Genomic DNA, 57,671 nt, shown 5'->3' on the forward strand with positions numbered 1-57,671 from the left:
TACTGCAGGGGGGACCCTGTGGGAGAGTAGGACGCCGCCGAACTTTTGTTGTGGGAATGCCCTGTGCCTTTAGGTACAGGGCATTCCTGCGTTCAGGGCATTTCCGCGTCCAAGGTATGGATCGGTCCCTGCGCGAATCGGTTCAACCGCGACATCGCCGTCGACGGGTTCTGAGCACGCCGAACATCGGGTATGCTCTATCTCGTTGCCGCGCCCCAATAGCTCAGTCGGTAGAGCGTCTCCATGGTAAGGAGAAGGTCTACGGTTCGATTCCGTATTGGGGCTCTGCTGAAGAGAAGGAAGGCCCCCGCCACTGGCGGGGGCCTTCCTGTTGTGCGTTCCAAGTTCCAGGGACTGTCCCGTCATCCCCGCCGCGCGCTGATCCACCGGGGAGGACGGGACAGCCCTCAGGCCAGATGGGGCTCCGGAACACGCATGGCGAGAATGGCCATGTCGTCCGAGGCGGGTTCGGCGGCGAAGCGCTCCACCGCTCGCAGGACACGCGAGGCGACCGCGCCGGCCGTGAGGCCCGTACACGTCGTCAGGACATCGGCCAGGCCGTCGTCGCCCAGCATGCGGGTGCCCTCACGGCGTTCCGTGACGCCGTCGGTGACGCACAGCAGGACATCTCCCGGGTCCAGGGTGACCACCTGCTCGTACAGCTCCAGGTCCTCCATGACGCCGAGCAGCGGCTGCGGGTCCGCCGCCGGCTCAACCGTGCCGTCCTGGCGCAGACGCAGAGGGAGCGGATGACCGGCGCAGACCACCTTGAGGATCGCGCTGCCGTCCTCCTGGGGCCACAACTCGCCGTAGAGCAGGGTGAGGAAGCGGCTGCGGGCTCCCTCGTCGAGGATCGCCGCGTTGAGCCGTTCAAGGACGGCCGGTCCGCCGAAGCCCTCGCGGGCCAGCAGGCGCAGGGCGTGCCGGGCCAGGCCGGTGACGGCCGCGGCCTCCGGACCCGTGCCGCAGACATCGCCGATGGCGAAGCCGTAGGCACCGTCGCGGATCGGGAAGAGATCGTAGAAGTCGCCGCCGACTTCGTTGCCCTCACCCGCGGCGCGGTAGATGACCTCGACCTCGACACCGGGCACCTGCGGCAGCCCCGGGGGCAGCAGACTGCGTTGCAGGGCCTGGCTGATGGCCGTGCGCTCGGAATAAAGGCGGGCGTTGTCGAGGGCCAGGGCCGCGCGCCGGGAGAGATCCTCGGCCAACTCCAGGATTTCCTGGCGGAAGTGATCGTCCGACGGTTTGCCGAGGGTCAGCATGCCGATGACGCGGTTACGGGCCACCAGTGGAAGGACCACGGTCTCGCCGCCCACCGCGGAGGCCGTGGCCAGCGTGGTGCCGACGCTCGAACCGCCGGAGGAGCCGGCTCCCAACTCCCGCATGGAGGTGCGGAGCGCCGCCTGATGGGCCGCCTCCGAAGGGGCGCTCCAGATGCGGGCGCCGGGTGTGGGGACCGGTTCCGGGGGATCGATCTTGGAGAGCAGGGCCTTGAGGCCGTCGATGCGTTCCTCGTCCTCGTGAAGCACATAGGAGAGATAGGGATCTGACGACTGGTCGGCGATCGTGTAGACCGCGCACCAGGTGGCGAGGGTGGGCACGGTCATCTGCGCCATCAGGGCCAGTGTCTGGTCGCGGTCCAGGGTGCCGGCGAGCAGGTCGGACGCCTCGACGAGGAAGGAGAGCGAGCCTCGGCGGAGGCGTTCCAGCTCGCCGAGGCGGGCGGATTCGACGGCCAGGGCGATACGGTCCGCGGCGAACTGGAGGCGCAGCGCCTCCTCGTTGGAGTAGCGGCCCGCTCCTTCGGCGGCCACGCCGAGGGATCCCGTGAGCCGGCCCTCGACCTTCAGCGGGACGGTCACGACGGAGCGCATCCCGGTGTCGTTGAGCAGGGGGACCGCGCCGGGGACGGCCATGAGGTCGTCGTGCACGGTGGGCATCCGCGCGGAGCTGTAGCGTCCCGTGCCGGCCTCCACCGGGACACGGGCGAAGCGCTGGCGGGCGGAGGGCAGTCCGGTGGTGGCCCGTACCTCCAGTTCCGTCTCGTCGTCGGTGGCGAGGAGGAGGAAGGCGGAGTCTCCGTCGAGCATGTCGCGGGCGCGCTCCACCGTCCGCTGGAGGAGACCGTCGAGGTCGTCCGGCGCGGGGGAGCCGATGAAGACCTCGAACGGGTCGGCGCTGCGGTTCTCGGCGCCGGTCTCGGTGACGGGGGCGCGCAGCGGGGTCTGGATCACCGCGCGTTCGTCATCGTGTACGAGGAGGCAGACCGTGGACGGCTCGCCGTGGGTGTCGCGCACCCGCAGGTGTGAGGCGTAGACGGGGATGACCCTGCCGTCGGCTCCGCGGATGCCGTAGCTGCCTTCCCAGCGGGAGAGTTGCAGTGCCTCGGCGATGCCCGTGCCGATGCCGGGGGTGTGCGGCCAGGCCGCGACGTCGGCGAGGGGTTTGCCGACGACCTGCTCCGCGGCGTATCCGAAGATGCGCTCCGCGTCCTCGTTCCAGTTGGCGATGGTGTTGGTCCGGTCGATCTGGACGACGGCGACCCGTACGCGTTCGTCCGCGACGGGGAGCAGACCGGTGGGGAGCACCGGTCCCGCGGAGCGGGTGCCGACCGGCCGCTGGGGCAGGTCGAGCTGGAACCACACCTGCTTCTGCGTCGGCGTGTACTCGACGCCCCAGCGGGAGGCCAGCGCGGCGCAGAGCAGCAGGCCCCGGCCGTTCTCGCGGTCCGGGCTGCCGAACGACTGGCCGGTGCCCTGGATGGGGATCTCGCGCTCCGGGTAGTGGTCGGCGACCTCGACCCGGACGCCGTCCTCCGTACGCAGACACAGAACATCGGCGGAGGTGCCGGCGTGGACGACGGCATTGGTGACGAGTTCGCTGGTGAGGACGACGGCGTCGTCGACGACGTCGGAGTAGCCCCACCCCTGGAGTGTGTCTCGCACAAAAGCGCGAGCGGTCGCTACGGACCGCCCCACAGGATCGAAACTGGCAGCCGCCCGCGCGGTGATCACAGAACTCCTTGTACGCGTTTTGACGACCGGCTCCGCCATGTTCGGCCCCGCCCCTTCAGGTGCCCGGTGGGAGTACCTTCGCCACATCGCCCCTTCCGGGCGGACCGGGGCGGTTGGACAGCCGGATGCCAGGTTACTTACCTTCGCTGTGCGGGCGGATGGCAGTCACCACAGTTTCCGCCCTCCGGGTACGGGGACGCTTAGCGAAGCTGCCGAACTGTTATGGCCTGGTTCGGACGTGGTGAAACACTGGGCAGGCTGTCGGAGACGGCCCGGGCAGTTCGGTCAACCCCTGCGGGAGGGACACGGTGGAGTCTGGCATGGCGGCGCGTGGCACCGGTACACGCGCGAAAGGCGGACGGTCCCGGAGCAATGGGACGATCGAGGTGGACGCGGCGGAGCTCAACAGACTGCTGACCGCCTTGGTGTCGATGCGGGACGGCAATTTCCGTAAACGCCTGACCGTCTCCGGCGACGACGTGATGGCGGAGATCGCGGCCGTCTTCAACGAGGTGGCCGACCGTAATCTCCATCTCACGGGTGAGCTGGCCCGGGTGCGGCGCATGGTCGGACGTGAGGGAAAGCTCACCGAACGGCTGGAGACGGGGGCCTGCGAGGGTTCCTGGGCGGCGGCCATCGATGCGTCGAACGCGCTGGTGGACGATCTGGCCCGGCCGGTCTCCGAGGTCGGGCGGGTACTCTCCGCGGTCGCCGAGGGCGACCTGGAGCAGCGGATGGAGCTGCGCTCGCAGTCCCCCGACGGCGCGGAGCGGCCGCTGCGGGGCGAGTTCCTGAAGGTCGCCCGTACGGTCAACAATCTGGTCGACCAGTTGTCGGCGTTCACCGACGAGGTGACCCGGGTCGCGCTGGAGGTCGGTACCGAGGGCAAGCTCGGCGGCCAGGCCAAGGTGCGCGGTATGTCCGGTTCGTGGAAGGACCTCACGGATTCGGTCAACACGATGGCGTACCGGTTGACCGCTCAGGTGCGTGACATTGCTCTCGTGACGACGGCGGTCGCCAAGGGTGATCTGTCGCGCAAGGTCACCGTCCATGTGGCCGGCGAGATGCTGCAGCTCAAGAACACCGTGAACACGATGGTGGATCAGCTCTCGTCGTTCTCGTCCGAGGTCACGCGTGTGGCCCGGGAGGTCGGCACCGAGGGCGAACTGGGCGGTCAGGCGACCGTGCCCGGGGTGGCCGGCGTGTGGAAGGACCTCACCGACTCGGTCAACACGATGGCGGGCAACCTGACCAACCAGGTGCGTGGCATCGCCGAGGTGACCACGGCCGTCGCGAATGGCGATCTGTCGCAGAAGGTCACCGTCAGCGCACGCGGTGAGGTGGCGCAGCTCGCCGAGACGATCAACCAGATGACCGAGACGCTCCGCACCTTCGCCGACGAAGTGACCCGGGTGGCGAGTGAGGTCGGCGCGGAGGGGCTGCTGGGTGGTCAGGCGCAGGTCCCGGGCGCGGCGGGGACCTGGAAGGACCTGACGGACTCGGTCAACACGGTCTTCCGCAATCTGACCACGCAGGTGCGCGACATCGCGCAGGTGACGACGGCGGTCGCGAACGGCGATCTGTCGCAGAAGGTCACCGTCGATGTCGCGGGCGAGATGCTGGAACTGAAGAACACCGTCAACACGATGGTGGGCCAGCTCAAGTCGTTCGGTTCCGAGGTGACGCGGGTCGCGCGGGAGGTCGGTGTCGAGGGCCGGCTCGGTGGTCAGGCGGAGGTGCCCGGTGCGGCGGGGACCTGGAAGGACCTCACCGATTCGGTGAACACGGCGTTCCGTAACCTCACCGGCCAGGTGCGGGACATCGCGCAGGTGACGACGGCGGTCGCGAACGGCGATCTGTCGCAGAAGGTCACGGTTGATGTCGCCGGCGAGATGATGGAGTTGAAGAACACCGTCAACACGATGGTGGCGCAGCTCTCTTCCTTCGCGGACCAGGTGACGCGCATGGCGCGGGACGTGGGTACGGAGGGGCGGCTGGGCGGCCAGGCGAGGGTGGACGGGGTCAGTGGCACGTGGAAGGAACTCACGGACTCCGTCAACTTCATGGCCGGGAATCTGACCGATCAGGTGCGGCAGATCGCGCAGGTCACCACGGCGGTGGCGCGCGGTGACCTGTCGCAGAAGATCGATGTGGACGCCCGGGGCGAGATCCTGGAGCTGAAGAACACCATCAACACGATGGTCGACCAGCTCTCGGCGTTCGCGGAGCAGGTGACGCGGGTGGCCCGTGAGGTGGGTACGGACGGGCGCCTCGGCGGTCAGGCGCAGGTGCCAGGCGTGGCCGGTGTCTGGCGTGATCTGACCGACTCGGTGAACGGCATGGCGGGAAACCTCACCGATCAGGTGCGGAACATCGCGGGTGTCGCCACGGCCGTCGCCCGTGGCGACTTGTCGCAGAAGATCGATGTGGACGCGCGCGGCGAGATCCTGGAGCTGAAGAACACCCTCAACACGATGGTGGACCAGCTCTCCAACTTCGCCGAGCAGGTGACCCGGGTGGCCCGCGAGGTGGGCACCGAGGGCATGCTCGGCGGCCAGGCCGAGGTCCAGGGGGTCTCGGGGACCTGGAAGGACCTCACCCAGTCCGTCAACTTCATGGCGAACAACCTGACCTCGCAGGTCCGCAATATCGCCGAGGTGACGACGGCGGTCGCCATGGGCGATCTGTCGAAGAAGATCACGGTCGATGCCAAGGGAGAGATCCTCGACCTGGTCACGACCGTCAATACGATGGTCGATCAGCTCTCGAACTTCGCGGACGAGGTGACGCGAGTCGCCCGTGAGGTGGGTACGGAAGGGATTCTGGGCGGCCAGGCGCGGGTGCGGGGTGTCACCGGCATCTGGAAGGACCTCAGCGACAACGTCAACACCATGGCCAACAACCTGACCAGTCAGGTGCGCAATATCTCGCGGGTCTCGTCGGCGGTCGCCAACGGCGATCTGACGAAGAAGGTGACGGTCGAGGCGCGCGGCGAGGTCGCGGAACTCGCCGAGACCGTCAACACCATGGTGACGACGCTGTCCTCCTTCGCCGACGAGGTGACGCGAGTCGCCCGTGAGGTGGGCACGGAGGGCGAACTGGGCGGCCAGGCCAGGGTGCCCGGCGTGTCCGGTACGTGGAAGGACCTCACCGAGTCGGTGAACTCGATGGCGTCCAACCTGACCGGTCAGGTGCGCCAGATCGCCACCGTCACCACCGCCATCGCGAAGGGCGATCTCACCAAGAAGATCGACATCGATGCCCGCGGTGAGATCCAGGAGCTGAAGAACACCATCAACACCATGGTCGACCAGCTCTCCTCCTTCGCGGAGGAGGTGACCCGGGTGGCCCGTGAGGTGGGCACGGACGGGCAGCTCGGCGGCCAGGCGCGGGTGAGGGACGTCGACGGCACCTGGCGCGACCTCACCGAGTCGGTGAATGAGATGGCCGGCAACCTGACCCGTCAGGTGCGGGCGATCGCGGCCGTCGCCACCGCGGTGACCCGCGGCGATCTCAATCTCAAGATCGACGTGGACGCGGCGGGCGAGATCCAGGTCCTCCAGGACAACATCAACACGATGATCGCCAACCTGCGTGACACCACCCTCGCCAACGAGGAGCAGGACTGGCTGAAGGGCAACCTCGCCCGTATCTCGGGTCTGATGCAGGGCCGCCGCGATCTCGACGACGTGGCCTCGCTGATCATGAGCGAGCTGACTCCGGTGGTCTCGGCGCAGCACGGCGCGTTCTTCCTGGCGATGCAGACCGGCGCGGTGCCGCAGGTCGGTACGGATGTCGGCAAGGACGCCTCGTACGAGCTGTGCATGCGCGGCAGTTACGGCTACACGGCCGGTGCGATGCCGACGGCCTTCCGGCCCGGTGAGACCCTCATCGGTACGGCCGCCGAGGAGAAGCGGACCATCCAGGTCAATGTGCCGCCGGGCTATCTCAAGATCTCGTCCGGGCTCGGGGAGGCGTCGCCGGCCCATGTGATCGTGCTTCCCGTGCTCTTCGAGGGGAAGGTCCTCGGTGTGATCGAGCTGGCGTCGTTCCAGCCGTTCACCCACATCCAGCGGGACTTCCTGAACCAGATCGCCGAGATGATCGCGACGAGCGTCAACACGATCAGCGTCAATTCCAAGACCGAGGTCCTGCTGAAGCAGTCGCAGGAGCTGACCGAGCAGTTGCGTGAGCGTTCGGCGGAGCTGGAGAACCGGCAGAAGGCCCTTCAGGAGTCCAACGAGGAGCTGGAGGAGAAGGCCGAGCTGCTGGCCCAGCAGAACCGCGACATCGAAGTGAAGAACACCGAGATCGAAGAGGCCAGGCAGGTGCTGGAGGAGCGGGCCGAGCAGCTCGCCGTCTCCATGCGCTACAAGTCGGAGTTCCTGGCGAACATGTCGCACGAGCTGCGCACCCCGCTCAACTCGCTGCTCATTCTCGCCAAGCTGCTCGCGGACAACGCCGAGTCGAATCTGTCTCCGAAGCAGGTGGAGTTCGCGGAGACGATCCATGGCGCGGGTTCCGACCTGCTCCAACTGATCAACGACATCCTCGATCTGTCGAAGGTCGAGGCGGGCAAGATGGACGTCAGCCCGACCCGTATCGCCCTGGTCCAGCTCGTCGACTACGTGGAGGCGACCTTCCGGCCGCTCACCGCGGAGAAGGGGCTCGACTTCTCGGTACGGGTGTCCCCGGAGCTGCCGGCGACCCTGCACACCGATGAGCAGCGGCTGCTCCAGGTGCTGCGCAACCTTCTGTCGAACGCGGTGAAGTTCACCGACACCGGCGCGGTGGAGCTGGTGATCCGGCCGGCCGGTACGGATGTGCCGCACGCCATCAGGGAGCAACTCCTGGAGGCGGGGTCGCTGCGCGACGCGGACGGCGACCTGATCGCGTTCTCGGTCACCGACACCGGTATCGGTATCGCGGCGAGCAAGATGCGGGTGATCTTCGAGGCGTTCAAGCAGGCGGACGGCACGACCAGCCGGAAGTACGGCGGTACGGGGCTCGGTCTGTCCATCAGCCGGGAGATCGCGCGGCTGCTCGGTGGTGAGATCCACGCGGCGAGCGAGCCGGGGCGCGGTTCGACCTTCACGCTCTACCTGCCGCTGCATCCGAGCGAGCTGCCGCCGCAGGGGTATCCGCAGTTGACTCCGGCCGGTATGCAGCCGCTGGGGCGGGTCGCGGGCGACGCTGCGGCGGACAGGGCGGCGGGGCAGGGGCAGCAGTCCGCCGAGCCGGCGGGTCCCGCCACGCTGTTCCGGCGCCGGCGGCGCAACGCCGAGGCTCTGGAGCAGGGCACCGGGCTGCCGGGCCAGGGTGTCCCGGCGCCGGCGGGCTCCGTTCCCGCCGACAGGTCTTCGGCCGGCCTCGGCGGGCAGGAGTCCTTCGGCGTCGGCGCGGCCGGTACGGGACGTCAGGAGGCGCCCCAGGAGCGCCGTACCTTCACGTTCGGCGGTGAGAAGGTGCTGATCGTCGACGACGACATCCGTAATGTGTTCGCGCTCACCAGCGTGCTGGAGCAGCACGGTCTGTCGGTGCTCTACGCCGAGAACGGCCGGGAGGGCATCGAAGTCCTTGAGCAGCACGACAATGTGACGGTCGTTCTGATGGACATCATGATGCCCGAGATGGACGGATACGCCACGACGACCGCCATCCGCAGGATGCCGCAGTTCGCCGGGCTGCCGATCATCGCGCTCACCGCCAAGGCGATGAAGGGCGACCGGGAGAAGGCCATCGAGTCCGGTGCTTCGGACTATGTGACGAAGCCGGTCGACCCCGATCATCTGCTCACGGTGATGGAGCAGTGGATGCACGAGAAATGATCAACGAGCGCGGGAATCAGCACAATGTCCTGAGTGATTGCGCCCGACGGCGTGTGAGGGACCGGTATGCGGGGAACCTTCTGGTCCCCTGCGGCGTTTCAGTTTCGTGCACAGTGACATCACGGTGACAGGGTGTGGCGACAGGCGGGGTGCGGCTACGATGACCGGCACAAGGACGGACGGCGTAAGGGAGTCGTCCCCTGGCGCGGCGCTCGGTGATTCGCCGGGTCTCGTAAGCAGGGGGCGCCCCATGCCGGGGCGAGGAGGGCGGGTGGCCATGGTGCAGAAGGCCAAGATCCTCCTGGTCGATGACCGGCCGGAGAATCTGCTGGCGCTGGAGGCCATTCTCTCTGCGCTCGATCAGACGCTGGTGCGGGCATCGTCAGGGGAGGAAGCGCTCAAAGCGCTGCTGACGGACGATTTCGCGGTCATTCTGCTGGACGTCCAGATGCCGGGGATGGACGGGTTCGAGACCGCCGCGCACATCAAGCGGCGGGAGCGGACGCGGGACATCCCGATCATCTTTCTCACGGCCATCAACCACGGGCCGCACCACACCTTCCGAGGTTACGCGGCGGGTGCGGTCGACTACATCTCAAAGCCGTTCGACCCCTGGGTGCTGCGCGCCAAGGTCTCGGTGTTCGTCGAGTTGTACATGAAGAACTGCCAGCTCAAGGATCAGGCGGAGCTGCTCAGACTGCAGCTCGCGGGAGCGGGCGAGGCCAGGGAGCCCACCGGGCTGCTGGCCGAACTGTCCGCGAGACTCGCGGCCGTTGAGGAACAGGCCGAAGCGCTCTCCAAGCAGCTCGACGACGATTCCGCGGATGCCTCCGCCGTGGCCACCGCCGCCCATCTGGAACGTAAACTCACCGGCCTGCGGCGGGCGCTTGACGCGCTGGAGCCCGGTACGGGCAGCGGTTCGCCCACTCTGCCCTCGCAGAGCTGAGTAGCTGAGGCCGCGTCAGTTTCCCGCCGTTCCCCCGGCGACACGTACGGGTGAAGCCGTGGGCACGCGTGTCCGCGGACGTTCACACCGGTAACCTCACAAGCATGGCCTCACGTACGTCCGGCAAGGGTTCCCAGGACACGGCGGGCGCCGCGAAGCCGCGCGCCGGCCGTACGACCGGTGCGGCGAAGGCGGCGCCCGTCAAAAAGGCTGCGGCGAAGAAGCCCGCGCCCGCGAGAAAACCACCGGTCAAGAAGACAGCCGCGAAGAAGGCGGTCCCCAGGCCCGTCCCCAAGGCCGCGCCGTCCCCGACCGGGGGCGTCTACCGGCTGGTGCGCGCCGTCTGGCTTGGGGCCGCGCACGGCGTCGGCGCGATGTTCCGCGGCATAGGGCGTGGTGCGAAGGGACTGGACCCGGCCCACCGCAAGGACGGGGTGGCCCTGCTGCTCCTCGGCATCGCCCTCGTTGTCGCCGCCGGTACCTGGTCCAATCTGCGCGGCCCGGTGGGCGACCTCGTCGAGATGCTTGTCACCGGAGCCTTCGGCCGGCTCGATCTGCTGGTGCCGATACTGCTCGGTGCCGTCGCCGTCCGGCTGATCCTCTATCCCGAGAAGCCGGAGGCCAACGGGCGGATCGTCATCGGACTGTCCGCGCTCGCCGTCGGCGTTCTCGGACTCGTCCACATCGCCTGCGGCTCCCCGGGCCGCGGCCAGGGCGCCGAGGCGATGCAGGACGCCGGAGGGCTCATCGGCTGGGCGGCCTCCAAGCCGCTGATCTTCACCATGGGCGAGGTCCTCGCCGTACCGCTGCTCCTGCTGCTGACCATCTTCGGGCTGCTGGTCGTCACCGCCACACCGGTCAACGCGATTCCGCAGCGCCTGCGGCTGCTCGGCATCCGGCTGCGGATCATCGAACCGGTCCTTGAGCCGGAGGAGGACGACTTCGACGACGACCTGTACGAGGAACAGTGGCGCTCGGCGCTGCCCGGCGGCGCGCGCCGCCCGGTCCCGCGCCGGGGCGGACCGGGGCCGTACGACCCGGACGCGGCCGAGTCCGAGGCGCTCTCCAGACGGCGCAGGCCGCGCCGGTCCGCCGTACATCCGGATCTGGGCCGGCCCATGGACGCCGTGGATGTGGCGGCGGCCGCGGCGGCGGCGCTGGACGGCGCCGTGCTCAACGGGATGCCGCCCTCGCCGATCGTCGCGGACCTCACCCAGGGTGTCTCCGCGGAAGGGACGCGGGAGCCCGGGGAGGAGACGGGCGACGTCCCCGCCGAGCGCTCCGTGGCCGTGCCGACCGCGCGTGAGGCCGAGAAGCCGCCGGCGGCCGTGCGCAAGGCGGGGAAGCCGCCCGCGGCGGTCGCGGATCTGACCAAGCCGGCGCCCCCCGCGGACAAGCCGCTGCCGCCGCGTGCCGAGCAGCTCCAGCTCCGCGGTGACATCACCTACGCGCTGCCCTCGCTGGACCTGCTGGAGCGCGGTGGTCCCGGCAAGACGCGCAGCGCCGCCAATGACGCGGTCGTCGCCTCGCTCACCAATGTCTTCATGGAGTTCAAGGTCGACGCGGCCGTCACCGGCTTCACCCGGGGACCGACGGTCACCCGCTACGAGGTGGAGCTGGGCCCGGCCGTGAAGGTCGAGCGGATCACGGCGCTGACCAAGAACATCGCCTATGCCGTGGCCAGCCCCGATGTGCGGATCATCTCCCCGATCCCCGGCAAGTCCGCCGTCGGTATCGAGATCCCGAACACCGACCGCGAAATGGTGAAACTCGGTGATGTCCTGCGGCTCGCGGACGCCGCGGAGGACGATCACCCGATGCTGGTCGCGCTCGGCAAGGACGTCGAGGGCGGCTATGTGATGGCCAATCTCGCGAAGATGCCGCACCTGCTGGTCGCCGGGGCCACGGGCTCCGGAAAGTCGTCCTGCATCAACTGCCTGATCACCTCGGTGATGGTGCGCGCGACCCCGGAGGACGTCCGGATGGTGCTCGTCGACCCCAAGCGGGTCGAGCTGACCGCGTACGAGGGCATCCCGCACCTGATCACGCCGATCATCACCAACCCGAAAAGGGCCGCGGAGGCGCTCCAGTGGGTCGTGCGGGAAATGGACCTGCGCTACGACGATCTCGCCGCGTACGGCTACCGGCACATCGACGACTTCAACCGGGCCGTGCGCGACGGCAAGGTCAGCGCGCCGGAGGGCAGCGAGCGCGAACTGTCGCCGTACCCGTATCTGCTGGTGATCGTGGACGAGCTGGCCGACCTGATGATGGTCGCGCCGCGCGATGTCGAGGACGCCATCGTCCGCATCACCCAGTTGGCCCGCGCCGCCGGTATTCATCTGGTGCTCGCCACCCAGCGTCCCTCGGTCGATGTCGTGACGGGTCTGATCAAGGCGAATGTCCCCTCGCGGCTCGCGTTCGCCACGTCCTCGCTGGCGGACAGCCGGGTCATCCTCGATCAGCCGGGCGCGGAGAAGCTGATCGGCAAGGGCGACGGGCTGTTTCTGCCGATGGGCGCGAACAAGCCGACGCGTATGCAGGGAGCCTTTGTCACCGAGGACGAGGTCGCGGCGGTCGTCCAGCACTGCAAGGATCAGATGGCACCCGTTTTCCGCGACGACGTCGTGGTCGGTACGGCCAAGAAGAAGGAGATCGACGAGGACATCGGCGACGATCTCGATCTGCTCTGCCAGGCCGCCGAACTGGTGGTTTCCACACAGTTCGGCTCGACCTCGATGCTCCAGCGGAAACTGCGTGTCGGCTTCGCCAAGGCCGGCCGGCTGATGGACCTCATGGAATCGAGGAACATCGTCGGTCCGAGCGAGGGCTCCAAGGCCCGCGACGTCCTGGTGAAGGCGGACGAACTGGACGGTGTACTCGCCGTGATACGTGGGGAGTCCGTTTCCTGACGACTGTTGTCCGGCCGCCGCGCGGTGTCCGGCACACAACTCCCGGGAATCGGAAGGCAACCGTTTCCCCGGGCGAGACGTCAAGGTGGTGAGAGGAAGAGCGTCTTGTCCTCTCACCGAGTCATCCGGCCATTCTGATGGCGTACAAAGTGCATCCGCCCGGTTGCCCCACCCTTTCGTACCACCCATAGACTGAGCGTCCAGCAGGTGGCTACACGCTCGAAAGGCGCCCCCGTGTCCATCGGCAAATCCCCCGACGGCAACGCCGCCGACGGAAAATCCGCAGAATCCCCAGCAGACGACACCCCCTACGACAAGACTCCCGAAGACTCGGTTCCCGTCGGTAAGGCTTCCCGAGGCAAAGATTCCGACGACACCGAAGTCCCCGACGGAGACAACTACTTCGAAGAAGCTCAGCCTTCGGTCGGCCAAGTCCTTCATGAGGCGCGTATCGCCGCACATTTGACGGTCGAGCAGGTCAGCAACGCGACCCGGGTGCGCATCCCCATCGTGCACGCGATCGAGCAGGACGACTTCTCCCGCTGCGGCGGCGATGTCTACGCCCGGGGACACGTCCGGATGTTCGCCCGCGCGGTCGGAATCGACCCTTTTCCCCTGATCGAGCGGTTCGACGCGGAGCACGGCGGGCGTCCGGTGCCCACACCGGCGGCGCCGATGTTCGAGGCGGAGCGGATCCGGCCCGAACGGCCCCGCCCCAACTGGACCGCGGCCATGGTCGCCGCGATCGTCGCGGTGGTCGGCTTCGTCGGCTTCACCGCGTTCGGCGGCGCGGACGAAGCGGGACAGGCCAAGCCGGCCGCCGAGGGCCCGAAGCCCGCGGAGACCAACGCCAAGCCCAGTGCCTCCGCGTCGGCCGCCCCCAAGCCCGACCCGTCGGACAGCGCCATCGCCGCCGCGCCGCAGGACAAGGTGACGGTGAAGCTTTCGGCCATAGACGACAAGAGCTGGATCTCCGCCAAGGCGCACAACGGCAAGCTTCTGTACGACGGACTGCTCCTCAAGGGCGCTTCCAAGACCTTCCAGGACGATGAACAGATCGATCTGATCCTCGGCAACGCGGGGGCGATCGAGCTTTTTGTGAACGGCAAGAAGGTCGAAGACGAGTTCGAGCCGGGGCAGGTCGAGCGGCTCACGTACACCAAGGGCGACCCCGAGGTCGGCTGAGCAACCCTGCACGGCGGGGGCGGGGCCAGGACAAAGTAGTCTTGAGCCCATGCCCGAACGCCGTACCGTCGCCCTTGTCACTCTTGGCTGCGCCCGTAACGAGGTGGACTCGGAGGAGCTCGCAGGCCGCTTGGCAGCGGATGGCTGGGAGCTCGTCCAGGACGCCTCGGACGCGGATGTCGCCGTCGTCAACACCTGCGGATTTGTCGAGGCCGCCAAGAAGGACTCCGTAGACGCCCTGCTGGAAGCCAACGATCTCAAGGACCAGGGGAGAACCCAGGCCGTCGTCGCCGTCGGCTGCATGGCCGAGCGATACGGCAAGGAGCTGGCGGAGGCCCTGCCCGAGGCGGACGGTGTGCTCGGCTTCGACGACTACGCGGACATCTCCGACCGGCTCCAGACGATCCTGAACGGCGGCATCCACGCCTCGCACACCCCGCGCGACCGGCGCAAGCTGCTGCCGCTCAGCCCGGTCGAGCGGCAGCAGGCCGCCGGCGTGGCGCTGCCGGGCCACGGCGACCGCTCCCCGGCGCCGGGGTCCGCCGACACCGCCGACATCATGAACATCGTCCCGGCCCCCGAGGACCTGCCGGAGGGGCTCGCGCCGGCCTCCGGGCCGAGGGCGCCGCTGCGGCGGCGTCTCGACCGCGGGCCCGTCGCCTCCGTGAAGCTCGCGTCCGGCTGCGACCGCCGCTGCTCCTTCTGCGCCATCCCGTCCTTCCGCGGCTCCTTCATCTCCCGGCGCCCCTCCGACGTACTCGGCGAAACGCGCTGGCTGGCCGAGCAGGGCGTCAAGGAGGTCATGCTCGTCTCCGAGAACAACACGTCGTACGGCAAGGACCTTGGTGACATCCGGCTGCTGGAGACCCTGCTGCCGGAGCTGGCCGCCGTGGACGGGATCGAGCGGGTACGGGTGAGTTATCTCCAGCCCGCCGAGATGCGGCCCGGGCTGATCGACGTGCTGACATCGACCCCCAAGGTCGCCCCGTACTTCGACCTGTCCTTCCAGCACTCGGCGCCGGGCGTGCTGCGCGCGATGCGGCGGTTCGGGGACACCGACCGCTTCCTGGAACTGCTGGACACGGTCCGGAGCAAGGCTCCGCAGGCAGGTGTGCGCTCGAACTTCATCGTCGGCTTCCCCGGCGAGAGCGAGGCGGACTTCGCCGAGCTGGAGCGCTTCCTCACCAGTGCGCGGCTCGACGCCATCGGTGTCTTCGGCTACTCGGACGAGGACGGCACCGAGGCCGCGACATACGCCGACAAGCTGGACGGGGACGTCATCGCCGACCGGCTGGCGCACCTGTCGCGACTGGCCGAGGAACTGACCGCCCAGCGGGCCGAGGAGCGGCTCGGCGAGACCCTTGAGGTGCTGGTCGAAGCGGTCGGCGCGGACGACGGGACCGATGAGGCGGCCGTCGGCCGCGCGGCGCACCAGGCGCCCGAGACGGACGGACAGGTGATCTTCACCTCGGCCGAGGGCCTGCGCCCCGGCCGTATGGTCCAGGCGAAGGTGGTCGGCACCGAGGGTGTGGATCTCGTGGCCGAATACCTCGGCCTGCCGGGGGACGCGTACAGGTCCCCGGGCGAGGAGGCGGGCAGATGACCGGAGTCCCGGCGTCCGCGGCGGGCGGCACCGGCGCGAAGCCGGCGCCCGGCGGCAAGCTGGGGGCGGCGGCGGTCAATCAGGCCAGTCTGTGGAACATCGCCAATATCCTCACCATGCTCCGGCTGGTGCTGGTGCCCTGCTTTGTGGTGCTGATGCTGCAGGGGGGCGGATTCGACCCCGCGTGGCGGGCCTGGGCGTGGGCGGCGTTCGCCGTCGCCATGATCACGGACGTCTTCGACGGCCACCTGGCCCGTACGTACAACCTGGTCACGGACTTCGGGAAGATCGCGGACCCGATAGCGGACAAGGCGATCATGGGGGCGGCGCTGCTCTGTCTCTCCGCGCTCGGCGATCTGCCGTGGTGGGTGACGGGCGTCATTCTCTTCCGTGAGCTGGGCATCACGGTGCTGCGGTTCTGGGTGATCAGACATGGTGTCATTCCGGCCAGCCGGGGCGGCAAGGCGAAGACGCTGGCGCAGGGTGTGGCGGTGGGGATGTACGTACTGGCGCTGACCGGGCCGCTGGCGACGCTGCGCTTCTGGGTGATGGCCATGGCCGTCGTGCTGACGGTGGTCACCGGGCTGGACTATGTGCGGCAGGCGGTCGTGCTGCGGCGCCAGGGACTCGCGGCGGAGCGCGCGGCGGCGGAGTCCGCGCGGTGACCGACGAGGGGGCCGTGTACGGCGCCGCGGACGACCGCGCGGCGCGGGTGCTGGCGGTCCTGGGGGAGCGTGGCGGGACGCTGGCGGTGGCGGAGTCCCTGACGGGCGGTCTGGTGGCCGCGGAGCTGACGGCGGTCCCAGGAGCCTCCCGGACCTTCCGCGGGTCCGTCACGGCCTATGCCACGGATCTGAAGCGTGATGTGCTGGGCGTCGACGGGGACCTGCTGGCCGGGCGCGGCGCGGTGGACCCGGAGGTCGCCCGTCAGATGGCGGCCGGCGTGCGTCGTCTGCTCGGAGCAGGCTGGGGCGTCGCGACGACCGGGGTCGCGGGTCCGGATCCGCAGGACGGCCGGCCTGTGGGGACCGTGTATGTGGCGGTCGTGGGTCCGGCGGGCGCCGGGAAAGTGAGCGCCCTGCGGTTGAACGGCGACCGGACGGAAATCCGTAAGGAGAGTGTACGGAGGGTGCTCGCACTCCTCCTCAGCGAACTCTCCGGGAACGGGCGGGCACAGGATACGGAACAGAACGGGGGGAATTGATGTTTGCAGCCCTGAGTGAACACGACATCGCTCCCCGCACGGCCGCGGCGCGAGGCGGTACGGTGGGGCGTGAAGGATGCGGCTACGCGGTCCGAGGAGGGAGCCACCGATGATTCTGCTCCGTCGCCTGCTGGGTGACGTGCTGCGTCGGCAGCGCCAGCGCCAGGGCCGTACTCTGCGCGAGGTCTCCTCCTCCGCCCGAGTCTCGCTCGGCTATCTCTCCGAGGTGGAACGGGGGCAGAAGGAGGCTTCCTCCGAGCTGCTCTCCGCGATCTGTGACGCGCTTGACGTACGGATGTCCGAGCTCATGCGTGAAGTGAGCGACGAACTGTCGTTGGCGGAGCTGGCTGCGTCGGCAGCGGCGAACGAGCCGATGCCTGCGCCGGTACGCCCGATGCTGAACTCCGTCTCTGTGACGTCGGTGGCCGGAGTGCCGACGGAGCGGGTGACGATCAAGGCCCCTGCCGAGGCGGTGGACGTCGTCGCCGCCTAGTTTCGGGTTTGACTTGAGCCCCGGTTGGTACCCGAGTACCAACCGGGGTTTTTGTTATCCCCAAAAGCCCGCTTTATGGCATGTGTGCCATGGTGGAAGATACGTGTGAAACGTGCCAACGGAAGTGGAGGACGGGCATGGCTGTCGTGAAGAGTTCCCTGTCCGAGGAGAATCTCAAGCTGGTCGGTGAGGCGCTGCAGGGCGCCCTCGTGGACCTGGTGGACCTCGCGCTGGTCGCGAAGCAGGTGCACTGGAACATCGTCGGACCGCGCTTCCGATCCGTACATCTGCAACTGGACGAGGTCGTGGCCACGGCGCGGCAGCACTCGGACACGGTGGCGGAGCGGGCCTCCGCGATCGGTGTGACGCCGGACGGACGGGCCGGGACGGTCGCGGCGACGAGCGCGATCGGCACGGTCCCGAACGGCTGGATCAAGGACGTGGACGCCGTGCAGCTCATGGTGGACGCGCTCGGCGCGGTGGTCACGCGGATGCGTGAGCGCGTCGAGGCGACGGACAAGCCGGACCCGGTGACGCAGGACGTCCTGATCCAGGTGGCGGGAGACCTGGAGAAGCACGCATGGATGTTCCAGGCCGAGAGCGCCTGATCCGGCCGGGGCCGGCGACTGTTCGTCCGGGAGTTGTCACAGGGCCGGTGCCTTGTCCCGTGCGGTGAGGAGTGAGGAAGTCTCCTCGGCCGCGCGGGTGGCACCGGCCCTGTGGTGTGTTCCGGGCCGGGCGTCGCGGGAGCGGACGCCGAGGCGGGGACGCCGTCATCGCCGTCTTGGGGCCCTGGCCGCGCCGGCTTCCTCCGAGGGCGGCTCCCTCCGACGGCGCGGACCGCCGTGGCTCGGCGAGGCCGTCGTGCGGCACGATGCGGGGGCCTCTGCGGCAAATGGGTGAGGCGTACCCGAAGGTGGGGTTTTCGGCTCTCTGCCGCGTGTCGCCGAGGTATGCGCGGCCGGATGTGCGACCCGTTCTGGATGCGCCACGGACGCGGTCGGGGGAGACTGCGGAGAGAGGCATCGCCCGCAGGTCAGGACGGTCCGCAGAGTCATCGGGTACAGCGGCCCCCGGCGGGTGGAGTGTGCCTGGCGGGGCGTCACGGCCTGGGTGCGGCGCTCCTTTGGGGGATACCTGAGCGCCGGCGTGTGCATCCGATGCGCCCTTCCGGCGGGTGAATGTACGGGTCTACCGTCGGCCGGAGGAGGCAGCCATGGGAAGGGGATGGGTCCTTCTGTGGGCGCTCGCTCTGGGCGGGCTGTGGTGGTGGGCCGTGCTCCGGCTCGTGCTGGCGCCCGAGCGCGCCGGGCTGGTGGAGGGCGCGGTGGCAGCGGGCGGCTGGGGGCTGAGTCTGCTGCCTGTGCATGTCACGTCCTCGCGACAGCGGCGGCGCCGTCCCGGCGAATCCGGTCGGGAGTCCATATCTGACGGAGCGTCAACCAAGGGGGCCTGACTGACACCGGGGGCACCAGTAGGTGGGGCGGTCATTCTGGTCCGCCACCCGGATCGAGGTGCCGCAGCGCGCGCAGGGGCGACCGGCGCGGCCGTAAACATAGATCCGGCGACTGCCGCCGGGGCGCTCCCTATTGGCGTCGAGAAGCTTTTTCGCCGCGACCACGAGGCGCTCGGGCGACGGAAGTTCTCCGATGGGGAGCCATGGCGTCGCACGTACGAGAAAGCATGTCTCGGACTTGAAGACATTCCCCACTCCGGCGAGATTGCGCTGGTCCAGCAGCGCCTCGCCGATGGACCGGGCGGGATCCGCCAGCAGATTGCGCAGGGCGGTGGCAGGGTCCCAGTCGGGGCCCAGCAGATCGGGCCCGAGATGGCCGACGACCCGCTCCTCGTCGCTTGTGCGCAGAAGCTCCAGGACGGGCAGGCGGTAGCCGACAGCGGTGTGTTCGGCGTTCCCGAGGATGGCGCGAATCTGATGCTCGGGGCCTCCGCGCCAGCGCTCACCCGGCGCGTACACCTTCCAGGCGCCCTCCATCCGCAGATGTGAGTGAAGGGTGAGACCGCCCTCGATACGGGTGAGCAGATGCTTGCCGCGCGGGGTGACGTCGAGGACGGTACGCCCGGTGAGGTCGGCCGTCGCGAACCGGGGCACCCGCAGGTCGGACCGGGTGAGCAGCCGGCCCGCGAGCGCCGTGTGCAGACGCCGGGCAGCCTGCCAGACCGTATCTCCCTCGGGCATGACTCCCATGATGCGTGACGGGACGGGCAAGGGCACGGCGCGGTCGGGACGCGGGCGACGCATGTGTGCGTACGGGCTGCCGCCCTCCGGCGACCGGCGGTGACTCCCGGGAGGTCAGGCTCGCAGCCGCAGCCCTCTGGGGGTGGCGTGGAAACCCGCCGACTCCAGGGTGCGGCCCAGCGGAGAGGTCAGGGCCGCCGCGCCGTTGGCCCGCTCCACCGTGACCGTGCCGAGGGCGCCCGCGCGGGCCGCTTCCGCCAGCGCCTCGGCCGCGGCCGGCAACGAGGGGTCCTCCGGATCCGTCGGCCAGGCCAGCAGTGTTTTGCCGCCGCGCTCCAGGTAGAGCGTCAGCTCGCCGTCGACGACAACGACCAGCGAGCCGGCCTTGCGGCCGGGCTTGTGACCGGCACCGGCCGGCGGGTCCGGCCAGGGAAGCGCGGCGCCATAGGCGTTGGCGGGGTCGGCGGCGGCCAGTACCAGGGCGTGTGGCCGGGGGCGGGACTCGGCGCGGTCGCGGGCCGTCGCGGCGGTACGCAGCCGGTCGACCGCGCCGTCCATCGCGAACTGGGCCGCGCCCAGCCCCTCGACGACATATCCGCGGCGGGCCTGGCCGCTGTCCTCGAAGGCCGACAGCACGCGGTAGACCGCGGAGAAACCGCCCTGCACCCCCTCGGCCGCGACCGCGCCCCGGGTCACCACGCCATGGCGGTCCAGAAGAGTGCGCGCCAGCGCGTGCGCGCGATGGGTGGGGTCCGGTTCCTGCCCGGGGAGCAGTGACCAGCGGCCGCTGACCGTCGCCGGAGCGGTACGAGGCGCCGGCCGGGCCGCGGCCGTGAGCGTGCCGTAACGGCCGCGGGGCACCGGGCGCCGGGCCCGGTGGGCCGTGGAACCGGCGGTGCGTCCGGAGCCGAGCAGCGAACGCAGCGGGGCCAGCGTGTCATTGGTGAGCCGGCCCGACCAGGCCAGATCCCAGACGGCGTCGGCCAGTTGCGGCTCCGTCACCTCGGGGTGGGTGGTGGCACGGATCTGGTCGACGATCTGCCGGAAGAACAGCCCATAGCCGCCCGAGAGCGTGGTGAGAACCGATTCGTGCAGGGCGGTCAGCTCCAGGGGATGCGGCGGCGGCAGCAACAGCGGGGCCGCGTCGGCGAGATACAGGGCGACCCAGCCGTCCTTGCCGGGCAGCGCGCCCGCTCCGGCCCACAGGACCTCGCCGGTGGTGGTCAGTTCGTCCAGCAGCGCGGGCGTGTAGCCGGAGATCCGGGACGGAAGGATCAGCTTCTCCAGCGCCGACGCGGGGACGGGAGCGCCCTGCAACTGCTCGACGGCGCGCGCGAGTCCGTCGACGCCGCGCAGGCTGTTGCCGCCGAGATGCTGCCACTGGGGGAGGAACAGGGCGAGGGCTGCCGGAGCCACCGGCTCCAGCTCCTCGCGCAGCGCGGCCAGAGAGCGGCGACGCAGCCGGCGGAGCACGGTGGCATCGCACCATTCCTGGCCGATGCCGGACGGATGGAACTCGCCCTGGACGACGCGGCCGCCCGAGGCGAGGCGCTGCAGCGCGCCGTCCGTGACCGCGGAGCCCAGGCCGAAGCGCTCGGCGGCGGCCGTCGAGGTGAAGGGGCCGTGGGTGCGGGCGTAGCGGGCGAGGAGATCACCGAGCGGATCCTTGACGGGCTCGGTGAACGCCTCGGGGACGCCCACCGGCAGCGCCGTGCCCAGGGCGTCCCGCAGCCGGCCGGCGTCCTCGATCGCGGCCCAGTGATCGGCGCCGCCGATCCGTACCTTGATGGCGCGGCGGGCCGCGGCGAGCTCCCCGGCCCAGGGCGTCCGCGCGCCACGCTCCGCCAACTCGCCGTCGGTGAGCGGACCGAGGACCCGCAGCAGATCGGCGACGCCTTCGACGTCCTTGACCCGCCGGTCCTCCGTGCGCCACTGAAGCTCCTGCTCCAGCTCGGTGAGGACCTCCGGGTCGAGCAACTCCCGCAGCTCGGCCTGGCCCAGCAGTTCGGCCAGCAGCCGCGAGTCCAGGGACAGCGCGGCGGCCCGCCGCTCGGCGAGGGGAGAGTCGCCCTCGTACAGGAACTGGGCGACATAACCGAAGAGCAGGGACCGGGCGAAGGGGGAGGGCTCGGGGGTGGTGACCTCGACGAGCCTGACCCGCCGGGACTCGATGTCGCCCATGAGTTCGGTGAGACCGGGGACGTCGAAGACATCCTGGAGACACTCCCGCACCGCTTCCAGCACGATCGGGAACGAGCCGAACTCGCTCGCCACCTGGAGCAGTTGGGCGGCGCGCTGACGCTGCTGCCACAGCGGGGTGCGCTTGCCCGGACTGCGCCGCGGAAGCAGCAGAGCCCGTGCGGCGCACTCCCGGAAACGGGACGCGAACAGCGCGGAACCACCCACCTGCTCGGTGACGATGCCGCTGATGTCCCCCCGGTCGAAGGCGACATCGGCGGCCCCGACGGGTGCCTGCTCGCTGTCGAAGGCCGTGCCGAGGCGGTCCGGCTCGTCGTCCAGGAGGTCGAGGCCCATCAGATCGGCATCCGGAAGCCGCAGCACAATGCCGTCGTCCGCGTGCATCACCTGTGCGTCCATGCCGTAGCGCTCAGAGAGCCGGGCGCCGAGGGCCAGCGCCCAGGGGGCGTGCACCTGGGCTCCGAACGGAGAGTGGATCACCACCCGCCAGTCGCCCAGCTCGTCGCGGAACCGCTCGACGAGGATCGTCCTGTCGTCGGGGATGTGGCCGCAGGCCCGGCGCTGCTCGTCCAGGTACGAGATGACGTTGTCGGCCGCCCAGGCGTCCAGACCCGCCGTCAGCAGCCGGAGCCGGGCGTCCTCCTCGGTGAGGGAGCCGACCTCGCGCAGGAACGCGCCGACCGCACGGCCCAGTTCCAGCGGGCGGCCCAACTGGTCGCCCTTCCAGAAGGGCAGCCGGCCCGGGGTGCCGGGTGCGGGTGTGACCAGGACGCGGTCCCGGGTGATGTCCTCGATCCGCCAGGACGAGGTGCCCAGCGTGAAGACATCGCCCACCCGCGACTCGTACACCATCTCCTCGTCCAGCTCGCCGACCCGGCCGCCGCCCTTCTTGGGGTCGGCCCCGGCGAGGAAGACACCGAAGAGGCCCCGGTCGGGGATGGTGCCCCCGGAGGTGACGGCGAGGCGCTGGGCGCCCGGCCGGCCCGTGACCGTACCGGTGACGCGGTCCCACACCACCCGTGGGCGCAGCTCGGCGAAGGCGTCGGAGGGATAGCGGCCGGCGAGCATGTCGAGCACGGCGGTGAAGGCCGACTCGGGCAGTGCGGCGAAGGGCGCGGCGCGGCGCACCAGGGCGAGCAGGTCGTCGGCCTGCCTGACGTCCAGGGCGACCATCGCGACGAGCTGCTGGGCCAGCACGTCCAGCGGATTGGCGGGGACGCGCAGTGCCTCGATCGCCCCGCCGCGCATCCGCTCGGTGACCACCGCCGCCTGCACGAGATCACCGCGGTACTTGGGGAAGACGACGCCGGTGGAGACCGCGCCCACTTGGTGGCCAGCGCGGCCGACCCGCTGGAGCCCCGAGGCGACCGAGGGCGGTGACTCGACCTGGATGACCAGATCCACCGCGCCCATGTCGATGCCCAGCTCCAGGCTGGAGGTGGCCACGACGGCCGGCAGGCGGCCCGCCTTGAGGTCTTCCTCCACCTGGGCACGCTGCTCCTTGGAGACCGAGCCGTGGTGCGCCCGGGCGAGCAGGGGAGGCGCGCCTTTGGCCGCGCCCGACTCGGCCATGATCTCGGCCGGGGAGTGCGCCTCGGGCATGGTCTCCCCGGTGGCCCGTTCGTACGCGATCTCATTCAGCCGGTTGCACAGCCGCTCGGCCAGCCGGCGGGAGTTGGCGAAAACGATCGTGGAGCGGTGCGCCTGGACGAGATCGGCGATCCGCTCCTCCACGTGCGGCCAGATCGACGGCTTCTCCCCACCGCCCGACTCCGACGCGGGAGAACCGCCCAACTCGCCCAGATCCTCCACCGGGACCACAACGGAGAGGTCGAACTCCTTGCCGGAGGGCGGCTGGACGATCTCCACCCTGCGCCCGGGCGACAGATAGCGGGCGACTTCCTCCACGGGGCGCACCGTCGCCGACAGCCCGATCCGGCGGGCGGGGCGGGGCAGCAGCTCGTCGAGCCGCTCCAGGGACAGGGCGAGATGGGCGCCCCGCTTTGTCCCGGCGACGGCATGCACCTCGTCCAGGATCACCGTCTCGACACCGGAGAGCGCGTCCCGCGCCGATGACGTGAGCATCAGGAACAACGACTCTGGGGTGGTGATCAGGATGTCCGGCGGCTTGACGGCCATCGACCGGCGGTCGGCGGCCGGGGTGTCGCCCGAGCGGATACCGACCCGTACCTCGGGCTCCGGCAGTCCGCGCCGCACGGACTCCTGCCGGATGCCCGTGAGCGGGCTGCGCAGATTGCGCTCCACGTCGACCGCGAGCGCCTTGAGCGGCGACACGTAGAGCACCCGGCAGCGCTTCTTCGCCTCGGCGGGCGGCGGCGCCGACGCGAGCTGGTCCAGAGCGGCGAGAAAGGCGGCCAGCGTCTTGCCGGACCCGGTCGGAGCCACGACCAGGACGTCCGAGCCCTCCTCGATGGCACGCCAGGCCCCCTCCTGCGCCGGGGTGGGTGCGGAGAAAGCCCCCGTGAACCAGCCGCGGGTCGCGGGGGAGAAGGAGTCGAGCGCAGTCCGTGCCATGTCCCCCATCGTGCACCCGCCCACTGACAAACACCCGGACCTGGGAAAACGCTTAGGAGAGGCCGCGCGGAACGAGGGCGTGGCGCGCCGGGACCGCGCATGGCACCGGTGGACGGGGCGAGGTCTTTCACCCCGTCGACGGCGATGATCGGTACGCCCGCCGGCGCGGTCGCGCTGGTCCACTCCGGCACCGCGCGCACCGGCCGCGCGCGGGCCCGGACGCACTCCGCCGGGCGGGATACTGGTGGCATGCGGTTGACGATTTTCTGGGAGCGGATGGCGGAGCACTTCGGCGCGGCCTACGCCGATTCCTTCGCCCGTGACCATGTGATGGCCGAACTGGGCGGCCGTACGGTGCACGAGGCACTCGATGCGGGCTGGGAGGCGAAGGACGTCTGGCGCGCGGTCTGCGCCGCGATGGGTGTCCCGGCCGAGAAGCGGTGACATGCGTGTCGAGGGCCGGCCGGAGCGTGTGTGTGGCGACCGGCCGCCGTCCGCATAGGCGAGACTGGCTCAGTGGCAGCGACTGACAAGACCGCACCGGACGTACAACCGCCGGTCAACCCGACGGACACGGCTTCGGCCCCGGCTCCGAGCAGGCACACGTCCCCCGGCGCCGGAGACGGTGGCAGGGAACGCATGCCCCGCTGGCTTCCGCGCGCCATGATTCTCGCGCTGGCGCTCGTCGCCTGCTTCCAGCTCGGCGACTGGGCGTTCCACCAGCTCATCGGGCTGCTGATCAACGTGCTGATCGCCTTCTTCCTGGCGCTGGCGGTCGAGCCCGCCGTCAGCGCGATGGCGGCTCGCGGTATGCGGCGTGGACTCGCCACATTCCTGGTCTTCTTCGCGGTGCTGATCGCGAGCGTCGGTTTTGTCGTGATGCTCGGCTCGATACTGGCGAGCCAGATCATCGACATCGTCGAGTCCTTTCCCCAGTACCTCGACTCACTGATCAACTGGATCAATGAGACGTTCCGTACGGAGCTGTCCCGCGTCGCCGTCCAGGACAGCCTGCTGCACTCCGACTGGCTCCAGAGGTATGTGCAGAACAGCGCGACCGGAGTCCTCGACATCTCCGCCACGGTGCTCGGCGGGCTGTTCCGGCTGCTGACGATCTTCCTGTTCTCGTTCTACTTCGCGGCCGACGGCCCCCGGCTGCGGCGCGCGCTCTGCTCCGTCCTCCCCCCGGCCAAGCAGGCCGAGGTGCTGCGGGCGTGGGAGATCGCGGTCGACAAGACCGGCGGCTATCTCTACTCGCGCGGACTGATGGCGCTGATCTCCGGTGTCGCGCACTACATCCTGCTGGAGATCCTGGGCGTGCCCTACGCTCCCGCGCTCGCCGTGTGGGTGGGGCTGGTCTCCCAGTTCATCCCGACCATCGGCACCTACCTGGCGGGGGCGCTGCCGATGCTGATCGCCTTCACCGTGGCTCCCTGGTACGCGCTCTGGGTGCTCGGATTCGTGGTGATCTACCAGCAGTTCGAGAATTACGTGCTCCAGCCCAAGCTCACCGCCAAGACCGTCGACATCCACCCCGCGGTGGCCTTCGGCTCGGTCATAGCGGGTACGGCGCTGCTGGGCGCGGTCGGCGCGCTCATCGCGATTCCGGCGGTCGCCACGCTGCAGGCGTTCCTCGGCGTGTATGTGAAGCGGTACGCCGTGACGGACGACCCGCGTATGCACGGTCCCGCACCGCGCGCCGGGAGTCCGCTGCTGCGGCAGATACGGCGTTCCGTGCGGGCGGGTGTGGGCAGGCCGGCTGCCCCGGACGGATCCGGGAAGCCCGGGGCCGACGCGGCCGACGGCCGGTAACGGCACCCCGGTCGGCCGCCGGGAGGCGCGACAGCGGCCGAGGCCGCGGGCCGGGCGGTCGGCCGCGTGTGCGCGGGGAAGCGCTTGACACTAAAATCGAACATCCATTCTTATGGGGTGGCGGTCGGCGTTTCCCGGGGCCGGCCCGCCGAGTGGCCCAGTTGAGTTGTCCACAGGCCGGGAGGCGTCGGAGCGCGTTGTCAGTGGCAGGGGATAGCGTCTTCGACGTGAAGCGATCGACTCAAGCAAATCGGGTGGAACCCATGGCAGGAACCGACCGCGAGAAGGCGCTCGACGCCGCTCTCGCACAAATTGAACGGCAATTCGGCAAGGGCGCGGTGATGCGTCTCGGTGAGCGGCCCAACGAGCCCATCGAGGTCATCCCCACCGGATCGACCGCGCTCGACGTCGCGCTCGGCGTCGGCGGCCTGCCGCGCGGCAGGGTGGTGGAGGTGTACGGACCGGAGTCCTCCGGCAAGACGACTCTGACGCTGCACGCCGTGGCCAACGCGCAGAGGGCCGGCGGTGCGGTGGCGTTCGTGGACGCCGAGCACGCTCTCGACCCCGAGTACGCGAAGAAGCTCGGTGTCGACATCGACAACCTGATCCTGTCCCAGCCGGACAACGGCGAGCAGGCGCTCGAAATCGTGGACATGCTGGTCCGCTCGGGCGCGCTCGACCTGATCGTCATCGACTCCGTCGCCGCCCTGGTGCCGCGTGCGGAGATCGAGGGCGAGATGGGTGATTCGCACGTCGGTCTGCAGGCGCGGCTGATGAGCCAGGCGCTCCGGAAGATCACCAGCGCGCTCAACCAGTCCAAGACCACCGCGATCTTCATCAACCAGCTCCGCGAGAAGATCGGTGTGATGTTCGGTTCGCCGGAGACCACGACCGGTGGCCGCGCGCTCAAGTTCTACGCCTCGGTGCGCCTCGACATCCGCCGTATCGAGACCCTGAAGGACGGTACCGACGCGGTCGGCAACCGCACTCGCGTCAAGGTCGTCAAGAACAAGGTCGCGCCGCCCTTCAAGCAGGCCGAGTTCGACATCCTCTACGGCCAGGGCATCAGCCGCGAGGGCGGCCTGATCGACATGGGTGTGGAGCACGGCTTCGTACGGAAGGCGGGCGCCTGGTACACGTACGAGGGCGACCAGCTCGGCCAGGGCAAGGAGAACGCCCGTAACTTCCTCAAGGACAACCCCGATCTCGCCAATGAGATCGAGAAGAAGATCCTGGAGAAGCTGGGCGTCGGTGTCAGGCCGGAGGCCCCGGCGGCCGGAGCGGACGCGGCCGCTGCTCCGGGCACGGCCGAAGACCCGGTGAAGTCGGTGCCCGCTCCTGCCACCAAGGCCAAGACGGCCAAGGCGGCAACGGCCAAGAGCTAGTTCGTACCGTGTCTTACGGCAAGAGACGGCGAACGGAATGGCAGGGCGGCAGCTCCGACTCGTCGAGGGCCGAGCAGGAGCTGCCGCCCCAGGATCCGGCGGAGCGGGCGCGGGCGATCTGCCTGCGCCTGCTCACCGGGACTCCACGGACCCGTAAACAGCTGGCGGACGCGCTGGAGAAGCGGGACATCCCCGAGGATGTCGCGGCGGAGGTGCTCTCCCGCTTCGAGGACGTGGGCCTGATCGACGACGCGGCGTTCGCGGGCGCCTGGGTGGAATCCCGGCACCACGGCCGGGGGCTCGCCAGACGGGCCCTCGCCCGTGAGCTGCGTACGAAGGGGGTGGATTCCGTCCTGATCGACGAGGCGGTCGGGCAGCTCGACTCGGATCAGGAGGAGGCGACCGCCCGCGAGCTGGTCGTCCGCAAACTCCGGGCCACTCGTGGCCTGGAGCGTGACAGACGGCTGCGCCGGCTCGCGGGCATGCTGGCCCGCAAGGGTTATGCGGAGGGCATGGCGCTCCGGGTGGTCAAGCAGGCTCTGGAAGAGGAGGGGGAGGACACCGAGGGGCTTGACGAGAGCCTCTACTAGGGCCGGCCCCCGGAGCGGTCAGGGCGGATCTTCGCGGGTCCGGAAGCGACCGGGTGCCCGGCTCACCGGGTGACCGGAAGCCCTGCGGCCTTCCACGCCTGGAAGCCTCCGGTGAGGTCGGTCGCGCGGTGCAGTCCGAGCTGCCGCAGCGACACCGCGGCCAGGCTCGACGCGTATCCCTCGTTGCAGATCACGATCACCCGCAGGTCGTGCCCGGTGGCCTCCGGCGCGCGATGACTGCCCCACGGATCGAGCCGCCACTCCAGCTCGTTGCGCTCCACGACCAGGGCGCCCGGGATCAGTCCGTCGCGCTCGCGCAGTGCCGCGTACCGGATGTCCACCAGCAGCGCGCCGTCCGCGGCGGCCTCGAAGGCCTCCGGCGGGGATATCCGGTCCAGGCTCTCGCGGACCCGCTCCAGCAGGTCGTCGATCCCTATCCGCTCGGTTCCCGACTGCTCGCTCACTGCCACTCCTCGGGACGCTCGACCTGTTCGAGGCGGAGCACCGGCCCGGTGCGGCTGTAGCGCCGCATCAGCGGCAGCGGCGGATAGTACGCGTGCACGGACACGGCGTGCTCGGTACCGGACTCGTTGCGCACCTCGTGTACATGGTGCTTTCCGAACGCCCGGCCCTCGCCCGCCGGCAGGTGCCGTTCGCGGTCCACGCCTTCGGCCAGCTCCAGGGTCTTCCAGCCTTCGGTGGGCAGCCGGGCCGCCAGGGAATCCTCCTTGAGCGTGCCCGCCGCCGTGGCGAACGCGCCGTGCGAGCCGCCGTGGTCGTGCCAGCCGGTGCCCGTGCCCGGTGGCCAGCCGATCAGCCATGCCTCGCTGCCGGCGGGGCCGTCGAGCCGGATCCAGGTACGGCCCTCGGGATCGAGGGGCAGCGAGGCGATCAGATCGGCCTCGGTGGCGGTCCTGCGGACGAAGTCGAGCAGTTCGGCCGGGGTGGGACCGGCGGCCGAAGACGGGGAATCGGAAGCGGGGGAAGGTGCGGAAGTGCTGTGTGCGGGGGTGCGTACCGAGGCAGACATGGTGACCGTCCTGAGAAGTTCGCGAGGGTGCGCCGCCGTGACCGGGCACGGCGAACGCGTGGAGGAAAGGCGAATCAGCAGGACGGGCGACACACGCAGCCCGCATAGCGGAGCAGGTCCATATGGACCCTCCGCCACAGGCGCACATCGGTGTCAGTCACGTTCCGGAGTACACCATGCGCGCCCGCGACGGTCAATTGATGTTCGCAGTGCGGTCAGGTGTCGTCGGCGGGGACCCCTCCGACGGGGTGCCCCCGCGCGCCGCGTCCGCAGCCGCGTAGAGGTCGGCGGGGCGCACCCCGCCGAAGGCCGCCACGAGATGCCCGTCCGGCCTCACCAGCAGCACACTGTGCGCGGAAGCGCCCGGATATGCCTCCGTGACCAGCAGCTCGGCCCGTACCGGCAGGGCGTCCACCGCGGCGGCCAGCCTCGGCATCACCCCCGCGGTCATCCAGTGCCGCCGGTCCCACACACCCGTTCCCGGCGCGACCAGCACCACCAGGAGCTGGCCCTGCCCGAGCCGGTCCCGCAGCCGCACGGTCGTCCCGTCGGGCGCGGTCACCCGCACATCGGCGACCGGAGCGCCGGGCGGCGTGCCGACGGCCGTCTGCGCCTCGGCGTACGGAGGCGCGAGGGGGGAGTGCGGATAGGAGGGCGGTGCTCCCAATGGCCCGTGCCCCAGATGGCCGTCGGCGAGCATCGTGTCGTGTCCCCGCGCGCCGCCGCCCAGATAGGTCCGCAGCCCGCCGCCACCCCGCAGTATCGGCAGCGACTGGTCGGCCGCGCGCAACCGCGCGGCGACTGCCGTGCGCCGCTCCGCCTGGTAGCTGTCCAGCAGCGTGTCCGACGCGCCGCGGTGCCAGTCCTCGGCCACCTTCCACGCGAGATTGCCGACGTCCCGCAGCCCCTCGTCGAGCCCCTGGGTGCCCACCGCGCCCAGCAGATGGGCGGCGTCCCCCGCGAGGTAGGCCCGCCCCACGCGCCAGCGCCTGGCAAGCCGGTGGTGCAGCGTGTAGACGCCGGTGTCGAGCAGTTCGTACGGGGGTGTCTCACCGCACCAGCCGGCCAGTGTGTCCCGTAAACGCGTGATCAGGGCGTCGGGCGTGACCAAATCGCCCCGTGCGGGCAGCAGCCAGTCGAGCCGCCACACGCCGTCGGCGAGTGGCCTGGCGGAGACCTCCTCGCCGCCTCCGTGCCACGGCGGCAGCCGGTGCAGCAACGCTTCACCGGGCCAGGGAAGTTCGACGCGGAGCGCGGCGACCGCGTGCCGTTCCACCGCCGTACGCCCCGGAAAGCGGACCCCGAGCAGCTTGCGGACGGTGGACCTGGCGCCGTCGCAGCCCACCAGATGGCTGCCGCGCCACCAGGTCGCCGAGGCTCCCCGGGTGTGCGCGGTGACGCCGCCGGCGTCCTGCTCCAGCGAGTCGAGCCGGCTGCCGGTGACCACCCGCACCAGGTCCTGCCCGGCGATGGCCTCCCGCAGCCCGCGCGACAGGGCGTGCTGCGGAATGTGCAGCGGCGCGGGTGCGCCGTCCTCGCCGAGCGGCAGCCGCCGCATGAGCTGCTTGCGCCGCATCGAGCGCCAGCCGACCCACACCATCCCCTCGTCACGGAGGGTCGTACAGCCCAGCCGGGCCACCAGCGCGGCCGTGTCGGCCCGCAGTATGGCGGTACGGGCCGGCCGGGGATCGTCCGTACCGGGCCCTTCGTCCAGGACTACGGAGGGAACGTCCTGCGCCGCGAGGGCCAGGGCGAGCGCGAGCCCGACGGGGCCCGCGCCGACGACGATCACCGGGTCCACGGAGCGATCCCTCCGGCCCGTGCGGTAGAGCGGTCAGTGGCGGCAGGAGCCCGGTACGTGATCACAGAACGTATGCAACCGACTGGGGGTGCCCGCGTCAAGCGACGGCCTGAGCGGCGCGTACACCCCCTCGGGCCGCCGGCCTCAGGAGCCGCTGCCGTCCGGGGTGCGTCCCGGAGTGTTCACCTGCTGGACGTCGTCGGCGCCCAGAACAGCTCCCGTGCTCTTCTTCGCCTGTCGGAGCCGTCGCTCCAGCCATCCCGCGAAGGTGGTGAGCAGGAAGTTCAGGGCGATGTAGATCAGCGCGATGACGGTCAGCGCGGCGATGGTGTTCGCGCCGTAGTTGGCGGTGATCGAGCGGTTCTGCGCGAGCAGTTCGGACAGACCGAGGATCGCGCCACCGAGCGCGGTGTCCTTGACGATCACTACGAGCTGGCTGACCAGGGCCGGCAGCATCGCGGTCACCGCCTGCGGCAGCAGGACGTACGACATGGTCTGGCCCTTGCGCATTCCGATCGCCTTCGCGGCATCGGTCTGGCCGGACGGCAGCGAGAGGATGCCGGCCCTGACGATCTCGGCGATGACCGAGGCGTTGTAGAGCACCAGGCCCGTCACGACGGCGTACAACGGCCGCAGGTCGGAGGGGACATCGGTGAACTGCGCGTACGCCTGGCTGGCGAACACCATCATCAGCAGGACGGGGATGGAGCGGAAGAACTCGACCACCACGCCGACCGGTACCCGGACCCACGCGTGGTCGGAGAGCCGGCCGATGCCGAGCAGCGCGCCCAGCGGCAGGGCTATCACGATGGCCAGGCCCGCGGCCTTCAGGGTCTCGCCGAGTCCCGGCAGAAGATAGGTGGTCCACACCTCGGAGTCCGTGACGAACGGGCTCCACTTCTCGGAGGCGAGCTGGTTCTTGTCGGCCATCGCGGCCAGCACCCACCAGGCGGCGAGCACAAAGAGAACCAGGAACACGATCGTGTAGAGGATGTTGCGCCGCTTGGCGCGTACGCCGGGCGCGTCGTAGAGAACGGACGTGGCACTCATCGCTTCACCGCCACTCGCTTGCTGACCCAGCCCAGGATCAGACCGGTCGGAAGGGTGAGAACGATGAATCCGAAGGCGAACACCGCGAAGACGGCGAAGAGCGCGTCGCTTTCGTTCTCGATCATTGTCTTCATCAGCGCCGAGGCCTCCGCGACACCGATCGCCGAGGCCACCGTGGTGTTCTTGGTCAGCGCGATCAGTACGTTGGCCAGCGGGGCCACGACGGAACGGAACGCCTGGGGAAGCACGACGAGCGTCAGTACCTGGACGAAGCTCAGGCCCATGGCGCGCGCGGCCTCCGCCTGGCCGACGGGCACCGTGTTGATGCCGGAGCGCAGGGACTCACAGACGAAGGTGCCGGTATAGGCGATCAGGCCGAGGACTGCCAGCCGGAAGCCGATGGACTCGAAGTTGTCGCCGCCGAGCTTGATCTGAAGCGTCTGGCCGAGTCCGAGCGAACAGCCGACGATAATCACGGTCAGTGGCGTGTTACGGACCAGATTGATGTAGGCGGTACTGAAGGCCCGCATCAGTGGCACGGGACTGACACGCATCCCGGCCAGCAGCGTTCCCCAGATCAGGGAACCAATGGCCGAGTAGAGGGTGAGCTGCACCGTCACCCAGAAGGCGCCGAGCAGGTCGTACTGCCCGGAATCAAGAAAATCGAACACGATGCCCCGCGCTCTCCCCTGGTTGGCTGGTCGGTCCGCGCCGCCGGCCGGGCCGGCGGCGCGTCACTGCTGTCTCAGCTGCCTTCGGTGATCTTCGGGGCAGGCTCGTTCTTGTAGTTGGCCGGGCCGAAGTTCGCCGTCACGGCCTTCTGCCAGGAGCCGTCCGACTCCATCTTCGTCAGGGCAGCGTTGATCTTGCTCTGGAGCTCGGTGTCGCCCTTCTTGAGGCCGATGCCGTAGTTCTCGTCGCTGAGCTTGAGGCCCGCGAGCTTGAACTTGCCCTGGTGCTCCTTCTGCGCCGCGTAACCGGCGAGAATGGAGTTGTCCGTGGTCAGCGCGTCAACGGCCTTGTTCTCCAGACCCGTGAGGCACTCCGAGTAGCCGCCGACGGCCTGGAGGTCGGCCTTGGGCGCGAGCTTCTCCTTGACGTTCTGCGCCGAGGTGGAACCCGTGACCGAACAGAGCTTCTTGGAGTTCAGGTCCTCGGCCTTGGTGATGGAGTTGTCGTCGGCGCGGACCAGAAGGTCCTGGTGGGCGAGGAAGTACGGGCCGGCGAAGTCGACCTTCTGCTTGCGCTCGTCGGTGATCGAGTAGCTGGCGACGACGAACTTGACATCACCGTTGGAGATCAGGTTCTCGCGCTCGGCGCTGGGAGACTCCTTCCAGACGATGTCCTTGGCGTCGTAGCCCAGTTCCTTGGCCACATAGGTGGCGACGTCGACGTCGAAGCCCGCGAAGGAACCGTCCGGCGTCTTGAGTCCCAGACCCGGCTGGTCGAACTTGATACCGATGGTGATCTTGTCACCGCCGTCACCGCCCTCGTCGCTGTCGCCGCCGCAGGCGGTGGCGGTCAGGGAGAGGACGAGAGCCGCAGCGGCCGCCGCGGTTGCCTTGTGAAGCTTCATGCGTGAACTTCCCTCGTGAGACGTGGACGAACAGGTTCTGCCGACAGGTTCTGCCGAACTCAGAAGATCAGAAGAGCCGTAAGAAGAGCCGTGATCAGTGATGCAGGATCTTCGACAGGAAGTCCTTGGCACGGTCGCTGCGCGGATTGCTGAAGAACTCGTCGGGCGTGGCCTCTTCGACGATCCGGCCGTCCGCCATGAAGACGACCCGGTTCGCGGCGGAGCGGGCGAAACCCATCTCATGGGTGACGACGACCATCGTCATGCCGTCGCGCGCCAGCTGCTGCATGACCTCGAGGACCTCATTGATCATCTCGGGGTCGAGCGCGGACGTCGGCTCGTCGAAGAGCATGACCTTGGGGCCCATCGCCAACGCCCGTGCGATGGCGACGCGTTGCTGCTGGCCGCCGGAGAGCTGGGCCGGATACTTGTCGGCCTGGGAGCCGACGCCCACGCGGTCCAGAAGAGTGCGTGCCTTCTCCTCGGCGGCCTTCTTGTCCGTCTTGCGGACCTTTATCTGGCCCAGCGTGACGTTCTCCAGCACGGTCTTGTGCGCGAAGAGGTTGAACGACTGGAAGACCATGCCGACATCGGCGCGCAGCCGGGCGAGTTCCTTGCCCTCCTGCGGCAGCGGCTTGCCGTCGATCGAGATCACGCCCGAATCGATCGTCTCCAGACGGTTGATGGTGCGGCACAGTGTGGACTTGCCGGACCCGGAGGGCCCGATCACGACCACGACCTCGCCACCGGCGATCGTCAGGTCGATGTCCTGGAGCACATGCAGCGCGCCGAAGTGCTTGTTGACGTTGCTCAGTACGACCAGATCGCCCGTCGCCGGCCCGGCGTCCTCGGTGCCCTTGGTCGCTGACACTTCGCTCATCGCCTTGTTGCTCCGTCCTCCTCGGTTGGGAGGACCTTAGTCACGCGCTGCGACCAGAGTCATTACATCTGAGCTGAAATTGAGCATAACGATCCGGCTGCAACCGGACACTCCGCGTGAAGGGGGCGGTGGAGGGAGTACCGGGTGGGTAACGGAAACCTTGGCGTAACGGGAAGGCTCTTGACTGGCGCCACGCCATCCGCGTGGATGCCCAGGTACGTTGTGCGACCGCGACCGCTGAGGGGGCCCATGAGACTGCTGCTCGTGGAGGATGACGACCATGTCGCGGCCGCGTTGTCGGCCGTGCTGGCGAAGCACGGTGTGGAGGTCGTGCACGCCCGCAGCGGCGAGGATGCGCTGCGGGCCCTGCTGCCCGCCGTCAGCGCCGGGAAGGCGCCCTTCGCGGTCATCCTGCTCGATCTCGGTCTGCCCGACCAGGACGGCTATCAGGTCTGCGGCAAGATCCGGAAGATCACCTCGACTCCGGTGATCATGGTGACGGCACGGGCCGATGTCCGCTCCAGGATCCACGGTCTCAACCTCGGTGCCGACGACTATGTCGTCAAGCCGTACGACACCGGCGAACTGCTGGCCCGTATCCACGCCGTCAGCCGGCGCACCACGAGCGGCGAAGAACCCGGACAGGCCGTCGAGACGGTCCAGCGGTTCGGCCGCCTCACCCTTGAACTGCCCACCCGCCGGGTCAGCGTGGACGGTACGGCCGTCCAGCTCACCCGTAAGGAGTTCGACCTGCTGGCCCTGCTCGCCCAGCGTCCCGGAGTCGTCTTCGGCCGCGAACAGATCATCAGCGAGGTGTGGCGCACAAGCTGGGAGGGCACGGGCCGCACGCTCGAAGTGCATGTGGCGTCCCTGCGCGGCAAGCTCGGGATGCCGGCGCTGATCGAGACCGTACGGGGCGTGGGCTACCGCCTGGTCGTGCCGGCCGCGCATCAAGGGCCGTAACGCCCCGTGCGCACCAGACTTCTGCCCCTGCTCATCGTCCTCATGGCGGGTGTGCTCCTCGCCCTCGGCTTCCCGCTGGCGGTGAGTCTCGCCGCCGCGCAGCAGCAGCGCGTCGTCGTCGACCGGATCGACGACACCGCGCGGGTCGCCGCGCTCGCGCAGTTCGTCGCCGAGGACCGCTCCGGCGCCGACGAGCGGCGCGCGATGCTGGAGCAGGAGCTCACCAGGTACTACGAGGTGTACGGGATCAGGGCGGGCGTCTTCTACCGTGACGGCGACGCCATGGCCCGCGCCCCGGAGACCTGGAGTGTGCCCGAGGACGGCGAGGGACGGCAGTCCTTCCAGGAGGCCCTGCTGGGCCGCCGCAGCGACGATCCCGAACAGGTCTGGCCCTGGCAGACCGGCCGGCTCATCGTCGATTCTCCGGTGGTGAAGGACGGAGACGTCGTCGCGGTCGTGGTGACCGACTCGCCCACCGGCCAGATGCGTTCGCGCATCCTGGAGGGGTGGCTGTTCATCGCCGCGGGCGAGGCGGCGGCGATGCTGCTCGCGGTCGGAGCCGCCTTCCGCCTGACCGGCTGGGTGCTCCGCCCGGTACGGGTGCTGGACGCGGTCACCCATGACATCGCCACCGGCCGGATGAACTCCCGGGTCGCGGCGGCCGGCGGCCCGCCGGAACTGCGCCGCTTGGCCGGCTCGTTCAACGAGATGGCGGACAACGTCGAAGAGGCGCTGGAACAGCAGCGCGCCTTTGTCGCCGACGCCTCCCACCAGTTGCGCAATCCCCTCCAGGCACTGCTGCTCCGTATCGAACTGCTCGCCCTCGAACTGCCCGCCGGAAACGAGGAGATCGCCTCGGTGCGCACCGAGGGCAGACGCCTCGCCGAGGTCCTCGACGACCTGCTGGATCTGGCACTGGCCGAGCACGCCGACGCCGATCTGATGCTGACCGACATCGGTGAGGTGGCGGCCGAGCGGGTCGCCGCCTGGCGGGCCGTCGCCGACGAGAAGGGCGTACGGCTCACCGAGCACCGTGCGGCGGTCACCGCCTGGGCCGATCCCATCGCGCTCTCCAGCGCCCTGGACGCCGTGATCGACAACGCGCTCAAGTTCACTCCGGCGGGCGAAGAGGTCACGGTCGCGGTCGCCCGTAACGGCACCACGTCCACGGTCGTCATCACGGACGGCGGTCCCGGGCTGACGGATGAGGAACTCGACCGGATCGGTGACCGGTTCTGGCGCAGCAACCGCCATCAGAACATCAAGGGATCGGGCCTCGGCCTGTCCATCTCGCGGGCGCTGCTCGCGGCCGGCGGCGGCTCCATCGCGTACGCGCACGGTGAACCGCGCGGTCTGCGGGTCACACTGAGCGTGCCGAGGTCCTCGCCCACGGCCTGAGCCCGTGCCGGTGGTTACGGCTTGACGGACCGGTAGTAGCGCTTCGCGCCCTCGTGCAGCGGCAGTGGATCCGTGTAGATCGCGGTCCGCAGATCCACCAACTGAGCCGGGTGCACCACATTGCCGATGCGGTCCCGGCTGTCGATCACGGTACGGGTGAAGCCCTCAGTCAGCCGGGGGTCCATCCGGTCGGTGGTGACCAGCAGATTGGCCACGGCGACGGTCGGCACGGCCACGCCGTTCTGCGCCTCGCCGTAGGCGTCGGCGGGTATCTCCGCGGAGCGGTAGTAGCGGGAGGCGGTCTCGTTCGAGGCATGGAGCTTGGAAACCAGATCGGCCTCCAGGGGCACCAGCCGGATGTGGAAGCGCTCCGACAGCCGCTCCAGTGTGCCGGTGGGCAGCCCGCCCGACCAGAAGAACGCTTCCAGCCCGCCCTGTTCGAGGAGGCCGGGCATGGTGTCGATGCCGGCCGGGACGGGGGTGATGTCGTGCCGCGGGTCGAGTCCCGCGGCCGTCATGATCCGGTCGGCGATCAGCCGGACCCCCGATCCCTCCTGCCCCACCCCTACCTTCCGGTCGGCCAGATCGCCGACGGAACGGATGGCCGAGTCCCTCGCGACGACCAGTTGCACATAGTCGTCGTACAACCTCGCGCATCCGCGCAGCCGGTCGGCGCCGGGCTTCCCGTCCTTCTGGTACTTGCCGACGGCGTCGGCGGTGGCGATGGTGAAGTCGGCCTCGCCGGTCGCCACCCGCGCGATGTTCTGCTGTGAACCCTCGCTGTTCTGCAGTTCTATCGACACATCCGGCAGATCGCGGTTGAGATCGTCCTTGAGCATCGCTCCATATGTCTGATAGACCCCCTTCGCCGCACCCGTGCTGAACGTGATCGAGCCGCTTGGCGCCGGGGCCCCGATCGGCAGCAGCCACCACACCAGGAGTCCGGCCACCACCAGCAGCGCTGCGGCGACCTGGAGACGGCCTCGGCCGATACGGGACAGAGCGGGGAACATGAGGCGATCCTTCCAGCTCTCGCCGACCGGTGGCCAGGCCCTGTCCAGGGGAAGCCACGGACAAGGTCTCCGAACGACCCCGTACCCTGGTGGGCGAGATGAGCGCGAAGACTTACGAGGTGCGCACCTACGGGTGCCAGATGAATGTCCACGACTCCGAGCGGCTGTCGGGCCTGCTGGAGGGAGCCGGATACGTCCGTGCGCCCGAGGGCTCCGACGGCGACGCCGACGTCGTCGTCTTCAACACCTGCGCGGTGCGGGAGAACGCCGACAACAAGCTGTACGGCAATCTCGGCCGGCTGGCGCCGATGAAGACCAGGCGACCGGGGATGCAGATCGCCGTCGGCGGCTGTCTGGCGCAGAAGGACCGCGAGACCATCGTGCGTCGTGCGCCCTGGGTCGATGTCGTCTTCGGCACGCACAACATCGGCAAGCTGCCGGTCCTGCTGGAGCGCGCGCGTGTCCAGGAGGAGGCACAGGTCGAGATCGCGGAGTCGCTGGAGGCGTTCCCCTCCACGCTGCCGACCCGCCGCGAGTCCGCCTATGCCGCGTGGGTCTCCATCTCCGTCGGCTGCAACAACACCTGCACCTTCTGTATTGTCCCCGCGCTGCGCGGCAAGGAGAAGGACCGCCGGCCCGGCGACATCCTGGCCGAGGTCGAGGCGCTGGTCGCGGAGGGCGTCTCCGAGATCACGCTGCTGGGCCAGAACGTCAACGCGTACGGCTCCGACATCGGTGACCGGGAGGCGTTCTCCAAGCTGCTGCGGGCCTGTGGCGCGGTGGAGGGTCTGGAGCGGGTCCGTTTCACCTCACCGCATCCGCGCGACTTCACGGACGACGTGATCGCGGCGATGGCCGAGACACCGAATGTGATGCCGCAGCTCCATATGCCGATGCAGTCCGGCTCGGACACCATCCTCAAGGCGATGCGCCGCTCGTACCGGCAGGACCGTTACCTCGGCATCATCGACAAGGTGCGCGCCGCCATTCCGCACGCCGCCATCTCCACCGACATCATCGTGGGCTTCCCCGGCGAGACCGAGGAGGACTTCGAGCAGACCATGCGGGTGGTGCGCGAGGCGCGCTTCGCGCAGGCCTTCACCTTCCAGTACTCCAAGCGCCCGGGGACCCCCGCCGCCGAGATGGACGGGCAGATCCCCAAGGAGGTCGTGCAGGAGCGCTATATGCGGCTGTCCGCCCTCCAGGAGGAGATCTCCTGGGAGGAGAACAAGAAGCAGGTGGGCCGGACGCTGGAGGTCATGGTCGCCGAGGGCGAGGGCCGCAAGGACGGCGCGACGCACCGGCTCTCGGGACGCGCGCCGGACAATCGCCTCGTCCACTTCACCAAGCCCGGCGAGGACGTGCGTCCGGGCGATGTGGTGACCGTCGCGATCACCTACGCGGCTCCGCACCATCTGCTCGCCGAGGGAGCCACCACGCAGGTGCGCCGTACCCGTGCCGGAGACGCCTGGGAGCGGCGGAACGCGGCCGCGGCCGAGAAGCCCGCGGGTGTGCTGCTGGGGCTTCCCACGGTCGGTGTGCCCGCCCCGCTTCCGGAGATGACGGGCGGCTGCAGCGTCCTGTGAGGGACTGATCCCGGACGGCCGGGGGCCGGACCGTCCGGCATCGCGCTCGCGTTAGGGTGCGGAGATGCTGGTCGCCGCTGCCGTCTGTCCCTGCCCACCGCTGCTCGTGCCCGCCGTGGCCGGGGGAGCGGCACCCGAAATGGACGCCGCGCGTGCCGCGTGTGCCGATGCCCTGGGAGTGCTGGCCGCCGCCCGGCCCGACCGCCTGGTCGTCGTCGGGCCCGCCGGGCAGGACAGCCCCGGAGGGATCCGCCCGCATCCGCAGGGTGCCGCCGGATCCTTCCGGGGCTTCGGCGTGGACGTCGACGTCGTGCTGGGCGCGGCCGCCCCGGAGGAACGCCCCGCGCGTGAGCTGCCGGTCTCCCTCGCGGTCGGTGCCTGGCTGCTGGCATCCGTCGGCTGGTCCGCCGCCCCGGTGACCGGTCTCGGCGTGGGGGAACGTTTCGCCGCCGAGCGGTGTATTCATGCCGGACAGGAGATCGCGGGGCAGTCCGACCGGCTGGCACTGCTGGTGATGGGCGACGCCAGCGCGTGCCGCACGGTCAAGGCGCCCGGATATCTCGACAAGCGGGCGGCCGGATTCGACGAAGAGGTGGCGCGGGCGCTGGAGACGGCCGACGTGCCGGCGCTGAAGGCACTGGACGCGGAGCTGGCGTACGAACTGAAGGCCGCGGGCCGGGCCCCGTGGCAGGTGCTCGCGGGCGCCGCCGAGGGAGCGGCGCTGGGTGGCGCGCTGCTGTACGAGGACGCGCCGTACGGCGTCGGATATCTCGTCGCGACATGGTCCTGAGCTTCCGGCTCGTCGCCCGGCGACTGTCCCGTGGACTCCGGTGAACCGGTGCGCCACCACGGCCGCGGGATGCTTCGAGGCGGCCCCGCGGCCGTGGCCGGGATGTGATGCGACTCAGTGAGCGGGAGGCGGCGGGGGAGTGCCACCGTCCTTGTGGGAGAGCCTTTCCAGGGCTTCCTTGGCCTTGCCCGTCCCGGAATCGATCTTGCCGCTGTATTTGCCCTTGGTCTTCTGATCGACCGCGCGGGCGGCCTTGTCCAGCCCCTGCTCAATCTTGCCGCCGTGCTGCTGCGCCAGATCGGAGACCTTGTCCTTGGCCGGAGAAATCTTGGCCTTCAATGCGTCCAGGAAGCCCATGGGCCACCTTCCCTCGTAGGAACCACCAGCCTACTTGGAGGTGCTCTCACCGGCCTCGCCGCTCGGCCGCCGCTGCCCGCGCCGACCGCCGTTCCGGCGTCCTCGCGCCCCCGGGGGCGCCCGGTCCGGCGGGTCTCGGCTCGCTCCGGGACGGGTCGGACCGTGCCCTCGCCGTGCCACACCCTTGACGACTCGAACGACTTCACACAGCACGGCCTAAATGGGTGAAACCATGAGAAAACACCCTTATCAACTCCATAGGGTACTCGTCACGTCGCAGTCGCGCGCCGCCCGGGAGCGTTCCGTCACGCGGCACCGGGCGCCGGACCGCGAGCCGGCGCACGACGGCTCGTGGCGGCGAGCGCACGTGCCCTCACATAACTCGTTCGGGCGAGGGCTCCTGAGTTTGCGAGACTGGGGCAGTGAGAAGCGCAGCTCCCGCACCGCGGGTCATCGCCGTCGTCGGACCCACCGCGGCCGGCAAGTCCGACCTGGGCGTTCATCTTGCCCGGCAACTCGACGGTGAGGTCATCAACGCCGACTCCATGCAGCTCTACCGGGGAATGGACATCGGAACGGCCAAGCTGACGAACGAAGAGCGCGCCGGGGTCCCGCACCGCCTCCTCGACATCTGGGACGTCACCGAAGCGGCCAGCGTCGCCGAGTACCAGAAGCTCGCCAGGACCGAGATCGACAGGCTGCTCGCCACGGGCCGTACGCCTGTCCTCGTGGGCGGCTCCGGGCTCTATGTGCGCGGGGCCATCGACGCCCTCGAATTCCCCGGCACCGAGCCGGAGGTCCGGGCCAGGCTCGAAGAGGAGCTCGCCCTGCGCGGGTCCGGTGCCCTGCACGCCCGGCTGTCCGCCGCCGACCCCCAGGCCGGCCGTGCCATTCTCCCCAGCAACGGTCGGCGTATCGTCCGGGCCCTTGAGGTGATCGAGATCACCGGCAAGCCCTTCACCGCCAATCTGCCGGGTCATGACGCGGTGTACGACACGGTGCAGATCGGCGTCGATGTCGGCCGCCCCGAGCTGGATCTGCGCATCTCGCAGCGAGTGGACCGGATGTGGGACGCGGGCCTGGTGGACGAGGTGCGGGCGCTGGAGGCCCGGGGCCTGCGCGAGGGCCGCACCGCCTCACGCGCCCTCGGGTACCAGCAGGTCCTCTCCGCGCTGGCGGGAGAGTGCACCGACGACGAGGCGCGGGCCGAGACGGTGCGCGCCACCAAGCGGTTCGCGCGCCGGCAGGACTCCTGGTTCCGCCGCGACTCGCGAGTGCACTGGCTGGACGGCGGAACGGACCGTCGCGGGGAACTCCCGGATCGGGCGCTGGCGTTGGTCGAACGGGCGGTCACAGCCTGATCACGTGATGGCATCGGGACGCTCAGCCCGTCATTCCGGCAGCCGCGAGCGTGCCATCATCGAGCATCGGTCGACCATCGGGCATCGATCGACCAGTGGAGTCCGACTTGGGAGGGCGCGTGGCGATGGAGGCCGGCCCTCGCAACAGAGAACCCCTGGCACCGGACGCGCGGGAAGACGCCCCGCGGCTGAGTCCTGACGGGCCGGAGGAAGAGACCGCCACCCCCGAGGTCGAGGTCGAGCTCCGCCCGCAGCGCCGGCTGCGCATCTGGCAGCTCGCGCCGATTGTGACGCTCGCCGGTGTGGGCTCGCTGATGTTCGCCTTCCCGCTGGCCTTCGGCACCGGGGACGGCGGCGCGGTCGTCGCCATGCTGGGACTGCTGATCAGCTGCTGCGCCGCGGGCTGGGGCATGATGGCCGCCCGCCGGGTGGGCCACACCTGGCCGGGGCTGCCCTCACGGTCCTCCGGCGAACGCCCCGACTGGCGGGTCATCGCGCTCTATGTGACCGTGGCCGCCGCCCTGGTCGCCCTCGCCGTCTGGCGCGTCGCCCGACTGCGCTGACTCCGGCGGACGCGCGGCAGGCCGGGTGGCGGATCTACCGGTGTCTGCTCGTACGATGGTCGGGTGAGCACCTCGCAGACCTCGCCGATCGCCTTCCTCAAGGGCCACGGGACCGAGAACGACTTTGTGATCGTCCCCGACCCGGACAACACCATCGACCTGTCGTCCGAGGCCGTGGCCGCCCTCTGCGACCGCCGGGCCGGAATCGGCGGCGACGGTCTGCTGCGTGTCGTACGGTCCGCGGCGCATCCCGAGGCGCGTGCCATGGCCGGCGAAGCCGAATGGTTCATGGACTATCGCAACGCGGACGGGTCCAACGCCGAGATGTGCGGAAACGGCGTGCGGGTCTTCGCCCGCTATCTGCGCCGCGCCGGACTTGTGGAGGCGGGTGACCTGGCCGTGGCCACCCGCGGCGGGGTGAAGAAGGTGCACCTCGCGAAGAGCGCGGCCGGCGACACCGCGGAGGGTGACATCACGGTGCGCATGGGCCGTGCCGTACTCCCCGAGGACGGGGTGACGGTGGCCGTGGACGGCCGGAGCTGGGCCGCCCGCAACGTCAATATGGGCAATCCGCACGCCGTCGCGTTCGTCGAGGATCTGGCGCACGCCGGGAATCTGCACTCCGCGCCGCCCGTGACGCCCGCGTCCGTCTACCCCGATGGGGTCAACGTCGAATTCGTCGTCGACCGGGGCCCGCGGCATGTCGCCATGCGCGTCCATGAACGCGGATCCGGTGAAACCCGCTCCTGCGGTACGGGCGCCTGCGCCGTGGCCGTCGCGGCGGCCCGCAGGGACGGCCTGGACCCGGCGGTGACCGGTGCCCCCGTCACGTACACCGTCGACCTCCCCGGCGGACGGCTGGTCATCACGGAGCATCAGGACGGTGAGATCGAGATGACCGGTCCTGCCGTGATTGTCGCGGAGGGGATCATCGACCCGGCTTGGCTGGAAACAGCCACGGCCTGAAGCTTCGCTCGAATGGGTGATCCGTTTCACGCTGGGCCGGAGCCGGACTGCTCCACGTGGTGGGCTCGATAGCATCAAGCACCGGCCCGGAGGGCGCTCCTGCTTTTCCACCGCCGGTCGAAGCTGCCGGAGGTGCCCATGAGTGCAGAGGCCACCAGCCCTGGTGCCCACAGTCGCAGACGCGGCATTCCCAGGATCGACCTCCGCCGGCTCGGCCGGGCCGCGTTACTCGGTCCGGCCTCCAGAGACCGGCTGCCGGACGCCATGGGGCATGTCGCGGAGGCGCACCGCGCGCACTTCCCGGACGCCGACCTCTCGGTGCTGCACAAGGCGTATGTCCTCGCCGAGGCGTCGCACCGCGGGCAGTCGCGCAAGAGTGGCGAGCCGTTCATCACGCATCCGCTCGCGGTGACGCTGATCCTCGCCGAACTGGGCGCCGAGACCACGACACTGACCGCCTCACTCCTCCACGACACCGTCGAGGACACGGAGGTGACGCTCGAACAGGTGCGTGCGGAGTTCGGCGCGGAGGTCTGTTATCTGGTCGACGGAGTGACCAAGCTGGAGAAGGTCGACTACGGGGCCGCGGCCGAGCCGGAGACCTTCCGCAAGATGCTGGTCGCCACGGGCAATGATGTCCGGGTCATGTCGATCAAGCTGGCGGACCGCCTGCACAACATGCGCACCCTCGGTGTGATGCGCCCCGAGAAGCAGGCCCGCATCGCCAAGGTGACCCGCGACGTCCTGATCCCGCTGGCCGAACGCCTGGGCGTCCAGGCCCTCAAGACGGAGCTGGAGGACCTGGTCTTCGCGATCCTCCATCCGGAGGAGTACGCGCACACCCGCGCGCTGATCGCGGACAACGCCACCTCGGGGGACGCGCTCGCGGCCATCTCCGAGGACGTCAGGCGGGTGCTGCGGGAGGCGGGCATCACCGCCGAAGTGCTTGTCAGGCCACGGCACTTCGTCTCCGTGCACCGGTCCAGACTCAAACGCGGAGAGCTGCGCGGCACGGACTTCGGGAGGCTGCTGGTGCTGGTCGGCGAGGACGCGGACTGCTACGCCGTCCTGGGCGAACTGCACACCTGTTTCACCCCGGTGATCTCCGAGTTCAAGGACTTCATCGCGGCACCGAAGTTCAACCTGTACCAGTCGCTGCACACGGCGGTCGCGGGTCCTGACGGCGCGGTGGCCGAAGTCCTCATCCGTACGCATCAGATGCACAAGGTCGCGGAGGCAGGAGTCGTCGCCCTCGGCAATCCCTATGCCTCGGTCGACATAGCGGAACCGCAGGACGGCGAGCGCGCCGACCCGACCAGGCCCGGCTGGCTCTCCCGCCTCCTGGAGTGGCAGCAGGCCGCGCCCGACCCGGACACCTTCTGGACGACGCTCCGGGACGATCTGGCCCAGGACAGGGAGATCACGGTCTTCCGCGCCGAGGGCGGCATGCTCGGGCTGCCGGCCGGGGCGACCTGCGTGGACGCCGCGTACGCCCAGTACGGCGATGGCGCGCACAGGTGCCTCGGAGCGCGGGTCAACGACCGGCTGGCGACGCTGAGCACCGTCCTGCGCGACGGCGACACGGTCCAGTTGCTGCTGGCACAGGACGCCACATCGGGGCCTTCGCCCGAATGGCTCGCCCACGCCCGTACGGCCGCCGCCAGAATCGCGATCGCGGGCTGGCTCGCGGCGCACCCGGAGGCCGGCCCGCTCCCCGCCGTCCCGCCCCGCGCGCCCCACCCGGTCGCGGCGGACCGGCGCGGCGCCGCCCACGCCGTGGTGGATGTGCCGGGCGCGACCGTACGGCTCGCCGGCTGCTGCCGGCCCGTACCGCCGGACGCCGTCACCGGCTTCTCGGTCCGGGGCGGTGCCGTCACGGTCCACCGGGAGGAATGTCCCGCGGTGGACCGTATGCGAGCCCTCGACCGGGCCCCGGTCACGGTGAGCTGGGGAGAGACGCCCGGCTGCCGGGTGACGCTGTACGCCGAGTCATTCGGGCGCCGCCGGCTGCTCGCCGATCTCACGGAGGCCATCGCCACGGCGGGCGCGGCGATCGTGTCGGCCGTCGTGGAGCCGCCCAGCGAGCAGCGTGTGCGGCACACGTACACGCTGCAGCTCCCCGACGCCGACGGTCTGCCCGGACTCATCCGCGCCATGCGGGACGTGCCGGGTGTGTACGACGTCAGCCGCGCGCAGCATCCGGCCACCGCCTGAGGCGCGTGTGCCGTTCGTCAACCTGGTGCGGTCCCGGCGTCCGGGGGCTGCCGGACGTCCGGACCTGCGCCTTTCGAGTGGGAGCGGAGCGCGCCGTCGTCCTCGGCGGGGCAGGGGCTGGTAGCGGTGGCTCATGCTGCTCACGTCCCGCCGACCGCGCGCCGCTCTGCTGGCCGCCGCCTCGGTCACCCTTGTCGCCGCGACCCTGCCCCCGCCCGAGCCACTCGGCATCGGCGACCGGCTCTTTCCGACGCTGGGCAATCCCGGCTACGACGTCCTTACATACGACCTCGATTTCACCTATCACGGTGCCAACACCAAGCCGCTGGACGCCGTCACCAAGATCGACGCTCTGACGACCGAGCGCCTGGAGCGGATCAATCTCGACTTCACACACGGTGTGGTCCGCTCGGTCGAGGTCAACGGCGCCCCGGCGCGGTTCGCGACGGCCGGTGAGGACCTGGTGGTCACTCCGGCCGCGGTGGTCGAGACGGGAACGCGGATGCGGATCACTGTCACCCACACCAGCGACCCGACCGGACGGGGCGGCGGGTGGCTGCGGACGGCCGACGGGCTGGCGATGGCCAACCAGGCCGACGCCGCGCACCGCGTCTTCCCCGGTAACGACCATCCGGCCGACAAGGCGTTCTTCACCTTCCGCGTCACCGCGCCCGACGCGCTGACCGCGGTCGCGAACGGCACGCGGGAGGCGAAGACCAGCACCGGCGGAAAGACCACCTGGACCTACCGCAGCCGTCACCCCATGGCCACCGAACTGGCTCAGGTCTCCATCGGCCGCTCGGCCGTGGTCCATCGTGCGGGGCCGGACGGCCTGCCCGTCCGCGACGTGGTGCCTGCCGCGGACCGCGAGAAGCTGGAGCGCTGGCTCAGGAAGACACCCGCGCAGCTCCGGTGGATGGGGCAGCAGGTGGGCCCGTACCCCTTCGAGACCTACGGGGTGCTGATCGCCGGCGCCGACACGGGCTTCGAGCTGGAGACCCAGACGCTCTCGCTTTTCGAACGCTCCCTGTTCACCCGCCCCGAGTATCCCGAGTGGTACGTCGACTCCGTCATGGTCCATGAGCTGGCCCACCAGTGGTTCGGCAACAGCGTCTCGCCGCGTACCTGGTCCGATCTCTGGCTCAACGAAGGACACGCCACCTGGTACGAGGCGCAGTACGCGCAGGAGCACGCCAGGAAGCCGGTGGAGACGCGGATGCGGGAGGCATACCGCCGGTCCGACGGCTGGCGGGCCGCCGGCGGTCCACCCGCGGCCCCCGAACCGCCGACGCCCGGGCATCAGATCAGTCTCTTCCGGCCCGTGGTGTACGACGGCAGCGCCCTGGTGCTGTACGCGCTGCGGGAGGAGATGGGAGAGGCGGCCTTCCAGCGGCTGGAGCGGGACTGGGTACGGGATCACCGCGACGGAACGGCGACCACCGCGGAGTTCACCTCGCTGGCGTCGGACACCGCCGGCCGCGACCTGTCCGCTTTCTTCACCGCGTGGCTGTACGGTCGGAAAACGCCACCGATGCCGGGCCACGCGGACTGGCGGAGCGACCCGGTGGTCACGCAGCAGGGCCCGGCGCGGAAGGCCCCGCACCACCCGGCGGCCCCGGAGCCGCAGCCTGTCCCCGAGGCCGTGACACGCCCCGGGAACGGAGAGTGAAACCCGAGTGACGGCCGCACCGAACCATGTCACCATCGACAGGTCGGCAACGCGGCCGGGAATCAATTCCGGCCGTCACGCGTTGTGACGGGTGTATCGGAATTCTCTTCGACGTAAGGATCCAATGACCTCCTCTTCCTCCCCTTCCCAGGACGCGCAGCACATCGCGGAACCACGCACGGAAAGCCTTCGGGCCGATGCCCTGATGGAAGAGGACGTCGCCTGGAGCCACGAGATCGACGGAGAGCGGGACGGCGACCAGTTCGACCGCTCGGAGCGCGCGGCGCTGCGGCGTGTGGCGGGTCTGTCCACCGAGCTCGAAGACGTCACCGAAGTCGAGTACCGGCAGCTGCGCCTCGAGCGCGTCGTGCTTGTCGGTGTGTGGACCTCGGGCACCGTGCAGGACGCGGAGAACTCCCTCGCGGAGCTGGCGGCGCTCGCCGAGACGGCGGGCGCGCTGGTGCTCGACGGTGTGATCCAGCGTCGTGACAAGCCCGATCCCGCCACCTACATCGGCTCCGGCAAGGCACAGGAGCTGCGGGACATCGTGCTGGAGAGCGGCGCCGACACCGTCGTGTGCGACGGTGAACTGAGCCCCGGCCAGTTGATCCACCTCGAAGATGTCGTCAAGGTCAAGGTGGTCGACCGTACGGCCCTGATCCTGGACATCTTCGCCCAGCACGCCAAGTCCCGGGAGGGCAAGGCTCAGGTCGCGCTCGCCCAGATGCAGTACATGCTGCCGCGGCTGCGTGGCTGGGGTCAGTCGCTGTCCCGGCAGATGGGTGGCGGCGGCGGTGGCGGCATGGCCACGCGCGGTCCCGGTGAGACCAAGATCGAGACGGACCGCCGGCGGATCCGCGAGAAGATGGCGAAGATGCGCCGGGAGATCGCGGAGATGAAGACCGGCCGCGAGATCAAACGACAGGAGCGGCGGCGTCACAAGGTGCCGTCCGTCGCGATCGCCGGATACACCAACGCAGGCAAGTCGTCGCTGCTCAACAGGCTCACCGGCGCCGGTGTACTGGTGGAGAACGCGCTGTTCGCGACCCTCGACCCGACCGTCCGCCGGGCCGAGACACCGAGCGGCCGCCTCTACACGCTGGCGGATACGGTGGGCTTCGTCCGGCATCTGCCGCACCACTTGGTCGAGGCATTCCGCTCGACCATGGAAGAGGTCGGTGACTCCGATCTGATCCTGCATGTGGTGGACGGCTCGCATCCCGTGCCGGAGGAGCAGCTCGCCGCTGTGCGCGAGGTGATCCGCGACGTTGGTGCGGTGAACGTCCGCGAGATCGTCGTGATCAACAAGGCGGATGCGGCGGACCCGCTGGTGCTGCAGCGGCTGCTGCGCGCGGAGCGGTACGCCATCGCCGTCTCCGCGCGGACGGGTATGGGCATGGGCGAGCTGCTCGCGCTCATCGACGCGGAGCTGCCCCGCCCCGAGGTGGAGGTCGAGGTGCTTCTGCCCTACACGCAGGGCGGACTGGTCTCACGTGTGCATGCCGAGGGTGAGGTGCTGTCCGAGGAACACACGTCGGAGGGCACGGTGCTCAAGGCGCGCGTCCATGAGGAGCTGGCCGCGGCGCTCGCTCCCTTTGTGCCGGTGGCCCGCTGACCGGCGCTTTCGCCGACCGTACACATGACGCGACGGCCCGCCCCTCGGTGTGAGGGGCGGGCCGTCGCGCTGCGCCGCCTGTACGCCCTGTGGCGGGCCTGATGGATTCGTATGGCCTATGTCGCGGCCCGACGGACTACTGGCCCGCGAACTTCTTGCTGACGCCGTCGTAGACGTCCTTGGCCACCTCGCCGAGTCGGGGTCCGGCCAGCCAGCCGGCCGTGACCGGGCCGATGGAGGTGTTGGACACCAGAGCGGGCCTGCCGTCCTGACCGTTCGCCACCCAGCCGCCGCCGGACGCACCGCCGGTCATGGTGCAGCCGACGCGGTACATGGTCGGGTCTCCGGCGCTCAGCGACAGCCGGCCCGGCTTGTCCTGGCACTGGAAGAGCTTCTGGCCGTCGAACGGCGGCGCAGCCGGATACCCCGTCGCGGTGATGCTGTCGATCCTGGGGGTGGCCGGAGCGTTGAAGTCCACCGGCAGAGCCGAACCGACCGTCTCCTCCAGCGACTTGCCGTCGCTGCCCTTCTCCGGCGTGACGTGGATCACCGCGAAGTCGTACGGGGCGCCCTGGCCGCCGGTCGAGGCACCCTGGGAGATCCACTGCTCGGAGGTCTGTGCCCAGTCGGCCCACCACACCCCGTGCGGAGTGACCTGGTCCTTGGCCGCACCCTCCAACTCGGCCATCGACAGGCCGTTGTTGTTGTACGAGGGGACAAAGGCGAGATTGCGGAACCAGCCGCCGCTCTTGCCCGCGTGCACACAGTGCCCCGCGGTCCACACCATGTTGGACTTGCCGGGATGGGCCGGGTCCTCGACCACGGTCGCCGAGCAGACCATCGAACCCTGGGGCCCGTCGAAGAAGAGCTTGCCCGCCTCGGCCGCGTTGTCGCCGTACGGTGTGGTCACCGCCTGCGCCTCGACCGGCGACGGGGTCGGGTCGGTCACTCCCGCGTCACCCGAGATGTCCTGTTCCACCACCGGCTTGTCGGGCTCCTCGGCGCCCCGCATGCGGTCCTGGTCCCAGAGGCCCTCGATGATCGGGTTGACGAAGTCCCGCGCCTCACGCAGCCACGTGTCCCGGTCCCAGTTCTTCCACTCGCCGCCGCGCCACTTGTCCAGATCGATCCCGCGGTCCTTGAGCCGGTCCTTGAGATCGTCGGGGATGGTGATCTTGCCGTCGAACGAACCGCCCGGCGTCGCAGTCGAGCCGGCCGACACGTCGTCCTCGCCCGTCCCGCAGGCGGTCGCCGTCAGGGCGAGGGCGGCCGCGATCGAGGCGGCGGCAAGGGCGGGGGATATTCGGCGTCGGGTGTTCCTCCCACGGCGTGCGGCGAGCGTGGGACGAATGGGTCGCATGACGTGATCCCCCTGGGACATCGGGACATTTCGGAACGCAGAGCTGGTCGGCGTGCCCCGGCCGTGGTGCCCGGGGCCAGGACGCGGCCTCCACTATGCCGTTGCCGGTGAGGACGGCGCACGGCAGGGCCGCGGTTCCGGCCCTCAACGATCTTCCGGCTACCCGTGATTCGCGGCACTCCGCGTCGTTTGTACCTACGGGGGACAAGGCTGCCGCTCGGCCGTCGAACATCCGGCGGCTGAGCGCCGTACTGACATGCACTTGACCCCCTGAAAGCGGGAGGACCGACAGACGTGGCCCTGACCGAACCAGCCCCGGGCGCGCCGACCGTCGCGCATGAAGGCATTCTCCGGCGCCAGGCCCTGCGCGAATCGGCGGCCCGTACCTACGCGAGGTCGCTGCCCATCGTGCCCGTGCGCGCGCGTGGCCTGACCATCGAAGGGGCGGACGGCCGACGGTATCTGGACTGCCTCTCCGGCGCGGGGACCCTGGCCCTCGGGCACAATCACCCGGTGGTTCTGGAGGCCATCAGAAAGGTCCTCGACTCGGGAGCCCCGCTCCATGTCCTCGACCTGGCCACACCTGTCAAGGACGCCTTCACCACCGAGCTGTTCGCCACCCTGCCGCGGCAGTTCGCCGAGAACGCCCGAGTGCAGTTCTGCGGCCCCGCGGGCACCGACGCGGTGGAAGCGGCCCTCAAGCTCGTCCGCACCGCCACCGGCCGCAGCGGCCTTCTCTCCTTCACCGGGGCCTACCACGGCATGACCGCCGGTGCCCTCGCGGTCTCCGGTGGTGCCGAGGATGTTCGGGTGACCCGGCTGCCCTATCCGTACGACTACCGCTGCCCCTTCGGCATCGGCGGGGAGCGTGGCGCGGAACTCGCCGCCCGCTGGACCGAGAACCTGCTCGACGACCCCAAGGCCGGTCTGCCCGCCCCCGCCGGAATGATCCTCGAACCGGTGCAGGGCGAGGGCGGAGTGATCCCCGCCCCCGACAACTGGCTGCGCAGGATGCGCGAGATCACCGCCGACCGGTCGATCCCGCTCATCGCCGACGAGGTGCAGACAGGAGTCGGACGGACCGGTACCTTCTGGGCCGTGGAGCACAGTGGGATCACCCCCGACGTCATGGTTCTCTCCAAGGCGATCGGCGGCTCCCTTCCGCTTGCCGTGATCGTCTACCACTCGGATCTCGACTGCTGGGGTCCCGGAGCGCACGCGGGCACCTTCCGCGGCAATCAGCTCGCGATGGCAGCGGGCGCCGCCACCCTCGCGTACGTGCGGGAGAACCAGCTCGCCGACCGGGCCGCGATCCTCGGCGCGCGCATGCTGGGACAGCTCCAGGGCCTGGCGGCCAATCACGCCTGCATCGGAGACGTACGCGGCCGGGGCCTCATGATCGGCGTGGAACTCGTCGCCCCCGAAGCCGGTGACCCCGCGCCGCCTGATTCCGCTCTCGCCGTGGCCGTGCAGCAGCAGTGCCTCAGCCGCGGTCTCATCGTGGAACTCGGCGGGCGCGAGTCCGCCGTGGTGCGTCTGCTCCCTCCCCTCACCCTGACCGACGAACAGGCCACGGCGGTCCTCGACCGTTTCGCCGACGCCCTGGCGGCGGCAGAGGCCGCCAGGCACAGCCGGAACGACACCGGTCCCTCGATCTGACCCCGGACATCCCCCCAAGGAATCCTGCCGTGAACCCCACCCCCGCATCCGATGAGCCCAAGGCCGACGGCCTCTCCTCCACTCCCGTCCGAGGACACGACCAGGCACAGGACCCGGCACACGTACCCCGCTCCGCCGGGCCGGTGACGGTGCCACGGCAGCCCGCGAGCAGCTTCGACGAACAGGTCACGACCACCACGCACCCGCCTGCCGGCGTCCCGGCGGGGGACCACCTCGACCATCCGGATCCGGGCAGGGCGGCCGACGCCGCGACCGTGGAGAGCCTGCTGCGCTGCTGGGTCAGGGAGAACAACCTGCCCCGGCCCGGCGGCAGGGTACTGCGTGTTCCCCTCGACGCCAGCGGGATCGCACTCCTCGTCCCCATCAAGTACTGGTCGGCCACGGGCTGGCACCGCTTCGGCATGCCGGTCCTGGAGACCGCCCCCCAGGACGCCCCCGCGGCCGACGCCGTCACCGTCGCCGCACTCCTCGGCCGCGAGTCCGGCCGCCACCAAGGCGCCGATCTCGTCGGCAGAGTCGCCAACTCGGTCGCGCACACGGCCGACTTCCTCGCCGACCGCCGGCGCCGTCCGGGTACGGCACCGGGCGCGGACCTCTTCCTCACCGCGGAGCAGTCGCTCCTCCTCGGGCACCCGCTCCATCCCACTCCCAAGAGCCGGGAAGGACTCTCCGAGGCAGAAGCCCGTCTCTACTCACCCGAGTTGCGCGGGTCCTTCCCGCTGCACTGGATGGCCGTCGACCGGTCCGTACTGGCGACTGACTCGGCCTGGACCGAACAGGGCCGCGTCGTGCCCGCCGAACACCTCGCGGCGCGTCTCCTCGGGGATCTCACCCTTCCCGAGCACACCGTCCCGCTGCCTCTCCATCCCTGGCAGGCCCGTGAGTTGAGGCACCGCCCCGCCGTCGTCGAACTGCTCGACGCCGGCCTCCTCCACGACCTCGGACCCCACGGCGCCCCCTGGCATCCCACCTCCTCGGTCCGTACAGTGCACCGCCCCGGCGCCCCCGCCATGCTCAAGCTCTCCCTCGGCGTGCGCATCACCAACTCCCGTCGTGAGAACCTCCGCAAGGAACTCCACCGGGGCGTCGAGGTCCACCGGCTGCTGCGCAGCGGCCTCGCCAAGGAATGGCAGGCCGCACACCCGGCCTTCGACATCGTCCGCGACCCCGCCTGGCTCGCCGTGGACACCCCGGACGGTGAAGCGGTCAGCGGACTCGACGTCATGCTGCGCCACAACCCGTTCGCCCCCGGCGACGACGCCGTCTGCATCGCCGCTCTGACCGCCCCCCGTCCCTATCCGGGCCGCCCCGGTGTTTATTCGCGCCTGGCCGAGATCATTTCCCGGCTTTCGGCCCACACCGGCCGTCCCTCCGGCGCCGTGGCCGCCGAGTGGTTTCTGCGCTACCTCGACCACGTCGTACGCCCAGTACTCTGGCTCGACGGCACGGCAGGCATCGCCCTCGAGGCCCACCAGCAGAACACCCTGGTGATTCTCGACGCTCATGGCTGGCCGGTCGGCGGCCGCTACCGCGACAACCAGGGCTACTACTTCCGTGAATCACACCGTCCCTCCCTGCAACGACGTCTCCCCGGGATCGGCTCGACCAGCGACACCTTCGTCTCCGACGAGGTGACCGACGAACGCTTCGCCTACTACCTCGGCATCAACAACGTCTTCGGCCTGATCGGGGCGTTCGGCGCCCAGGACCTCGCCGACGAACGCGTCCTCATCGCCGCCCTCCGCCTGTTCCTCGCCAACGCGTCCGAACTCGGGTCCTCACTGCCCGGACACCTCCTGGAAGCCCCCACCCTGCGCTGCAAGGCCAACCTGCTCACCCGGCTGTACGGCCTCGACGAACTCGTCGGCCCCGTTGACACCCAGTCCGTCTACGTCACCATCACCAATCCCCTTCGCCGTTGAACGAACACGATCGCCAGAACTGCTGAGAGGAGAGCGCCGCATGCCTCCCGCCGAAGCGAGCACCGGCACCGGAACGAGCCACCCCCCGGGGGCCGCGGGGGGCACCGAGGACACCCTCGACCTGCGGTTGCCCGAGGAGCTCGGCGCGCTGTTCGGAGAGGGCGGCGCGGCATTCCCGCCCATGCCCCGGCACGCCCCTGCCGGTGATCTGCTCGACGCCCCCGCCGGCTGGGGGCCGGTCACCACCTCCGTGGGTGTCTTCCAGCTCGTTCCCGTACGCGTCGAGCGTGATCTGACGCTGATCAGCCGGTGGATGAACGATCCAGCGGTCGCCGCCTTCTGGGAACTCGCGGGTCCGGAAGCAGTCACCGCCGCGCATCTTCGCCCCCAGCTCGACGGCGACGGACGCAGCGTCCCCTGCCTCGGTGTACTGGGCGGGACCCCCATGAGCTACTGGGAGATCTACCGCGCCGACCTCGACCCTCTCGCGCGTCACTATCCGTCCCGTCCTCATGACACCGGAATCCACCTCCTCGTCGGCGGCGTCGCAGACCGGGGCCGCGGAGTGGGCACCACCCTGCTGAGAGCGGTGTCCGACCTCGTCCTCGACCACCGTCCCCGCTGTGGGCGCGTCATCGCCGAACCCGACCTGCGCAACACCCCCTCCGTATCCGCCTTTCTCAGCGCCGGCTTCCGGTTCTCCGCGGAAGTCGACCTGCCCGACAAGCGGGCCGCCCTCCTGGTCCGCGAACGTGCCTTTCGCGACCTGCTGTGAACGATCCGCCGCCCTGCACACACCGCTCGATCCACATCGGTTCCATCCCGAGGAGTCCTCGTGCCGAAATCCGCCGCTGTCCCTGACTCCACCGGCTCCGCCGAGCCGACAGCGCTGTTCTGCCCGCCCGAGCTGAACCCGAGAGCCTGGGACCGCGCGGCCGGTCGCCTCCTCGCCAAACTGCTCGGGGAATTCGCGTACGAGGAGGTCATCGAGCCCGTACCGAGAGCTGCCGACGGGCACTACGACCTCACGCTCGACGACGGCGAAACGCTCACCTTCCGGGCCTCGCGCGGCGCCTACGGCAGCTGGCGCGTCGACCCCGACACCATGCAGAGCCGGAGCGAACCCTTCACGGACCCCTTGCGTTTCCTGCTGATGTCCCGCCGTCTGCTCGCACTCGACGGCGAAACCCTTGGTCACTTGCTCCGTGAACTCACCATCACCCTCGCCGCCGACGCCCGGCTGGACCACACCGCGCTCACCGCCGCCCACCTGGCCGATCTCGACTACGCCTCACTCGAAGGACACCAGACAGGACATCCCTGGATCGTCCTGAACAAGGGCCGGATCGGCTTCTCCGCCACCGACGCCGCCCGCTGGGCACCCGAGGCCCGCACGCCTGCCCGGCTCCCCTGGATCGCGGTCAGCACCTCCCTCGCCACCTACCGGGGCGTCGCCACACTCGAAGCGCCCGATTCGCTCTACGCCCTGGAGCTCGACGCCCCGGTCCGTGAGGGCTTCGACGCCGTGCTCCGGGACCGGGGCCTGGACCCCGCCGCCTACCTCTACCTCCCCGTGCACCCCTGGCAGTGGGACGAGGTGCTGCTGCGGCTCTACGCACCGGCGATAGCCCAGGGAGCGATCATTCCGCTCCCCACCGACGGTGACCTCCGGCTGGCACAGCAGTCCATCCGCACGTTCCTCAACATCGAGAGACCCGACCGGCACACGGTCAAACTCCCGCTGTCCATCCTCAACACACTCGTCTGGCGCGGACTCCCCACCGAGCGCACCCTTGCCGCGCCCGCCGTCACCGCGTGGGTCCAGGGGCTGCGCGACGCGGATCCGTTTCTCCGGGACGAATGCGCGGTGATCCTGCTCGGAGAGGTCGCCTCCGTGACGGTCGAGCACCCCCTCTACGACCGTCTCCCCGAGGTCCCGTACCAGTACAAGGAGCTGCTCGGCGCGATCTGGCGCGAGCCCCTGGAGACCCGGCTGGACCCGGACGAGCGCGCCCGGACGCTCGCTTCCCTGCTCCACACCGATCCGCAGGGACGTTCCTTCACCGCGGAGCTCGTCGCCCGTTCCGGTCTCGCCCCCACGGTCTGGCTCCAGCGCCTCTTCGCGGCCCTGCTGCCCGCCCTGCTGCATTTCCTCTATCGCTACGGGACCGTCTTCTCCCCGCACGGCGAGAACGCCATTGTCGTCTTCGACGGCCAGGACGTGCCGGTCCGCCTGGCGATCAAGGATTTCGTCGACGATGTGAATGTCAGCGCCCGCCCGCTTCCCGAACACGACACGATGCCCAGAGCCGTGAAGGACATCCTGCTCACCGAGGAGCCGGCTTTCCTCACCCAGTTCATCCATTCGGGGCTCTTCGTCGGTGTCTTCCGCTTTCTCGCGCCGCTGTGCCAGGACCAGCTCGATGTGCCGGAGGAGGAGTTCTGGGCCCTCGTCCGGGCGGAGATCCTGCGATATCAGGCCCGCTTTCCCGAATCCAAGGCGCGCTTTGAGACATTCGACCTGCTCACACCGCGTATCGAGCGTCTCTGCCTGAACCGCAACCGCCTGCATCTCGACGGATACCGAGACCGTTCCGAGCGGCCGCACGCCGCCGTGCACGGTACGGTTCCCAACCCGCTGGCCCTGGTGCGGACGGCTGAGTGATCGCCGTTGTCAGTGTCGCGCCGTAGGGTGGTCGGGCTATGACGAAGCCATCACTTCCCGAGCTCCTCCATGCCGCTGTCGCCTCCGTCGGCGGTGTGGAACGGCCAGGCCAGGTCACCATGGCCGAGGCCGTGGCCGAGGCCATCGACGCCCCGTCCCATCTGCTTGCCCAGGCCGGCACCGGCACCGGTAAGTCGCTGGGCTATCTGGTCCCGGCTCTGGCCCACGGAGAGCGGGTCGTGGTGGCCACGGCCACCCTGGCGCTGCAGCGCCAGCTCGTGGAGCGTGACCTTCCGCGGACGGTCGACGCGCTGCACCCGCTGCTGCGCAGACGTCCCGAGTTCGCCATGCTCAAGGGCCGGTCCAACTACCTCTGCCTGCACCGTCTCCACGAGGGAGTGCCGCAGGACGAGGAGGACGGTCTCTTCGACCAGTTCGAGGCGGCCGTACCCACCAGCAGGCTGGGCCAGGACCTGCTCAGGATGCGGGACTGGGCCGACGACACCGAGACCGGCGACCGCGACGACCTGACGCCCGGTGTGTCCGACCGCGCCTGGTCCCAGGTCTCCGTCTCGTCCCGGGAATGTCTGGGGGCGACCAAGTGCGCGTACGGCGCCGAGTGCTTCGCGGAGCTGGCCCGTGAGCGCGCCAAGCTCGCGGAGGTCGTCGTCACCAACCACGCGCTCCTCGCGATCGACGCGATCGAAGGCGCGCCGGTGCTTCCGCAGCACGAGGTGCTCATCGTCGACGAGGCGCACGAGCTGGTCTCCCGGGTCACCGGCGTGGCCACCGGCGAGCTGACTCCGGGCCAGGTCAACCGCGCCGTCAGGCGTTCGGCGAAGCTGGTGAACGAGAAGGCGGCGGACGCGCTGCAGACGGCGGCCGAGACGTTTGAGCGGCTGATGGAGCTGGCTCTTCCCGGGCGGCTGGAAGAGATCCCGGAAGATCTCGGCTATGCCCTGATGGCGCTGCGCGATGCCGCCAGGACGGTCATCTCGGCGCTGGGCTCGACCCGTGACAAGTCCGTGCAGGACGAGGACGTGGTGCGCAAGCAGGCGCTGGCGTCTGTCGAAGCCGTCCACGGGGTGGCCGAGCGGATCGCCAACGGCTCCGAATACGACGTCGTCTGGTACGAACGGCACGACCGGTTCGGTGCGTCTCTCCGGGTCGCCCCGCTCTCCGTCTCGGGGCTGCTGCGGGAGAAGCTCTTCGCTGACCGGTCTGTCGTCCTCACCTCCGCCACGCTCAAACTCGGCGGTGACTTCAACGGTGTGGGCGCCTCGCTGGGTCTGGCGCCGGAAGGCAC

General features: G+C 69.8%; 42 protein-coding genes, 1 tRNA gene and 1 pseudogene (1 of these 44 running past the window's edge). 30 read left to right on the forward strand and 14 right to left on the reverse strand.

Annotation, left to right across the window (positions count from 1 at the left end; all coding sequences use genetic code 11):
- Positions 1 to 212: 212 nt before the first annotated feature.
- A tRNA-Thr gene (locus ABZ707_RS25135) sits at positions 213 to 285 on the forward strand.
- Between the two features lie 122 nt (positions 286 to 407).
- Here the strand turns inward: ABZ707_RS25135 and ABZ707_RS25140 are convergent.
- Entirely contained in the window at positions 408 to 3,056 is a 2,649-nt protein-coding gene (locus ABZ707_RS25140; protein WP_360179102.1) for a SpoIIE family protein phosphatase, read from the reverse strand.
- Positions 3,057 to 3,337: 281 nt separating this feature from the next.
- Between ABZ707_RS25140 and ABZ707_RS25145 the strand changes: the two genes are divergently transcribed.
- The 10 genes from ABZ707_RS25145 to ABZ707_RS25190 all read left to right on the forward strand — a co-directional run bounded on the left by ABZ707_RS25145 (position 3,338) and on the right by ABZ707_RS25190 (position 18,644).
- A complete protein-coding gene (locus ABZ707_RS25145; protein WP_360179104.1) occupies positions 3,338 to 8,845 on the forward strand; it encodes a HAMP domain-containing protein in 5,508 nt (1,835 codons plus the stop codon).
- 277 nt (positions 8,846 to 9,122) lie between these two features.
- Positions 9,123 to 9,791, forward strand: coding sequence for a response regulator (locus tag ABZ707_RS25150; protein ID WP_360179331.1), 669 nt, complete (start codon positions 9,123 to 9,125; stop codon positions 9,789 to 9,791).
- 104 nt (positions 9,792 to 9,895) lie between these two features.
- Positions 9,896 to 12,703 carry a DNA translocase FtsK gene (locus ABZ707_RS25155; protein WP_360179106.1) on the forward strand — a complete coding sequence of 936 codons (2,808 nt, stop codon included), beginning with the start codon at positions 9,896 to 9,898 and terminating at the stop codon, positions 12,701 to 12,703.
- 234 nt (positions 12,704 to 12,937) lie between these two features.
- Complete coding sequence (locus ABZ707_RS25160; RefSeq protein ID WP_360179108.1) at positions 12,938 to 13,888, forward strand: helix-turn-helix domain-containing protein; 951 nt, start codon at positions 12,938 to 12,940, stop codon at positions 13,886 to 13,888.
- Between the two features lie 49 nt (positions 13,889 to 13,937).
- Entirely contained in the window at positions 13,938 to 15,491 is a 1,554-nt protein-coding gene (gene rimO, locus ABZ707_RS25165) for a 30S ribosomal protein S12 methylthiotransferase RimO (RefSeq protein ID WP_360179110.1), read from the forward strand.
- The gene (gene pgsA, locus ABZ707_RS25170) at positions 15,488 to 16,156 is read left to right on the forward strand and encodes a CDP-diacylglycerol--glycerol-3-phosphate 3-phosphatidyltransferase (RefSeq protein WP_360179112.1); all 669 of its coding nucleotides are present in this window, start codon (positions 15,488 to 15,490) and stop codon (positions 16,154 to 16,156) included. The genes rimO and pgsA overlap by 4 nt, the downstream gene beginning before the upstream one ends.
- On the forward strand, positions 16,153 to 16,695 hold the full coding sequence (locus ABZ707_RS25175) for a nicotinamide-nucleotide amidohydrolase family protein (RefSeq protein ID WP_360179114.1): 543 nt from the start codon (positions 16,153 to 16,155) through the stop codon (positions 16,693 to 16,695). The genes pgsA and ABZ707_RS25175 overlap by 4 nt, the downstream gene beginning before the upstream one ends.
- A gap of 109 nt (positions 16,696 to 16,804) precedes the next feature.
- A complete protein-coding gene (locus tag ABZ707_RS25180; protein WP_319680805.1) occupies positions 16,805 to 17,188 on the forward strand; it encodes a helix-turn-helix transcriptional regulator in 384 nt (127 codons plus the stop codon).
- A gap of 137 nt (positions 17,189 to 17,325) precedes the next feature.
- Entirely contained in the window at positions 17,326 to 17,796 is a 471-nt protein-coding gene (locus ABZ707_RS25185) for a DNA starvation/stationary phase protection protein (RefSeq protein WP_360179117.1), read from the forward strand.
- Positions 17,797 to 18,404: 608 nt separating this feature from the next.
- Positions 18,405 to 18,644 carry a hypothetical protein gene (locus ABZ707_RS25190; RefSeq protein WP_360179119.1) on the forward strand — a complete coding sequence of 80 codons (240 nt, stop codon included), beginning with the start codon at positions 18,405 to 18,407 and terminating at the stop codon, positions 18,642 to 18,644.
- On the opposite strand, the gene ABZ707_RS25195 is transcribed toward ABZ707_RS25190, so the two are convergent.
- Both ABZ707_RS25195 and ABZ707_RS25200 read right to left on the reverse strand, forming a co-directional pair.
- Positions 18,627 to 19,385 (reverse strand): DNA-formamidopyrimidine glycosylase family protein, encoded by a 759-nt coding sequence (locus tag ABZ707_RS25195; RefSeq protein WP_360179121.1) that lies wholly within the window; start codon positions 19,383 to 19,385, stop codon positions 18,627 to 18,629. The genes ABZ707_RS25190 and ABZ707_RS25195 overlap by 18 nt on opposite strands.
- Positions 19,386 to 19,499: 114 nt before the next feature.
- A complete protein-coding gene (locus ABZ707_RS25200) occupies positions 19,500 to 24,119 on the reverse strand; it encodes an ATP-dependent helicase (protein WP_360179123.1) in 4,620 nt (1,539 codons plus the stop codon).
- 249 nt (positions 24,120 to 24,368) lie between these two features.
- Between ABZ707_RS25200 and ABZ707_RS25205 the strand changes: the two genes are divergently transcribed.
- The 4 genes and pseudogenes from ABZ707_RS25205 to recX form a co-directional block, all read left to right on the forward strand.
- Positions 24,369 to 24,563: a DUF3046 domain-containing protein gene (locus tag ABZ707_RS25205; RefSeq protein WP_360179333.1), complete on the forward strand. Its 195-nt coding sequence runs from the start codon at positions 24,369 to 24,371 to the stop codon at positions 24,561 to 24,563.
- A 195-nt stretch (positions 24,564 to 24,758) separates the two neighbouring features.
- A complete protein-coding gene (locus tag ABZ707_RS25210; protein WP_360179126.1) occupies positions 24,759 to 25,931 on the forward strand; it encodes an AI-2E family transporter in 1,173 nt (390 codons plus the stop codon).
- A 263-nt stretch (positions 25,932 to 26,194) separates the two neighbouring features.
- A complete protein-coding gene (gene recA, locus ABZ707_RS25215) occupies positions 26,195 to 27,316 on the forward strand; it encodes a recombinase RecA (RefSeq protein ID WP_360179128.1) in 1,122 nt (373 codons plus the stop codon).
- Positions 27,205 to 27,906 (forward strand): annotated as a pseudogene (recX, locus tag ABZ707_RS25220) (recombination regulator RecX); the annotation flags it as partial. The gene recA and the pseudogene recX, both read left to right, overlap by 112 nt.
- Positions 27,907 to 27,968: 62 nt before the next feature.
- Here the strand turns inward: recX and ABZ707_RS25225 are convergent.
- The 8 genes from ABZ707_RS25225 to ABZ707_RS25260 form a co-directional block, all read right to left on the reverse strand.
- Positions 27,969 to 28,370, reverse strand: a complete 402-nt coding sequence (locus ABZ707_RS25225) for a rhodanese-like domain-containing protein (protein ID WP_360179130.1) — start codon at positions 28,368 to 28,370, stop codon at positions 27,969 to 27,971.
- The gene (locus tag ABZ707_RS25230) at positions 28,367 to 28,936 is read right to left on the reverse strand and encodes a cysteine dioxygenase (RefSeq protein ID WP_360179132.1); all 570 of its coding nucleotides are present in this window, start codon (positions 28,934 to 28,936) and stop codon (positions 28,367 to 28,369) included. The genes ABZ707_RS25225 and ABZ707_RS25230 overlap by 4 nt, the downstream gene beginning before the upstream one ends.
- A 74-nt stretch (positions 28,937 to 29,010) precedes the next feature.
- Entirely contained in the window at positions 29,011 to 29,097 is an 87-nt protein-coding gene (locus ABZ707_RS25235; RefSeq protein ID WP_311307652.1) for a putative leader peptide, read from the reverse strand.
- A gap of 32 nt (positions 29,098 to 29,129) precedes the next feature.
- Positions 29,130 to 30,737, reverse strand: coding sequence for an FAD-dependent monooxygenase (locus ABZ707_RS25240; RefSeq protein WP_360179134.1), 1,608 nt, complete (start codon positions 30,735 to 30,737; stop codon positions 29,130 to 29,132).
- Positions 30,738 to 30,881: 144 nt separating this feature from the next.
- Positions 30,882 to 31,787, reverse strand: a complete 906-nt coding sequence (locus ABZ707_RS25245; RefSeq protein WP_360179136.1) for an amino acid ABC transporter permease — start codon at positions 31,785 to 31,787, stop codon at positions 30,882 to 30,884.
- Positions 31,784 to 32,458, reverse strand: a complete 675-nt coding sequence (locus ABZ707_RS25250) for an amino acid ABC transporter permease (protein ID WP_360179138.1) — start codon at positions 32,456 to 32,458, stop codon at positions 31,784 to 31,786. The genes ABZ707_RS25245 and ABZ707_RS25250 overlap by 4 nt, the downstream gene beginning before the upstream one ends.
- Before the next feature lie 74 nt (positions 32,459 to 32,532).
- A complete protein-coding gene (locus ABZ707_RS25255; protein WP_360179140.1) occupies positions 32,533 to 33,363 on the reverse strand; it encodes a glutamate ABC transporter substrate-binding protein in 831 nt (276 codons plus the stop codon).
- A 94-nt stretch (positions 33,364 to 33,457) separates the two neighbouring features.
- Positions 33,458 to 34,243, reverse strand: a complete 786-nt coding sequence (locus tag ABZ707_RS25260) for an amino acid ABC transporter ATP-binding protein (protein WP_360179142.1) — start codon at positions 34,241 to 34,243, stop codon at positions 33,458 to 33,460.
- A 249-nt stretch (positions 34,244 to 34,492) separates the two neighbouring features.
- Between ABZ707_RS25260 and ABZ707_RS25265 the strand changes: the two genes are divergently transcribed.
- Both ABZ707_RS25265 and ABZ707_RS25270 read left to right on the forward strand, forming a co-directional pair.
- A complete protein-coding gene (locus tag ABZ707_RS25265) occupies positions 34,493 to 35,206 on the forward strand; it encodes a response regulator transcription factor (protein ID WP_360179144.1) in 714 nt (237 codons plus the stop codon).
- Between the two features lie 6 nt (positions 35,207 to 35,212).
- Positions 35,213 to 36,604: a HAMP domain-containing sensor histidine kinase gene (locus tag ABZ707_RS25270; protein WP_360179146.1), complete on the forward strand. Its 1,392-nt coding sequence runs from the start codon at positions 35,213 to 35,215 to the stop codon at positions 36,602 to 36,604.
- 14 nt (positions 36,605 to 36,618) lie between these two features.
- On the opposite strand, the gene ABZ707_RS25275 is transcribed toward ABZ707_RS25270, so the two are convergent.
- The gene (locus ABZ707_RS25275; RefSeq protein ID WP_360179148.1) at positions 36,619 to 37,617 is read right to left on the reverse strand and encodes a TAXI family TRAP transporter solute-binding subunit; all 999 of its coding nucleotides are present in this window, start codon (positions 37,615 to 37,617) and stop codon (positions 36,619 to 36,621) included.
- 98 nt (positions 37,618 to 37,715) lie between these two features.
- On the opposite strand from ABZ707_RS25275, the gene miaB reads away from it, so the two are divergent.
- A complete protein-coding gene (gene miaB, locus ABZ707_RS25280; protein WP_360179150.1) occupies positions 37,716 to 39,203 on the forward strand; it encodes a tRNA (N6-isopentenyl adenosine(37)-C2)-methylthiotransferase MiaB in 1,488 nt (495 codons plus the stop codon).
- Between the two features lie 64 nt (positions 39,204 to 39,267).
- A complete protein-coding gene (locus ABZ707_RS25285) occupies positions 39,268 to 39,993 on the forward strand; it encodes a class III extradiol dioxygenase subunit B-like domain-containing protein (protein WP_360179152.1) in 726 nt (241 codons plus the stop codon).
- A gap of 114 nt (positions 39,994 to 40,107) precedes the next feature.
- On the opposite strand, the gene ABZ707_RS25290 is transcribed toward ABZ707_RS25285, so the two are convergent.
- The gene (locus ABZ707_RS25290; RefSeq protein WP_360179154.1) at positions 40,108 to 40,350 is read right to left on the reverse strand and encodes an antitoxin; all 243 of its coding nucleotides are present in this window, start codon (positions 40,348 to 40,350) and stop codon (positions 40,108 to 40,110) included.
- 422 nt (positions 40,351 to 40,772) lie between these two features.
- Here ABZ707_RS25290 and miaA point away from each other — a divergent pair, with 422 nt between their 5' ends.
- From miaA to hflX, 6 genes are all read left to right on the forward strand, one after another.
- A complete protein-coding gene (gene miaA / locus ABZ707_RS25295) occupies positions 40,773 to 41,711 on the forward strand; it encodes a tRNA (adenosine(37)-N6)-dimethylallyltransferase MiaA (RefSeq protein ID WP_360179156.1) in 939 nt (312 codons plus the stop codon).
- 125 nt (positions 41,712 to 41,836) lie between these two features.
- Positions 41,837 to 42,274 (forward strand): hypothetical protein, encoded by a 438-nt coding sequence (locus ABZ707_RS25300; protein ID WP_360179335.1) that lies wholly within the window; start codon positions 41,837 to 41,839, stop codon positions 42,272 to 42,274.
- A gap of 63 nt (positions 42,275 to 42,337) precedes the next feature.
- The gene (gene dapF, locus ABZ707_RS25305; RefSeq protein WP_360179158.1) at positions 42,338 to 43,240 is read left to right on the forward strand and encodes a diaminopimelate epimerase; all 903 of its coding nucleotides are present in this window, start codon (positions 42,338 to 42,340) and stop codon (positions 43,238 to 43,240) included.
- 138 nt (positions 43,241 to 43,378) lie between these two features.
- Positions 43,379 to 45,454: an HD domain-containing protein gene (locus ABZ707_RS25310; RefSeq protein ID WP_360179160.1), complete on the forward strand. Its 2,076-nt coding sequence runs from the start codon at positions 43,379 to 43,381 to the stop codon at positions 45,452 to 45,454.
- Between the two features lie 133 nt (positions 45,455 to 45,587).
- Positions 45,588 to 47,123: a M1 family metallopeptidase gene (locus tag ABZ707_RS25315; RefSeq protein WP_360179162.1), complete on the forward strand. Its 1,536-nt coding sequence runs from the start codon at positions 45,588 to 45,590 to the stop codon at positions 47,121 to 47,123.
- Positions 47,124 to 47,247: 124 nt separating this feature from the next.
- Complete coding sequence (hflX, locus tag ABZ707_RS25320; RefSeq protein WP_360179164.1) at positions 47,248 to 48,738, forward strand: GTPase HflX; 1,491 nt, start codon at positions 47,248 to 47,250, stop codon at positions 48,736 to 48,738.
- A 136-nt stretch (positions 48,739 to 48,874) separates the two neighbouring features.
- On the opposite strand, the gene ABZ707_RS25325 is transcribed toward hflX, so the two are convergent.
- A complete protein-coding gene (locus tag ABZ707_RS25325; RefSeq protein ID WP_360179166.1) occupies positions 48,875 to 50,098 on the reverse strand; it encodes a hypothetical protein in 1,224 nt (407 codons plus the stop codon).
- 294 nt (positions 50,099 to 50,392) lie between these two features.
- Between ABZ707_RS25325 and ABZ707_RS25330 the strand changes: the two genes are divergently transcribed.
- The 5 genes from ABZ707_RS25330 to ABZ707_RS25350 all read left to right on the forward strand — a co-directional run.
- Positions 50,393 to 51,757: a diaminobutyrate--2-oxoglutarate transaminase family protein gene (locus ABZ707_RS25330; protein ID WP_360179168.1), complete on the forward strand. Its 1,365-nt coding sequence runs from the start codon at positions 50,393 to 50,395 to the stop codon at positions 51,755 to 51,757.
- Between the two features lie 29 nt (positions 51,758 to 51,786).
- Positions 51,787 to 53,700: an IucA/IucC family protein gene (locus ABZ707_RS25335; protein ID WP_360179170.1), complete on the forward strand. Its 1,914-nt coding sequence runs from the start codon at positions 51,787 to 51,789 to the stop codon at positions 53,698 to 53,700.
- A 40-nt stretch (positions 53,701 to 53,740) separates the two neighbouring features.
- Positions 53,741 to 54,475 (forward strand): GNAT family N-acetyltransferase, encoded by a 735-nt coding sequence (locus tag ABZ707_RS25340; protein ID WP_360179172.1) that lies wholly within the window; start codon positions 53,741 to 53,743, stop codon positions 54,473 to 54,475.
- A 114-nt stretch (positions 54,476 to 54,589) separates the two neighbouring features.
- The gene (locus ABZ707_RS25345; protein ID WP_360179337.1) at positions 54,590 to 56,365 is read left to right on the forward strand and encodes an IucA/IucC family siderophore biosynthesis protein; all 1,776 of its coding nucleotides are present in this window, start codon (positions 54,590 to 54,592) and stop codon (positions 56,363 to 56,365) included.
- Positions 56,366 to 56,403: 38 nt separating this feature from the next.
- Positions 56,404 to 57,671 carry the 5' portion of an ATP-dependent DNA helicase gene (locus ABZ707_RS25350; RefSeq protein ID WP_360179174.1) on the forward strand. It continues 703 nt past the right edge of the window, so only the first 1,268 of its 1,971 coding nucleotides appear in the window; the start codon lies at positions 56,404 to 56,406; its stop codon lies beyond the right edge, outside the window.

It is taken from the genome of Streptomyces sp. NPDC006923, from assembly GCF_040635655.1.
Taxonomy (GTDB): domain Bacteria; phylum Actinomycetota; class Actinomycetes; order Streptomycetales; family Streptomycetaceae; genus Streptomyces.

Bases quoted from the DNA above. Each gene is read 5' to 3' on its own strand.
- ABZ707_RS25150 (WP_360179331.1), top strand. From the start codon at position 9,123: ATGGTGCAGAAGGCCAAGATCCTCCTGGTCGATGACCGGCCGGAGAAT.
- ABZ707_RS25255 (WP_360179140.1), bottom strand. From the start codon at position 33,363: ATGAAGCTTCACAAGGCAACCGCGGCGGCCGCTGCGGCTCTCGTCCTC.
- ABZ707_RS25210 (WP_360179126.1), top strand. From the start codon at position 24,759: ATGCCCCGCTGGCTTCCGCGCGCCATGATTCTCGCGCTGGCGCTCGTC.
- miaB (WP_360179150.1), top strand. From the start codon at position 37,716: ATGAGCGCGAAGACTTACGAGGTGCGCACCTACGGGTGCCAGATGAAT.
- ABZ707_RS25265 (WP_360179144.1), top strand. From the start codon at position 34,493: ATGAGACTGCTGCTCGTGGAGGATGACGACCATGTCGCGGCCGCGTTG.
- ABZ707_RS25310 (WP_360179160.1), top strand. From the start codon at position 43,379: ATGAGTGCAGAGGCCACCAGCCCTGGTGCCCACAGTCGCAGACGCGGC.
- ABZ707_RS25185 (WP_360179117.1), top strand. From the start codon at position 17,326: ATGGCTGTCGTGAAGAGTTCCCTGTCCGAGGAGAATCTCAAGCTGGTC.
- ABZ707_RS25145 (WP_360179104.1), top strand. From the start codon at position 3,338: ATGGCGGCGCGTGGCACCGGTACACGCGCGAAAGGCGGACGGTCCCGG.
- ABZ707_RS25195 (WP_360179121.1), bottom strand. From the start codon at position 19,385: ATGCCCGAGGGAGATACGGTCTGGCAGGCTGCCCGGCGTCTGCACACG.
- ABZ707_RS25155 (WP_360179106.1), top strand. From the start codon at position 9,896: ATGGCCTCACGTACGTCCGGCAAGGGTTCCCAGGACACGGCGGGCGCC.
- ABZ707_RS25190 (WP_360179119.1), top strand. From the start codon at position 18,405: ATGGGAAGGGGATGGGTCCTTCTGTGGGCGCTCGCTCTGGGCGGGCTG.
- recA (WP_360179128.1), top strand. From the start codon at position 26,195: ATGGCAGGAACCGACCGCGAGAAGGCGCTCGACGCCGCTCTCGCACAA.
- pgsA (WP_360179112.1), top strand. From the start codon at position 15,488: ATGACCGGAGTCCCGGCGTCCGCGGCGGGCGGCACCGGCGCGAAGCCG.
- rimO (WP_360179110.1), top strand. From the start codon at position 13,938: ATGCCCGAACGCCGTACCGTCGCCCTTGTCACTCTTGGCTGCGCCCGT.
- ABZ707_RS25285 (WP_360179152.1), top strand. From the start codon at position 39,268: ATGCTGGTCGCCGCTGCCGTCTGTCCCTGCCCACCGCTGCTCGTGCCC.
- ABZ707_RS25230 (WP_360179132.1), bottom strand. From the start codon at position 28,936: ATGTCTGCCTCGGTACGCACCCCCGCACACAGCACTTCCGCACCTTCC.
- ABZ707_RS25340 (WP_360179172.1), top strand. From the start codon at position 53,741: ATGCCTCCCGCCGAAGCGAGCACCGGCACCGGAACGAGCCACCCCCCG.
- ABZ707_RS25140 (WP_360179102.1), bottom strand. From the start codon at position 3,056: ATGGCGGAGCCGGTCGTCAAAACGCGTACAAGGAGTTCTGTGATCACC.
- hflX (WP_360179164.1), top strand. From the start codon at position 47,248: ATGACCTCCTCTTCCTCCCCTTCCCAGGACGCGCAGCACATCGCGGAA.
- ABZ707_RS25275 (WP_360179148.1), bottom strand. From the start codon at position 37,617: ATGTTCCCCGCTCTGTCCCGTATCGGCCGAGGCCGTCTCCAGGTCGCC.
- ABZ707_RS25260 (WP_360179142.1), bottom strand. From the start codon at position 34,243: ATGAGCGAAGTGTCAGCGACCAAGGGCACCGAGGACGCCGGGCCGGCG.
- ABZ707_RS25245 (WP_360179136.1), bottom strand. From the start codon at position 31,787: ATGAGTGCCACGTCCGTTCTCTACGACGCGCCCGGCGTACGCGCCAAG.
- ABZ707_RS25180 (WP_319680805.1), top strand. From the start codon at position 16,805: ATGATTCTGCTCCGTCGCCTGCTGGGTGACGTGCTGCGTCGGCAGCGC.
- ABZ707_RS25325 (WP_360179166.1), bottom strand. From the start codon at position 50,098: ATGCGACCCATTCGTCCCACGCTCGCCGCACGCCGTGGGAGGAACACC.
- ABZ707_RS25290 (WP_360179154.1), bottom strand. From the start codon at position 40,350: ATGGGCTTCCTGGACGCATTGAAGGCCAAGATTTCTCCGGCCAAGGAC.
- ABZ707_RS25300 (WP_360179335.1), top strand. From the start codon at position 41,837: ATGGAGGCCGGCCCTCGCAACAGAGAACCCCTGGCACCGGACGCGCGG.
- ABZ707_RS25315 (WP_360179162.1), top strand. From the start codon at position 45,588: ATGCTGCTCACGTCCCGCCGACCGCGCGCCGCTCTGCTGGCCGCCGCC.
- ABZ707_RS25200 (WP_360179123.1), bottom strand. From the start codon at position 24,119: ATGGCACGGACTGCGCTCGACTCCTTCTCCCCCGCGACCCGCGGCTGG.
- ABZ707_RS25205 (WP_360179333.1), top strand. From the start codon at position 24,369: ATGCGGTTGACGATTTTCTGGGAGCGGATGGCGGAGCACTTCGGCGCG.